Annotated in this window: 57 protein-coding genes (1 of these 57 running past the window's edge); 19 read left to right on the top strand and 38 right to left on the bottom strand. The window is 70.4% G+C overall.

All coding sequences use genetic code 11. The features are described from left to right. A partial coding sequence (locus tag G472_RS36025; protein ID WP_051341441.1) for an AAA family ATPase occupies positions 1-1,778 on the bottom strand: 1,778 nt, incomplete at its 3' end. Continuing rightward, complete coding sequence (locus tag G472_RS39210; RefSeq protein WP_029010981.1) at positions 1,775-2,908, bottom strand: AAA family ATPase; 1,134 nt, start codon at positions 2,906-2,908, stop codon at positions 1,775-1,777. The genes G472_RS39210 and G472_RS36025, both read right to left, overlap by 4 nt. A 345-nt stretch (positions 2,909-3,253) precedes the next feature. Here G472_RS39210 and G472_RS0127640 point away from each other — a divergent pair, with 345 nt between their 5' ends. Beyond that, positions 3,254-4,255 carry an Rpn family recombination-promoting nuclease/putative transposase gene (locus G472_RS0127640; RefSeq protein ID WP_029010982.1) on the top strand — a complete coding sequence of 334 codons (1,002 nt, stop codon included), beginning with the start codon at positions 3,254-3,256 and terminating at the stop codon, positions 4,253-4,255. A 95-nt stretch (positions 4,256-4,350) separates the two neighbouring features. Here G472_RS0127640 and xseA read toward each other — a convergent pair whose 3' ends face one another. Beyond that, positions 4,351-5,967 carry an exodeoxyribonuclease VII large subunit gene (gene xseA, locus G472_RS0127645; protein WP_029010983.1) on the bottom strand — a complete coding sequence of 539 codons (1,617 nt, stop codon included), beginning with the start codon at positions 5,965-5,967 and terminating at the stop codon, positions 4,351-4,353. 57 nt (positions 5,968-6,024) lie between these two features. Between xseA and purD the strand changes: the two genes are divergently transcribed. Together purD and G472_RS37685 are read left to right on the top strand one after the other, a co-directional pair. Next, positions 6,025-7,314, top strand: coding sequence for a phosphoribosylamine--glycine ligase (purD, locus tag G472_RS0127650; RefSeq protein WP_029010984.1), 1,290 nt, complete (start codon positions 6,025-6,027; stop codon positions 7,312-7,314). Then, on the top strand, positions 7,314-8,606 hold the full coding sequence (locus G472_RS37685; RefSeq protein ID WP_051341443.1) for a serine hydrolase: 1,293 nt from the start codon (positions 7,314-7,316) through the stop codon (positions 8,604-8,606). Before purD ends, G472_RS37685 begins: the two co-directional genes overlap by 1 nt. Before the next feature lie 6 nt (positions 8,607-8,612). Here G472_RS37685 and G472_RS0127660 read toward each other — a convergent pair whose 3' ends face one another. From G472_RS0127660 to G472_RS0127685, 6 genes are read right to left on the bottom strand one after another with little or no spacing between them, the layout of a single operon-like run. Then, positions 8,613-9,908 carry a four-carbon acid sugar kinase family protein gene (locus G472_RS0127660; protein WP_029010985.1) on the bottom strand — a complete coding sequence of 432 codons (1,296 nt, stop codon included), beginning with the start codon at positions 9,906-9,908 and terminating at the stop codon, positions 8,613-8,615. Beyond that, positions 9,905-11,179, bottom strand: coding sequence for a RuBisCO large subunit C-terminal-like domain-containing protein (locus tag G472_RS0127665; protein WP_029010986.1), 1,275 nt, complete (start codon positions 11,177-11,179; stop codon positions 9,905-9,907). The genes G472_RS0127660 and G472_RS0127665 overlap by 4 nt, the downstream gene beginning before the upstream one ends. 8 nt (positions 11,180-11,187) lie before the next feature. Further along, complete coding sequence (locus G472_RS0127670; protein WP_029010987.1) at positions 11,188-11,727, bottom strand: VOC family protein; 540 nt, start codon at positions 11,725-11,727, stop codon at positions 11,188-11,190. An 8-nt stretch (positions 11,728-11,735) separates the two neighbouring features. Next, positions 11,736-13,013: a TRAP transporter large permease gene (locus tag G472_RS0127675; protein ID WP_029010988.1), complete on the bottom strand. Its 1,278-nt coding sequence runs from the start codon at positions 13,011-13,013 to the stop codon at positions 11,736-11,738. Continuing rightward, on the bottom strand, positions 13,010-13,525 hold the full coding sequence (locus G472_RS36035; protein WP_051341445.1) for a TRAP transporter small permease: 516 nt from the start codon (positions 13,523-13,525) through the stop codon (positions 13,010-13,012). The genes G472_RS0127675 and G472_RS36035 overlap by 4 nt, the downstream gene beginning before the upstream one ends. Positions 13,526-13,560: 35 nt before the next feature. After that, positions 13,561-14,595 carry a TRAP transporter substrate-binding protein gene (locus tag G472_RS0127685; protein WP_029010989.1) on the bottom strand — a complete coding sequence of 345 codons (1,035 nt, stop codon included), beginning with the start codon at positions 14,593-14,595 and terminating at the stop codon, positions 13,561-13,563. 121 nt (positions 14,596-14,716) lie between these two features. On the opposite strand from G472_RS0127685, the gene G472_RS36040 reads away from it, so the two are divergent. The 4 genes from G472_RS36040 to G472_RS0127705 are packed head-to-tail and all read left to right on the top strand — an operon-like array spanning position 14,717 to position 17,106. Beyond that, the gene (locus G472_RS36040) at positions 14,717-15,817 is read left to right on the top strand and encodes a LacI family DNA-binding transcriptional regulator (RefSeq protein ID WP_211100271.1); all 1,101 of its coding nucleotides are present in this window, start codon (positions 14,717-14,719) and stop codon (positions 15,815-15,817) included. A 49-nt stretch (positions 15,818-15,866) separates the two neighbouring features. Continuing rightward, complete coding sequence (locus G472_RS0127695; RefSeq protein ID WP_029010990.1) at positions 15,867-16,181, top strand: ArsR/SmtB family transcription factor; 315 nt, start codon at positions 15,867-15,869, stop codon at positions 16,179-16,181. Positions 16,182-16,183: 2 nt separating this feature from the next. After that, positions 16,184-16,693 (top strand): SRPBCC family protein, encoded by a 510-nt coding sequence (locus G472_RS36045; RefSeq protein WP_051341448.1) that lies wholly within the window; start codon positions 16,184-16,186, stop codon positions 16,691-16,693. Next, complete coding sequence (locus G472_RS0127705) at positions 16,690-17,106, top strand: GFA family protein (RefSeq protein WP_029010991.1); 417 nt, start codon at positions 16,690-16,692, stop codon at positions 17,104-17,106. The genes G472_RS36045 and G472_RS0127705 overlap by 4 nt, the downstream gene beginning before the upstream one ends. Before the next feature lie 8 nt (positions 17,107-17,114). Here G472_RS0127705 and G472_RS0127710 read toward each other — a convergent pair whose 3' ends face one another. Further along, entirely contained in the window at positions 17,115-17,354 is a 240-nt protein-coding gene (locus G472_RS0127710) for a hypothetical protein (RefSeq protein WP_029010992.1), read from the bottom strand. 367 nt (positions 17,355-17,721) lie between these two features. After that, positions 17,722-18,165, bottom strand: a complete 444-nt coding sequence (locus tag G472_RS0127715; RefSeq protein ID WP_029010993.1) for a nucleoside deaminase — start codon at positions 18,163-18,165, stop codon at positions 17,722-17,724. Between the two features lie 149 nt (positions 18,166-18,314). On the opposite strand from G472_RS0127715, the gene G472_RS0127720 reads away from it, so the two are divergent. From G472_RS0127720 to G472_RS36065, 8 genes are all read left to right on the top strand, one after another. Next, entirely contained in the window at positions 18,315-18,524 is a 210-nt protein-coding gene (locus tag G472_RS0127720) for a dodecin (protein WP_029010994.1), read from the top strand. Positions 18,525-18,583: 59 nt separating this feature from the next. Further along, positions 18,584-19,690, top strand: coding sequence for a pseudouridine synthase (locus G472_RS36050; RefSeq protein WP_084536946.1), 1,107 nt, complete (start codon positions 18,584-18,586; stop codon positions 19,688-19,690). Further along, positions 19,671-20,240: a 16S rRNA (guanine(966)-N(2))-methyltransferase RsmD gene (gene rsmD, locus G472_RS0127730; protein ID WP_029010995.1), complete on the top strand. Its 570-nt coding sequence runs from the start codon at positions 19,671-19,673 to the stop codon at positions 20,238-20,240. Before G472_RS36050 ends, rsmD begins: the two co-directional genes overlap by 20 nt. After that, positions 20,240-20,560 (top strand): quaternary ammonium compound efflux SMR transporter SugE, encoded by a 321-nt coding sequence (gene sugE, locus G472_RS0127735; RefSeq protein WP_029010996.1) that lies wholly within the window; start codon positions 20,240-20,242, stop codon positions 20,558-20,560. The genes rsmD and sugE overlap by 1 nt, the downstream gene beginning before the upstream one ends. 172 nt (positions 20,561-20,732) lie before the next feature. Continuing rightward, positions 20,733-22,394, top strand: a complete 1,662-nt coding sequence (locus G472_RS0127740; protein WP_029010997.1) for an alpha-amylase family protein — start codon at positions 20,733-20,735, stop codon at positions 22,392-22,394. Between the two features lie 460 nt (positions 22,395-22,854). Next, complete coding sequence (locus G472_RS36055) at positions 22,855-24,267, top strand: Nramp family divalent metal transporter (protein ID WP_084536947.1); 1,413 nt, start codon at positions 22,855-22,857, stop codon at positions 24,265-24,267. 151 nt (positions 24,268-24,418) lie between these two features. Next, positions 24,419-25,648 (top strand): Na+/H+ antiporter NhaA, encoded by a 1,230-nt coding sequence (nhaA, locus tag G472_RS36060; RefSeq protein ID WP_051341451.1) that lies wholly within the window; start codon positions 24,419-24,421, stop codon positions 25,646-25,648. Positions 25,649-25,809: 161 nt separating this feature from the next. After that, on the top strand, positions 25,810-26,097 hold the full coding sequence (locus G472_RS36065) for an STAS domain-containing protein (RefSeq protein WP_169732861.1): 288 nt from the start codon (positions 25,810-25,812) through the stop codon (positions 26,095-26,097). Between the two features lie 15 nt (positions 26,098-26,112). On the opposite strand, the gene mutL is transcribed toward G472_RS36065, so the two are convergent. Continuing rightward, on the bottom strand, positions 26,113-27,960 hold the full coding sequence (gene mutL, locus G472_RS0127760; RefSeq protein WP_029010998.1) for a DNA mismatch repair endonuclease MutL: 1,848 nt from the start codon (positions 27,958-27,960) through the stop codon (positions 26,113-26,115). A gap of 128 nt (positions 27,961-28,088) precedes the next feature. Here mutL and G472_RS0127765 point away from each other — a divergent pair, with 128 nt between their 5' ends. Further along, a complete protein-coding gene (locus G472_RS0127765; RefSeq protein WP_029010999.1) occupies positions 28,089-28,409 on the top strand; it encodes a helix-turn-helix transcriptional regulator in 321 nt (106 codons plus the stop codon). Between the two features lie 136 nt (positions 28,410-28,545). Here the strand turns inward: G472_RS0127765 and pgi are convergent, their stop codons facing one another. The 22 genes from pgi to G472_RS0127875 form a co-directional block, all read right to left on the bottom strand. Further along, positions 28,546-30,189, bottom strand: coding sequence for a glucose-6-phosphate isomerase (gene pgi, locus G472_RS0127770; RefSeq protein WP_029011000.1), 1,644 nt, complete (start codon positions 30,187-30,189; stop codon positions 28,546-28,548). Positions 30,190-30,229: 40 nt separating this feature from the next. Beyond that, positions 30,230-30,505, bottom strand: a complete 276-nt coding sequence (locus G472_RS0127775) for a CCDC90 family protein (protein WP_029011001.1) — start codon at positions 30,503-30,505, stop codon at positions 30,230-30,232. 102 nt (positions 30,506-30,607) lie between these two features. Further along, positions 30,608-31,954 carry a M16 family metallopeptidase gene (locus G472_RS0127780; RefSeq protein ID WP_029011002.1) on the bottom strand — a complete coding sequence of 449 codons (1,347 nt, stop codon included), beginning with the start codon at positions 31,952-31,954 and terminating at the stop codon, positions 30,608-30,610. Between the two features lies 1 nt (position 31,955). Beyond that, the gene (locus tag G472_RS36070; protein WP_084536949.1) at positions 31,956-33,401 is read right to left on the bottom strand and encodes a M16 family metallopeptidase; all 1,446 of its coding nucleotides are present in this window, start codon (positions 33,399-33,401) and stop codon (positions 31,956-31,958) included. Between the two features lie 105 nt (positions 33,402-33,506). Further along, complete coding sequence (locus G472_RS0127790) at positions 33,507-34,103, bottom strand: DUF3035 domain-containing protein (protein WP_029011003.1); 597 nt, start codon at positions 34,101-34,103, stop codon at positions 33,507-33,509. 73 nt (positions 34,104-34,176) lie between these two features. Further along, positions 34,177-34,683 carry a signal peptidase II gene (lspA, locus tag G472_RS0127795; RefSeq protein WP_051341453.1) on the bottom strand — a complete coding sequence of 169 codons (507 nt, stop codon included), beginning with the start codon at positions 34,681-34,683 and terminating at the stop codon, positions 34,177-34,179. Between the two features lie 55 nt (positions 34,684-34,738). Then, on the bottom strand, positions 34,739-37,594 hold the full coding sequence (gene ileS, locus G472_RS0127800; RefSeq protein WP_029011005.1) for an isoleucine--tRNA ligase: 2,856 nt from the start codon (positions 37,592-37,594) through the stop codon (positions 34,739-34,741). A gap of 207 nt (positions 37,595-37,801) precedes the next feature. After that, positions 37,802-38,632, bottom strand: a complete 831-nt coding sequence (locus tag G472_RS0127805) for a cyclase family protein (RefSeq protein WP_156927281.1) — start codon at positions 38,630-38,632, stop codon at positions 37,802-37,804. A 19-nt stretch (positions 38,633-38,651) separates the two neighbouring features. Further along, positions 38,652-39,359, bottom strand: coding sequence for an orotate phosphoribosyltransferase (locus G472_RS0127810; protein WP_051341455.1), 708 nt, complete (start codon positions 39,357-39,359; stop codon positions 38,652-38,654). 78 nt (positions 39,360-39,437) lie between these two features. Next, the gene (locus tag G472_RS0127815) at positions 39,438-39,920 is read right to left on the bottom strand and encodes a DUF29 domain-containing protein (RefSeq protein WP_029011008.1); all 483 of its coding nucleotides are present in this window, start codon (positions 39,918-39,920) and stop codon (positions 39,438-39,440) included. 53 nt (positions 39,921-39,973) lie between these two features. Further along, a complete protein-coding gene (locus tag G472_RS0127820) occupies positions 39,974-40,924 on the bottom strand; it encodes a bifunctional riboflavin kinase/FAD synthetase (protein ID WP_029011009.1) in 951 nt (316 codons plus the stop codon). 145 nt (positions 40,925-41,069) lie between these two features. Then, a complete protein-coding gene (locus tag G472_RS0127825; RefSeq protein ID WP_029011010.1) occupies positions 41,070-41,519 on the bottom strand; it encodes a MaoC family dehydratase in 450 nt (149 codons plus the stop codon). Positions 41,520-41,850: 331 nt separating this feature from the next. Beyond that, a complete protein-coding gene (locus G472_RS0127830; RefSeq protein WP_084536950.1) occupies positions 41,851-42,093 on the bottom strand; it encodes an Hpt domain-containing protein in 243 nt (80 codons plus the stop codon). A gap of 10 nt (positions 42,094-42,103) precedes the next feature. Beyond that, entirely contained in the window at positions 42,104-43,738 is a 1,635-nt protein-coding gene (locus G472_RS40720; protein WP_156927282.1) for a response regulator, read from the bottom strand. A gap of 133 nt (positions 43,739-43,871) precedes the next feature. Next, the gene (fdxB, locus tag G472_RS0127840) at positions 43,872-44,165 is read right to left on the bottom strand and encodes a ferredoxin III, nif-specific (protein WP_029011013.1); all 294 of its coding nucleotides are present in this window, start codon (positions 44,163-44,165) and stop codon (positions 43,872-43,874) included. Positions 44,166-44,199: 34 nt separating this feature from the next. Next, entirely contained in the window at positions 44,200-44,400 is a 201-nt protein-coding gene (locus tag G472_RS0127845) for a CCE_0567 family metalloprotein (RefSeq protein ID WP_029011014.1), read from the bottom strand. A gap of 23 nt (positions 44,401-44,423) precedes the next feature. Next, a complete protein-coding gene (locus tag G472_RS0127850; protein ID WP_029011015.1) occupies positions 44,424-44,882 on the bottom strand; it encodes a NifX-associated nitrogen fixation protein in 459 nt (152 codons plus the stop codon). A 6-nt stretch (positions 44,883-44,888) separates the two neighbouring features. Continuing rightward, positions 44,889-45,293, bottom strand: a complete 405-nt coding sequence (gene nifX / locus G472_RS0127855) for a nitrogen fixation protein NifX (protein ID WP_029011016.1) — start codon at positions 45,291-45,293, stop codon at positions 44,889-44,891. A 53-nt stretch (positions 45,294-45,346) separates the two neighbouring features. Continuing rightward, positions 45,347-46,735 carry a nitrogenase iron-molybdenum cofactor biosynthesis protein NifN gene (gene nifN / locus G472_RS0127860; RefSeq protein ID WP_029011017.1) on the bottom strand — a complete coding sequence of 463 codons (1,389 nt, stop codon included), beginning with the start codon at positions 46,733-46,735 and terminating at the stop codon, positions 45,347-45,349. 22 nt (positions 46,736-46,757) lie between these two features. After that, the gene (nifE, locus tag G472_RS0127865) at positions 46,758-48,131 is read right to left on the bottom strand and encodes a nitrogenase iron-molybdenum cofactor biosynthesis protein NifE (protein WP_029011018.1); all 1,374 of its coding nucleotides are present in this window, start codon (positions 48,129-48,131) and stop codon (positions 46,758-46,760) included. A gap of 198 nt (positions 48,132-48,329) precedes the next feature. Further along, positions 48,330-48,881, bottom strand: coding sequence for a carbonic anhydrase (locus tag G472_RS0127870; protein WP_029011019.1), 552 nt, complete (start codon positions 48,879-48,881; stop codon positions 48,330-48,332). A gap of 199 nt (positions 48,882-49,080) precedes the next feature. Further along, positions 49,081-49,869, bottom strand: coding sequence for an AraC family transcriptional regulator (locus G472_RS0127875; protein WP_245593609.1), 789 nt, complete (start codon positions 49,867-49,869; stop codon positions 49,081-49,083). A 66-nt stretch (positions 49,870-49,935) separates the two neighbouring features. On the opposite strand from G472_RS0127875, the gene G472_RS0127880 reads away from it, so the two are divergent. Beyond that, positions 49,936-50,346, top strand: a complete 411-nt coding sequence (locus G472_RS0127880; RefSeq protein ID WP_029011021.1) for a DUF2000 domain-containing protein — start codon at positions 49,936-49,938, stop codon at positions 50,344-50,346. An 18-nt stretch (positions 50,347-50,364) separates the two neighbouring features. Here the strand turns inward: G472_RS0127880 and G472_RS36075 are convergent, their stop codons facing one another. After that, positions 50,365-51,117 (bottom strand): Fic family protein, encoded by a 753-nt coding sequence (locus tag G472_RS36075; RefSeq protein ID WP_035693996.1) that lies wholly within the window; start codon positions 51,115-51,117, stop codon positions 50,365-50,367. 157 nt (positions 51,118-51,274) lie between these two features. Between G472_RS36075 and G472_RS0127890 the strand changes: the two genes are divergently transcribed. Then, positions 51,275-51,511 carry a FitA-like ribbon-helix-helix domain-containing protein gene (locus G472_RS0127890; protein ID WP_029011022.1) on the top strand — a complete coding sequence of 79 codons (237 nt, stop codon included), beginning with the start codon at positions 51,275-51,277 and terminating at the stop codon, positions 51,509-51,511. Continuing rightward, positions 51,508-51,840: a type II toxin-antitoxin system VapC family toxin gene (locus tag G472_RS36080; RefSeq protein WP_051341458.1), complete on the top strand. Its 333-nt coding sequence runs from the start codon at positions 51,508-51,510 to the stop codon at positions 51,838-51,840. Before G472_RS0127890 ends, G472_RS36080 begins: the two co-directional genes overlap by 4 nt. A gap of 200 nt (positions 51,841-52,040) precedes the next feature. Here G472_RS36080 and nifK read toward each other — a convergent pair whose 3' ends face one another. The 3 genes from nifK to nifH all read right to left on the bottom strand — a co-directional run. Beyond that, positions 52,041-53,603, bottom strand: a complete 1,563-nt coding sequence (gene nifK / locus G472_RS0127900; RefSeq protein WP_029011023.1) for a nitrogenase molybdenum-iron protein subunit beta — start codon at positions 53,601-53,603, stop codon at positions 52,041-52,043. A 29-nt stretch (positions 53,604-53,632) separates the two neighbouring features. Beyond that, positions 53,633-55,072 (bottom strand): nitrogenase molybdenum-iron protein alpha chain, encoded by a 1,440-nt coding sequence (gene nifD / locus G472_RS0127905; protein ID WP_029011024.1) that lies wholly within the window; start codon positions 55,070-55,072, stop codon positions 53,633-53,635. A gap of 156 nt (positions 55,073-55,228) precedes the next feature. After that, on the bottom strand, positions 55,229-55,493 hold the 3' portion of the coding sequence (gene nifH, locus G472_RS0127910; RefSeq protein WP_029011025.1) for a nitrogenase iron protein. It continues 632 nt past the right edge of the window; the window shows 265 of its 897 coding nt (coding positions 633-897); its start codon lies off the right edge, out of view — the gene reads right to left on this strand; the stop codon is at positions 55,229-55,231.

The raw sequence follows: 55,493 nt of genomic DNA on the forward strand, positions 1-55,493 counted from the left end.
GTGTCGGTAGCGTCGGCGAACCGTTCGATGACGGCGTCGTACGCGGCGATGGCGTCCTCGGTGCGACCGAGGGTGCCGAGACAGACACCTTTGTTGAAGAGCGCCCCTGCGACCTGTTGCAGCAGGACGGTGTCGGTAGCGTCGGCGAACTGTTCGATGACGGCGTCGTACGCGGCGATTTCGTCCTCGGTGCGACCGAGGTCCCCGAGGCACACACCACTGTTGAAGAGAGAGCATGCGAGCCGGGCCTGATCATCGGCGTTCGTCGCGTCGCCGATGTCGCGGACGACGGCGTTGAACGCGGCGAGCGCGCCGGGGACGTCTCCCCCATGGTATAGGGCCACGGCATCGTCGAACCGCGCCCTGGCCGCAGCAGCGTGGGTCGACGCCTCCGGCCCATTCGACGCCGAATCGGGGTGCATTCCGCCGGGACCATCGGCTGCCAACACCCCGGCGGTTTCCGCCTGACCGGCCAGGCCGCAGGACTCCTCGTACGCCGCGAGCACCGCCTCGCGGTAGTCGGGGTGCCAGCGGCACGTCCGGCCGTCGCGGGCTTCGGCAGCCATGCGGCCGAGGTCGTCGGCGCTGTAGAGGCGGGCGAGAAAGCGGGTCAGCCAGCGGAGCTTCTGACGGGTGCGCCGGGTGCCGTGGCGCATCAGGTACCAGATGTTGAGAAAGCGTTCGGCAATCTGGTAGCCGGCGCGGGCGCCGGAGGTGGCGACCTCCTCGATGAAGCCGTCCTTGCGCAGGCGGGTGAGGTGGGAGGAGATGGTGGTTACCTCGATCCCCGTGGCATCGGCGATGGCGCGCGAGGTCATCGGGTCCCAGTGCAGCGCGATGGCGTCGATGACGGCGCGCTGCTGCGGGGTGGCGTAGTCCTCGACCCGCGCCTTGTAGTAGGGTGTGACCCGGTCCAGCAGCGCTTCCAGGTCGGCGAACACCGTTTCGCCCTCGCTGCGCTCGATGATCTGGTACAGCAGGGCCAGGACGCGGGGGTTGCCGCCCGTCAGCGCGTAGAGCGTGCGCAGCCGCTCCGGCGCATGGGCGAGAATCCGGCGCACCGGTGCGCCCGCGTCGCCGCGGCTGTCGGCCAGCGCGCGCATGCAGCGCATCACCTCCGCCTCGTCCAGCGGCTCCAGCAGGGTCAGGTGGAAGAACTCGTAAAAGGGGGCGCTGCGGTCGCCGCTTTGCGCCGGCAGTTGGGTCGCCGCCCCGATCAGCACCGGCCCGTCGGACCGCTGGAGGGTGCGGCGCAGGGCCCATTGCTCGATGTCCTTCAGGGCGCCGAGGATCAGGTCCAGGTTGTCGACCAGCAGGACGGCCCGCCCGCCGGCATCCCGGCACAGGCCGAGGAATTCGGCCTCGGCCGCATCGGCGTCCGTTTGGGCGGGGCGGGCGAGGATGCGGTCGATGCGCTCCGCCATCGCCTCGCGGCCGTAGGCTTCGCACCATTCGGCCAGCGCCTCGCTGCAGTTGCGCCAGAAGGTGGCGAGCGCGATGACGTTGTACTGCTCCTCCCGGAAGCGCAGCGGGATGAAGCCGGTGCGCAGGGCCTCGTCGCGCATCACGGCGATGGCGATGCGCCGCAGCAGCGTCGACTTGCCCATGCCGCGCTGGCCGATCATAAGCTGGTGGGGCACCTCGCCCCCGGGCCCGGGATGGCGCAGGACATTCAGGGCGTGCTCCAGCTCGTCATGGCGGGCCACGAAGGTCCGGACGAACTGGTCGTCGGTCTGCCCTTCCTGATTGTAGAGGGAGGGAGTCGGGGTGGGGATCACGCCACATACTCCCGCCAATAGCGGCGCAGGAGGCCGGAGCGGAAACGCCACCGCCCGTCCGTCTGCGCCAGCAGCCCGTCGCACTCCTGCGTGAGGAGGAGGTCCTTCAGCGCGCGCCGCGTCAGCCCCGGATAGGATGTGGCAAGCCGGGCACGAAGCGTGTCTTCCTGTTCGCCATCGGGGTGCTCGCTGCAAAGCTCCAGGATGGCGTACAGGCGGGCTCGGTCGTCGGTGTCGAAGTTCTTGTCGATGTGCTCCTGCCACGGGGAGAAGTGCACGCGGTAGGCCGGCCGGAGGACGGCGGCGAACGCCCGGTCGACATCGTCCGCACCGACGGTGGCGCCGCCGTCCGCCGTTGGCCGGATGTGGCGGGCGAGATGGTCGAGGTAGTAAGGGGACAGCCAGCCGAGTTCGCGCACCAGATGCTCGAACGCCCCCGCGGCGAAGTTCAGCGGCCGGGAGAGGGTGTGGCGGTCGCCCAGTTCGTCCAGGAAGGAGCGGGCCTCCGCCTCGGTGAACGCCTCCAGCGGCACGACGTCGAAGTCGAGCAACGCCCCTTCGAGGGTGAACCGGCGGGCGATCACGTCCAGCCCGATCGAGCCGGTCAGGAACCAGGAGACGTTGGGGAACGCCTGTTGCAGCCGGCGCAGGTGGTAAAGAAAGGTCCGCGCGCCGTCCGGGTCGTGGCGCGCGTGCTCCCAGACGAACAGGGGAAACTCGTCGATCAGGATCAGCGTGCGTTGCTCCTGCCGGTCCAGCGCGCCGATCAGCGTTTCGGAGAACACCCGCGGGTCGGTGCGGGTCAGGATCTGCGTCAGCGAGTCACCCGATGCCCCGACGAGGATCTGCCGCAGCCGGGTCCTGAAGAAGGTCGTTACGGATTCGGTGATCTCCTGCTTGCGCTCGATCGCCTCGCACAGCGTGCGCAGGAACACCTCCTCCGTTCGCATGCCGGAAACCTCGATGCGGATGCAGGTGTGCCCCTTCCATTCGAGATCGCGCTCCAGTTCCTTCATCAGCCACGTCTTGCCGATGCGGCGCGGCGCCAGCATCAGCACGTTGCGACCCGACAGGAGGTGCCGGGCCAGGGCGTCGCGTTCCGTCAGGCGGTGATGGGCGGTGGGGGGCATGGCGCGGGCCTTCTCGCTATCGCCCGATAACCGTGACGCAGGAGTTATTCATTGTCAAATAAATTTCGCACTGCATTTATGGTGGCTATGATTTTGAGATCATGGAGCCGTTCGGTGAAAAGTATGGACTTGACCTGACGGCCTGTCCTGCCGCACCGGCTTCGATCTGCTGCGCGGTCGCGTTTTCGGCGACGAAAGAGGCGAACCCCGAAATGCAAAACACGCTTCGGTGAGCCACGATGGGGAGGCTGGTGCCGGCAAGCAAGCACGGGCGCGGCGCATCGACAGCGGCAGAGCAACCGTTCTATTCTTGCGGCACCATCTGGCCTGACACCCCGACCCGGCATGCCGTCCCGCTCTGTCCAACGCCACGACCAGTTCTTCCGAACCCTGCTCGACAAGCCGGGAACGGCCGGGACCCTGCTGCGCGAACGGCTGCCTGCGGAGGTCGTCGCCCTGCTGTCCGACGAACCGCCGGAACTGGTGCCGGGCAGCTTTGTCTCGCAACGGCTGCGCGCTTACCGCACCGACCGGCTCTACCGGACCCGGACGAAAACGGGCCGCCCCGTTCTGGTCTGGACGCTGATCGAGCACAAATCGAAGCCGGAGCCGCGCATCGCCCTCCAGCTTCTGGGCTACCAGCACCAGATCCTGGACCATTGGGATCGGACGCAGGGGCGCGATCCCGACGGCTCATTGCGTCCGCTGCCGGCGCTGGTGACGATGGTCGTCTACAACGGCGCGGCGGAATGGACGGTGCCCCTGTCGCTGGCCGGGGCGACCGATGCCGACGCGGCGATCCGGCCCTACCTTCCGGACTTTCGGTACTCGCTGGTCGATCTCGGCCGGATACCCGACGCCCAACTGTCGCGGGAACGGGCATTGCGGGTCGGGCTCCTGATCCTGAAGCACGGGCCGCTTGGCCGCGCCACCCGCAAGCGCCTCCTGAAAGTCGCCCGTGAAACCCTGCGCCTGGGGTATGATGACCTGGCGACCATGATCTATTATCTCCTCGGCGATCTGGTCGATGATCCGCGCGGAGAACTGGCGCGCAGCCTTCTGAGCGAGTTGGTGCCCGGAGAAGAGGAACGAGTGATGTCCCTGATTGCCGAACAGTGGAAAGCCGAAGGGTTCAGCCTCGGGATGCTCAAGGGGAAGGCTGAAGGGAAGGCCGAGGGGAAGGCCGACCTACTTCTTCGGCTGCTGCGCCGCCGTTTTGCGTCGGTGCCCGAGCATCTCGAGCGTTTGGTCCGTTCGGCCGACACTGACCGGCTGGACGAGTGGAGCGAACGCCTCCTCGACGCGCGGACCCTGGACGATATTTTCGCGTCAACCGCCGGCATCTGAACGATGCCGCCGGTCCGCCGCTCAATCCATGCCACGGTAATGATCTGCCGGGTTTGACGCCGGAAAAGTTTGGAAAGGCTAATGTCCCGGCCGTATCAGAACAGCCTTCCCTGGGCCGGTGCGGCAGCGGGCTTGCGGTCCTTCGCAGCGGGCTTCTCGCGGGGCGGCGGTTTGGGTGCTTCCGGAGCGGGACCGTCCACGGTGGCGTCGGCGCGGCCATCGTGGAACACCAGGGTGACCGGGCGGCCGGCGGTGGCCTGCGCGGCGCCGGTGAGGGGACGGCCGTCGCGGTCCTCGACCACGGCGAAGCCGCGGGCCAGGACGCCCTTGTAGGAATAGCTCTCCAGGAGCTGCCCGGCGGTGGCCAGGCGCGCCGCCCGATCCTCCACCAGCTTGGCGTAGCCGCGCGCCAGCCGTGGCGCAAAATCCTCCAGCCGGCGGCCGCCGTCGGACACCCGCAGGACCACCGGGCGCAGGCTGAACCGGGCAGCCGTGCGCTCGTACCGGGTGCCCGCCGCCATCACCGCGTGACGCAGCGCGGCGTCCAGGGCGCGGGCGTTCAGGGTCAGGGCGTTGCGGGCCTCCGCCAGACGCTCGCGCGGGTGGCGCAGGCGGGCGGCCAGTTCGGCGGCGCGGGTGCGGCGGCGCTCCAGCACCGCCGCCACGGCCATCTCCAGCCGTTCGGCGCGGTCGTCCAGGCGCTGGGCGTGGCCCTCCAGCAGGGCCCGGGGGTCGCCCAGCCCGCGGCCCAGCCCCTCCACGCGGGTGCGCCGCTCCTCCAGCAGGCGGTGGGTGCCGTCGATCAGGCGGCGGGCGCCGTCCAGCACCCGGGACAGCAGCTCCGCCCGCACCGGCACCGCCATCTCCGCGGCGGCGGTGGGGGTGGGGGCGCGGCGGTCGGAGGCGAAGTCGATCAGCGTGGTGTCGGTCTCGTGCCCGACGGCGGAGATCAGAGGGATGCGGCTGGCCGCGGCGGCGCGGACCACCACCTCCTCGTTGAAGGCCATGAGGTCTTCCAGGGAGCCGCCGCCGCGCGCCACGATCAGCAGGTCGGGGCGCGGCACCGGCCCGCCGCCGGGCAGGCGGTTGAAGCCCTCGATGGCGGCGGCCACCTGTGCCGCCGCCGTCTCGCCCTGCACGGCCACCGGCCACAGCAGCACATGGCGCGGGAAGCGGTCGTCCAGGCGGTGCAGGATGTCGCGGATCACCGCGCCGGTCGGCGAGGTGATCACCCCGATGACGTCGGGCAGGAAGGGCAGGGGCTTCTTGCGCTCCTGGTCGAACAGCCCCTCCGCGGCGAGACGGCGCTTGCGCTCCTCCAGCATCTTCAGCAGGGCGCCCTCGCCGGCCGGCTCCATGGTCTCGATGATGAGCTGGTACTGGGAGCGGCCGGGGTAGGTGGTGATGCGCCCGGTGACGATCACCTCCAACCCCTCCTCGGGCCGCACGGCCAGCTTGGCGGCGGTGCCGCGCCAGCACACCGCTTCCAGCACCGCGGTGTCGTCCTTCAGGCGCAGATAGATGTGGCCCGAGGAGTGGCGCTTGGGCTGCGAGATCTCGCCGCGCACGCGCACGAAGCCGTAGGCGTCCTCGATCGTGCGCTTGAGCGCGCGCGCCAGGTCGCCCACCGAGTACTCCGGCAGGTTGGAACCGGCGCGCGATGCACCGGCGGCGGGGGAGTCCGGGGGGGCGGTATCGAGGTCTTGTGTCATGGCGGCGCCATGATACAAGGCTCGGGTTCGCCAACAAGCGTGAAGGATGGGGGTCCCATGAAAGTCCTGGTCGTCGGGTCCGGCGGGCGCGAGCACGCCCTGTGCCGGGGGATTTCGGGCTCTCCCCTGTGCGACGCGCTGTACTGCGCGCCGGGCAACGCCGGCATCGCCGACGTCGCCACCTGCGTGCCCATCCGGGCCGAGGACGTGGACGGCATCCTCGCCTGGGTGACGGACAACGCCATCGACTTCGTCGTCGTCGGGCCGGAGGGGCCGCTGGTGCTGGGCCTCGTCGACCGGCTGGCGGCGGCCGGCGTGAAGGCGTTCGGGCCGAGCGCGGCGGCGGCGGAGCTGGAAGGCTCCAAAGGCTTCATGAAGGACGTGCTGGCGAAGTACGGCGTGCCCACCGCCTTCTACCGCCGCTTCACCGACGCCGCCGCGGCGAAGGCGTACGTGCGCGAACACGGCGCCCCCATCGTGGTCAAGGCCGACGGGCTGGCCGCCGGCAAGGGCGTCACCGTCGCGCGTACGCAGGACGAAGCCTTCGCCGCCATCGACGAGGCGCTGGTCGGCGGCCGCTTCGGCGCCGCCGGGGCGGAGATCGTGGTGGAGGAGTTCCTGGACGGCGAGGAGGTCAGCTTCTTCGCCCTGTGCGACGGCGAAACGGCGCTGCCGCTGGCCTCGGCCCAGGACCACAAGGCGGTCGGCGACGGCGACACCGGCCCCAACACCGGCGGCATGGGCGCCTATTCCCCGGCCCCCGCCCTGACGCCGGAGCTGCAGGACCGCGTGATGCGCGAGATCGTGCTGCCCACCGTGCGCGGCATGGCGGCCGAGGGGCGCCCCTTCAAGGGCGTCCTCTTCGCCGGCCTGATGATCGTCGACGGCCCCGACGGCACCCGGGTGCCCAAAACCCTGGAGTTCAACGTCCGCTTCGGCGACCCCGAGTGCCAGACCCTGATGATGCGCATCGCCTCGGACCCGCTGGCCGCCCTGGTCGCCGCGGCCGACGGTGCGCTGGACAGCGCCGACGTGCGCTGGCACGACGACGTGGCCCTGTGCGTCGTCATGGCCGCCCGGGGCTACCCCGGCGACTATGTGAAGAACACCGAGATCCGCGGCCTCGATGCCGCCGGCGGGGTGGAGGGTGTCACCGTCTTCCACGCGGGCACCGCGCGCGACGCCGACGGCCGCATCCTCGCCACCGGCGGCCGCGTCCTGGGCGTCACCGCCCGCGCCCCCACGGTGGCCGAGGCGCAGCGCCGCGCCTACGCGGCGGTGGACCGCATCGACTGGCCCGACGGCTTCTGCCGCCGCGACATCGGCTGGCGTGCGGTGGGCCGCTGATGGCCGCCGGGGCGACGCTCGCCCGCCGCATCGGCGCCGCCGCGCTGACGCTGCTGGTGGCCCTGGCGGCCCCCGCGGCGGTGGCCGACGACGGGCTGCAACGCCTGCTCGACCGCTATCTGGAGCGCGAGGGGGTGGACGGGGGCGTGCTGTTGGTGTCCGGTCCCGGCGGGCGGACGGTGGTGGCGTCGGGCATCGCCGACCGGCGCCGCGGCGCGCGCGTCACGCCCGACACCCGGTTCTACATCGCCTCGGCCGGCAAGATGGCCACCGCGGTGGCCGTCCTCCGGCAGGTGGAGGACGGACGTCTCGCCCTCGACCAACCGGTGCGGGACCTGGCGGGTCCCCTGCGGCTCGACCGGCTGGCCAACGCCGCGCGGGCCCGGCTGGTCGATCTGCTGGACCACAGCTCCGGCATCCCCGACTACATCACCGACGCCTATGTGGAGGAGGAGCGCGCGCGGCCCGGCGTGGCGCGCGACGCCGCGACGCTGCTCGCCTTCGCGACGGGCGAGCCGGCAACGGGGGCGGTCGGCAAGCACTACAGCTACTCCAACAGCAACTACGTCCTGCTGGGCCACATCGCGGCGGTTGCCGACGGGCAGTCCTTCCCGCAGGTGCTGCGCCGGCGGGTGCTGGAGTCCGCGGGGATGACCGCGACCACGGTCGGCGCCGACCCCGGCGACCCGACGCTGGCCCATGGCTACACCGACGACGGCGACGTCAGCCTGCCGTCGTGGATGGCGACCACCGGCGACGGCCCGCTGGTCACCACGGCCGGCGACCTGGAGCGGTTCCTGTTCGCCCTGTTCCGCGACGGCCGCCTGCTCGGCCCGGCCACGCTGGAGCGCATGCGGACGCCGTCCCGGTCGGAGCCCGACGCCGGTTTGGGGCTGGAGCTGTGGAGCGACCGGTGGGGCCGCGGCATGGGCCACACCGGAAGCTATGACGGGTTCGAGGCGGACGTCCGCTACTACGCCGACCGGGGCACCGCGATGGTGCTTCTGATGAACGGCAACACGTCCTCCGACGACGCCCTGCTGGACGAGGTGGCGGAGCGCCTCTTCGCCGACCGCCCCGCCGGCCGGGAGGCAAAGGGCCCGGCCGCATCGGGCACGCCCCTGTGCCGGCCGGGCCGGGCGGTGGAGGTGCTGTGGGAGGGCGACTGGTACCCCGCCCGCGTCCGCGGCGAGCCCGACCGGAACGGCGCCTGCCCCGTCCGGTACGACGGCTACGGCAGCGAGGACGACGAGTCCGTTCCGCCCAAACGCCTGCGCGCGCCCCGCGGGTGACGCCGGTCACGGCCCCGTCCGGCGCTCCGCGAAGCGGTCGAACAGGTCGGGGTCGCCCATCTGCCCGCCCTTGAGCATCACCGGCAGGTCGGGACGGCCCGGCCGGTGACCGGCGCAGACGGCGACGCCGCGGCCGAGACCGGCGCGGTAAGACAGGGCGGTGAAGCCGAGGCGGCGGACGATGACGCTGGAGGTGTCACCCCCCGCGACTCCCAGGGCGCCGACCGGTGCCGCGTCGAAGATGTCGGCCGTCAGGTCGGCGAGACGGCGCGCCAGGGTGAGGGCGTTGACGCTGTAGGCGCGGTCCGGCTCCAGATGCGCCAGCGCGTGGCGCCCGGCGCGCAGGTGGTCCGCCACCGCCGCGACGATGCGCCCGGCGCCGACGGCGTTGGCGATGGCATCCGGCGGGACGGCGACGCGGGCGAACCGGCCGGCCGCCGCCACCTGCGCCGCGGTCACGGCGGAGCGGCTGCCGGCAACGATCAGGCAGGGGCCGGCGGCGGCGCGGGTCGCAGCGGGACCCTCCTCGGGGACGGGTCGGCGAAGGGGGGCGGAGCCGGTCAGCGCCTCGGCGACGCTGCTCGCTCCCACCAGCAGGATCGGTCGCCCGCCGGTGTCGAGGCGCCGCAGCGCCGCGCCGATGACCGGGAGCTGCGCGGTCGCGGCGACGTCGAGCAGCACGCCCCGATCCTCTGCCGCCGGGGCGGCCAGCCGGTCGGCCAGGGCCGCGGCGTCGTCGCCGATGTCGGTCCAGGGGATCGCGGCGAGGCCGTCGAGTCCCTGGGCGGCCAGGTGCAGCCGCAGATCGGACTCGGCCATGGGCGTCGTCGGGTGCCGGCACATCACGGGGTGGCGGTCGATGCGGTGCACCGTGCCGTCCGCGGCGGCGGCGAAGAGGTGGCCGAACAGGCAATAGCGTCCCAGCCCGGGCTGGCCGCCGATCACGGCGACCAGGGCCGGCCCCGTGCCGGCGGCGAGGGCGCCCACGGCGGCGCCGATGCTGCCGGTGTCAGGGGCGCTGTCGAAGGTGGAGCAGACCTTGTAGTGGATGAAGCGGGGCGCCAGGGCCGCCACCGCCCCGGCGATGGCGCCGGCCCGGTGCGTGATGGTCGTGGCGTCGAGGGCGCGCAGCTCCGTCGCCACGCCGACGGCGTCCGGGCCGAGCGATGCCACGTCGGCCGGGTCCGGCGGATCGAGGAACAGCCGGGTCCGGAGGCCGGCGCGCGCCAGCGTCGCCAGGGTGTCCGACGCGCCGGTGAAGTCGTCGCCGACGAAGACGATCTCCGGACCGCCGCCGCTCATGACCCGAAGAACTCCAGCGCCGCCCGCAGCGCGTGGCGGGTCTGCGCACCGTCGGCCAGATCGCGGCCCTCCGCCACCACCTCGTACGCCTCGCGCAGGCTGCGCACGCCGGCCGCCGGCCCGTCGGGGTGGGCGAGGATGCCGCCGCCGGCCATGAACAGGAAGTCGGGGGACCCCACCGCGGCGGCGGTGCCGGGCAGGGTGCCCGCCCACTGGCCGGAGGAGAACGCCGGCAGCACCGCGTCGCCGTCGTCCGCGGCGTCCGCCGCCAGCCCGGTCAGGCAGCGCCGGGCCGCCGCCTCCACCTCCTCCGCCGCGTCGGAGAACTTGCCGCCGATGCCGTGGACGTGCATGTGGTCCACCCCGGCCAGCCGGTAGAGGGTCTGGTAGGCGTCGAAGCCGATGCCCAGCATGGGGTGGCGTGCCAGCGCGCCGAAGCCGTTGCGGTGGCCGTGCAGGGCCAGCGGCGTCCAGCGGCGCAGCGTCTCGGTGCCCGACAGGCCGATCCAGTTCAGGCTGGCCATGACGCAGCTTCCGCCCTCGCGCTCCACCAGGTCGGCGTGACGGCGCATGGCGTCGGTCTCGTCGGTGATGTTGAAGGCGACCATGACCTCGCGGCCCGTCCGTTCCCGGTACGCCCGCACTCTGGCCATCACCGCCGGCACGCGCAGGGCCAGCGGCGCGTGGTCGGGGTCGGCGCAGATCTCGTCGTCCTTGATGAAATCGACGCCGGCCTCGCACAGCACGGCCACCAGGTCGGCGACCGCCTCGGCCGACAGGCCGACGTTGGGCTTGATGATCGTGCCGAACAGCGGCCGGCCGTGCACCCCCAGCCGCTCGCGCGTGCCCCGCACCCCCAGCCGCGGCCGCTCGAACCGGTCGCGGTGGGACGCGGGGACGTCGACGGACAGCAGCCGCAGCCCCGTCACCTCGCCCAGGTCGTAGAGGTTGCCGGCCACCGTGGCGGCCAGGGTCGGCAGGTTGCGGCCGATGTTCGCCACGGGATAGGCGATGCGCACGCGGGCGCGCCGCCACGGGCCGCCGGTACCCCGGCGCTCCAGGTAGGCGCTGGCGAGGCTCGGGCCGGCGGCGGGCTCCTCCTCCTCCACCGCCAGCACGGTGGCGCCGGCACGCCGGCGCAGCTCGTCGGTTTCGCCGGCCACGCGCACGAAGGTGCCGCAGCTCTGCTCGCCGGCCATGATGGCGGCGACGCGCGCGGGATCCAGAGGGGTTTCGATACGGTAGGTCGCCTCCACGGCATCCGGGCTCATGGCGGGCCTCACAGGGTGGAGAGGTCGGGGAAGGGCCGCACGGGTTCCGTGCCGTCCCAGCCGAGGGAGGAGTCGCGGATCAGGTCGAACAGGCGCCCCTTGGGTCCCATCACCTCCGACAGCTCGATCACCGTGCCGGGATGGGCCTCGCGGTCGAAATAGACGAAACGGCCGTTGGCGCCGACGCAGCCGCTCATCTTCACGCGGAAGCCCTCGGACTCCATGCGGGCGAGGTCGGCGTCGAAGCTGCGGGTCCAGTAGGCCACGTGCTGCAGCCCGCGGTGGCCGGCCAGCTTGAAATCGCGGTACATGGACGGGGCGTCGTTGCGCGTCTCGATCAGTTCCACCTGGAGCGGGCCGCTGTTGGCCAGCGCCACGGCGTTGTGCACCTCGTAGCGGCGGCCGTCGTAGGTGTAGTCCTCGATCGGGACCTTCGGGTTGTAGAACCACGGGCCGACGCCCATGACGCGGGACCAGTGGTCCATCGCGGCTTCGATGTCGTCGACGACGTATCCGAGCTGGCGGATCTCGCCCAGGAAGCGGCTCATCGGGAACCCTATTGAAGGAAGAGGTTGGGAAGCCACGTCGACACCGCCGGCACGGCCGAGACGACGAGCAGGGAGGCAAGCAGCGCGATCAGGAACGGCAGGGTGCCGCGGATCACCGCATGGACCGGCATGCGGGCGACGATCGCCACCATGTAGAGGCTCATGCCCAGCGGCGGCGTCAGCAGCCCGACCATGAGGTTGAGCACGAAGACGATGCCCAGTTGCAGGGGGTCGACCCCGGCCATGTGCAGCGCCGGCGCCACGATCGGCGCGATGATCAGGATGGCCGCGATGGATTCCAGCACCATGCCGACCAGCAGCAGCAGCACGTTCACCAGCAGCAGCAGGACCAGCGGGTCGTCGGACAGGCCCAGCAGGAAGGCGCCCGCCAGGGCCGGCACCCGGTCGAAGGTCAGCACCCAGGCGAACACCGCGGCGGTGGACACGATGAAGAGGATGCCGGAGGTGGCCTCCACCGTCTCGCGCAGGCTGTCCCACACCTTGCGCAGGGTCAGCGTGCGGTAGACGGCGAAGCCGATCAGCAGGGCGTAGGCGACGGTGACGCCGGCCACCTCCGTCGGTCCGAACAGGCCGCTCAACAGGCCGCCGATCAGCAGCACCGGGGCGAGCAGGGCGGGCAGGGAGACCAGCGCCTTGCCGGCGATGGCGGCGGCGGAGGGGCGCACGTCGTCGCGCGGCAGCCCGCGCAGGCGCGCGATCACCGCCACCTGCACCATCAGGCACAGCGTGATGAGGATGGCCGGCACGATGCCCGCCAGCAGCAGCTTCACCGCCGAGACATTGGTGACGCTGGCGTAGATGATGATGGGAATGGACGGCGGGAAGATCGGCCCGATGGTCGCCGCCGCCGCGGTGATGCCCGCGGCGAAGGGCTTGCGGTAGCCCTGCGCCGTCATCTGGTCGATCTGGATCTTGCCCAGCGCGCCGATGTCGGCCAGCGCCGCGCCGGACACGCCGGAGAAGATCAGGCTGACCAGGATGGACACCTGCGCCACGCCGCCGCGGATGCGGCCGACGATCAGCCGCACCAGGTCGAAGAGGTGGGTGGTGACGCCCATGGCGTTGAGCAGGGTCGCCGCCAGGATGAACAGGGGCACGGCCAGCAGCGGCGTGGAGTCCAGGGCGTTGACCGCACGCTGGGCCAGCACATTGACCGGCAGGTCGAAGCCGACGATCACCAGGGCCGAGGCCAGGCCGAGCGACGCGGCGATCGGCACCCCCAGCGCCAGCAGTGCCACGAAGAGGAGGAGCAGGACCACGCTCACGGCATTTCCCCTTCCTCCGCACCGGCGCGCAGCGCCGGGTCGACGATGCGGGCCAGCGTGACCAGCCCCGTCAGCAGGTAGCCGGCGACGACCGGCGCGTAGAACAGCCAGTTGGGCATTCCCAGGGCCGGCGTGACGAAGCCGCCGGCCCGCCCAAGGAAGGCGTGGAGGGCATAGAGCGTCAGCCCGCACAGGGCGAAGACCAGCAGTTCGTTGACGATGCCGATCGCCCGCCGCCCGCGCGCGGGCAGGGCCCGGGCCAGCAGGTCGACCGCCACGTGCTGCCCGCGCAGGGCCAGGACCGGGATGGCCAGGAACACCAGCGCGATGCCGGAGAAGCGGGCCAGCTCGTCCGCCCAGGCCATGCCCTGGTTGAACAGGTTGCGGCCCGCCACCTGGGCGACGACCAGGCCGGTCATCAGCACCAGGAACAGGATCGCCGCCGTGCGGCAGGCGATGACGACGCCGGAGAGCGCGCGGGCGAGCGCGCTCCCCTTGCCCGGGATGGCCATGTCCGGTGCTCCCGTTTGCCGTGCCGGCCGATCCGTCAGGCGACCGCCCGGATCATGTCGTACAGCGCACCGTACTTGGCGCCGAAGCGCTGCTGCACCAGGGCGCTGACCGAGGTGCGGAAGGCGTTCACGTCAAGTCCGTCCTCCGGTCCGATCACGGTCATGCCGCGCTTGCGCAGCTCCTCGGTGTCCTTGGCCTCGTTCTCCTCGATCGCCTTGGTGGCGCGGTCGCGGATCTCGGCGGAGGCCGCCATCACCGCCTCCCGGTGGGCGGGGGACAGGCGCTGCCAGGCGTCCTCGTTCATCACCACAACCTCGGCGTTGGACATGTGGCCGGTCAGCATGAGGTGCGACTGCACCTCGTAGAGCTTCACGTTGAGGATGACGTTCACCGGGTTCTCCTGGCCGGCGACGATCCCGGTGGCCAGGGCGGTCGGCACCTCGGACCAGTCGACGGGCACCGGGGCGGCGCCCATGCCCTCGACCGCCGTGGTGTAGATGGGGAAGGGGACCGCGCGGATCTTCACGCCGGCCAGGTCGGCGGGCGTGCGCACCGGCCGGTTGGCCGTCAGGTTGCGGCGGCCGAAATAATGGGCGTAGATGACCCGGACGTTCGCCGCCTGAATCAGGCCGCGGTTCAGTTCGGTCATCACCGGCGAGTTGATGTCCATCACCTTCATCAGGTGATCGATGTCGCGGTAGAGATAGGGCGTGTCGAGCGCCGCGAAGGGCTCGTAGAGCGAGCCGATGCCACCCGCCGTGTTGTGCGAGAAGGCGATGGTGCCCAGCGACACGGCCTCCGCCAGCTCCTTCAGCTTGCCGAGCTGGGAGGACGGGAAGACCTGCACCGCCACGTCACCGCCGGAGTGCCGGCCCACCGCTTCGGCGAACCAGTCCGCCTGGGCACCGGCGACGCTCGCCGGCTCGTTGTTGTGGCCGTAGCGCAGGGTCAGTGAGGCGGCCCGGGAGTTGCCGGGGATCATCACGGCGGCGCCGGCGCCGAGGCCCAGGGCCAGCGCCGTGCGGCGGTCGGGGCAAAAGCGGCCGGAGCGGCGTGTCGTGTCGTTCATCCTTCCCTCCCATGATGTGTTTTGAGGTATAGTGTGCGGGACCGGTCCACTGTCCCGCTTGAAGCAGTTCGTTCAGGCAACGTTAGGAACATGCGACATCGAGTTCAAACGGGAAAAGATGATGGATTTTGATGGACCCGCAGACGCCCCGGCCGTTGCCGCACGGGCGCCGCGGCTGAACGAGGTGGCCGCGGCGGCCGGGGTGTCCACCGCCACCGCAGACCGGGTGCTGAACCGTCGCAAGGGCGTGAAGGAACGGACCGTCCACCGGGTGCTGCAGGCCGCACTGGACCTCGGCTACCTGTCGCAGGCGGAGGCGTCGCGGCTGGCGTCGCCGCGGCCGCCCAACGCGGCCTTTCTGCTGCCCATGGGCAACAACCCCTATCTGCGCCTGCTGGGGGACAAGCTGCGCGCGCTGGCGGCGTCCAGGTCGCGCGACGGGGCCCGGGTGCGCTGCTTCTTCATCGACAGCTTCGACGCCGGCGCCCTGGCGGCGTCGATCCGCCATCAGGCGGACTGGGCCGACGGCATCGTCTTCCTGGCCATCGACCACCCGGTGGTGCGCGAGGCGGTGGAGGACGTGACGGCGGCGGGCAAGCACGTGGTCACCCTCGTTTCCGACCTGCCGCATCCGGGCCGGGCCGCCTACTTCGGCCTGGACAACCGGGCGGCCGGGCGCACCGCCGGCTATCTGCTGGGCCGCTTCTGCGGGGCGGGCGGCGGCAGCGTGGCGCTGGTGGCGGGCAGCCCCATCTACCGCGCCCATTCCGAGCGCGAGGCCGGTTTCCTCGGCCTGATCGCCGAACGTTTCCCCGGGCTGCGGCCGGTGGGCACGCGCGAGGGGCACGACGACAGCGACGAGAACTACCGCCACGCCATCGCCCTGATGGAGCAGCACCCCGATCTGGTCGGGATCTACAACGTCGGCGGCTCGTCCCAGGGCATCGGCCGGGCGCTGCGGGAGAAGGGGCGGGCGGGGGAGGTGGTGTTCATCGGCCACGGCCTGACCCCCGACACGCGCCGGCTGCTGATCGACGGGACGATGGACGCAGTGATCAACTCCGACCCCGATGCGATCCTCGCCGGCGCCCTCGACCTGCTGCACCGCCTGCGCCACGGCGATCCGCCGCCCGCCGCGGTCCCGCCGGTCAAGATGGACCTGTTCTTCCGCGAGAACCTGCCGGTGGCCTTCCGGCCCGCGACAGGGCAACGCCCGGCTTGACATGCAGGCAAATGCCTGCATATTGTCGGTTTGCGGACGAGGGAGAGCGATGGACGCTGACAAGGTCTTCAAGGCGCTGGCCGATCCCACACGCAGGAAACTGCTGGACCTTCTGTACGAGAAGAACGGGCAGACGCTCGGCCAGCTCTGCGAGAACCTCGACATGGCCCGTCAGTCCGCCACCCAGCACCTCGGGATTCTCGAGGATGCCAACCTCGTGAGCACGGTCCGGCGCGGCCGGGAGAAGCTGCATTTCATCAATCCCGTACCGCTCCACGAAGTGTACGTGCGCTGGGTGCGCAAGTTCGAACACCGGCGGCTGAGCCTGCTGCACGACATCAAGAAGGACAGCGAGGGGCAGTGACCATGACCAAAGAGACCATCAGCTTCGTCTATGTCACCTACATCGCATCGACTCCGGAGAGGGTGTTCGAGGCGATCACCCGGGCCGACATCGCGCGGCACTACTGGGGGCATGAGAACATCTCGGACTGGGAGCCGGGGTCGACATGGCAGCATATCCGCGACACCGCGGACCGCACCGTCGAACTCGTCGGCAAGGTCGTCGAGATCTCACCGCCCCGCCGCCTCGTTCTCACCTGGGCCGCCGCCTCGCAGGCCGACGATCCGGACGCCTACAGCCGGGTCACGTTCGAGATCGAGGAGTACGGGGACATGGCGCGCCTGACCGTCACCCACGACGAACTGCAGGCCGGAAGCGCCATGGCGAACGGCGTCACCAAAGGCTGGCCGGCCGTGCTCTCCAGCCTGAAGTCTTTTCTGGAGACAGGCCGCGGGCTGAACGTCTTCGCCGGGCCGAAGGCCACCGAATCGCGTCAGCCCGCCGGACACCGGGTCGAAGGAGCTCCATCATGACCGGGACCTATGCGGGCGGTTGCGCGTGCGGTGCCATCCGCTACGAAACCACAAGCGAGCCCATCTTCGAGAACCACTGCCAGTGCCGCGAGTGCCAGAAGCGGAGCGGCACCGGACATTCATCCTATCTGACGTTCCCCAACCGGGCGGACATGGTCATCTGCGGCGACGTCAGCACCTGGAAGGTTGCCGGGGACAGCGGAAACATGAAGGCCCATGCCTTCTGCCCGACTTGCGGAACGCCTGTCTTCCTCACCTTCGACGCCATGCCGGACCTGATCGCCGTTCACGCCGCCAGCCTGGACGATCCCGGCCGGTTCGAACCGAGGGTGGTGACCTACGCTGTCCGGGGCCATGGCTGGGACACGCTCGACCGGTCGCTGCGGATCGTCGAACGGATGGCGGACGGCTGAACCGACCGTCACCCGCAGGCCGCGCAGGCCGGAACGGCGGACGGTTGGACGAAGCGTTCCACGAAGGCCACGGCCTCGTCCGGCGTGGCGTCGCGGTTGGTGCGCCGGTAAAGGTCCGCAGCCCTGCGCACCGCCTCGTCATGACCGTGCCGGGCGGCACTCTGATGATACGCCCTGATCAGGAAACAGCCGTCGGCACCAGCGCACATGGTCGCCTCTGTGTTGGAGAACCGGAGATGCGCCGCCAAGGGTCGGCCTCCGGGAGACTGCGGGCAACCCCAACAAAATTATGGGATGGCAGTATTGATCCAGGTCAGGGCCGCAAAATGGCTATGCAATTAAGTCGCAATCGCATATAAAGAGCCGGAGCCCTCCGTCATGCGAGGAGGTCTCGTATGGGACGGACACACGCCGCTGCCTCCGGCGTGCCCGTCACCACCCGTGAGGCCCGGTGCACCATCCCGGCATCGGGTCACCGGTCGTGCTGCCATCCGGCGCGGCACCCGGGGATGATCGCGGAGCGACCGCGGACGCGGCGCACGGGGGCCGCGATCATCCCCGACGTGCCGGACCGGCGGAGACCCGCCGGAACCGTCCCGGCGTCCGGTTCGGTCGTCAAACCCCGGACCGCCGCTCCCGGAAAAAATCCCGCAGCAGATCACCGGCACGGGTTTCCTCGAACCCGCCGTAGACCTCCGGCGCGTGGTGGCAGGTCGGCCGGGTGAAGAAGCGGGGGCCGTGTTCGACGCCGCCGCCCTTGGGGTCATAGGCACCGAAATAGACGCGCCGCAGGCGGGCGAAGCTGATGGCGGCGGCACACAGCGCGCAGGGTTCCAGCGTCACGTACAGGTCGAGGCCGGGCAGGCGGGGCGAGGCGAGGGTGCGGCAGGCAGCACGGATGGCCAGGATCTCCGCGTGCGCGGTGGGGTCATGCAGCTCCTCCGTGCGGTTGCCGGCGCGGGCCAGCACGGCGCCGCCGGCGGGGTCGACGATGACGGCGCCGACGGGGACCTCGCCGCGCGCCGCCGCGGCCTCGGCCTCGGCCAGCGCCAGCGCCATGGGGGAGGGGAGGCGTTGCATGGCCGCCACCGTGCGGCGGCGGCCGTGCGGCGTCAAGCGCCGCCGCGTCATCAAGGCCGGTTGATCGCCGGGCGGTTCCGGCCCAAGCTGCCGGAACGACACGAACAACCCCTGCCGAGGACCGCCCCATGGAGAACCACGTCTACAAGAAGATCGAGATCGTCGGCACCGCCGAGGGCAGCATCGACGACGCCATCAAGAATGGCGTGGAACGCGCCGCCCGGACGCTCCAGCACCTGGACTGGTTCGAGGTGTCGGAGATCCGCGGCTCCATCCGCGGCGGCAAGGTGGCGCAGTACCAGGTGGTCATGAAGGTCGGCTTCCGCCTGGAGGATTGATACGGCCGGCCCGCCGCTTCCCCGTTGCGGGTGGGGCGGCTTCGCCCTATGGTCCGGCCATGGATACCCCCCGCCCCGACACCTCCCTGGACCCGCTGGCCGGAGACGGCGACTCGCCTGACTCCGGCGGCGGTGAGCGCATCGCCAAGCGGCTGGCGCGCGCCGGCCTGTGCTCGCGCCGCGATGCCGAGCGCTGGATCGCCGAGGGCCGCGTCGCGGTCAACGGTCGCACCCTGGACAGCCCCGCCTGCGTGGTGACGCCGGGCGACATCGTGCTGGTCGACGGCCAGCCGATCCCCGAGCCGGAACCGACCCGTCTGTGGCGCTACAACAAGCCGGCCGGCCTGGTCACCACGGCGCGCGACGAGAAGGGGCGGTCCACCGTCTTCGAGAAGCTGCCGGCGGATCTGCCGCGCGTCGTCTCGGTCGGCCGCCTCGACCTCAACACCGAGGGGCTGCTGCTGCTCACCAACGACGGGGAGCTCGCGCGCTTCCTGGAACTGCCGGCCACCGGGTGGACCCGCCGCTACCGCGTGCGCGTGCACGGCACGGTGGACGAACGTCAGTTGGCGGCACTGGCCAAGGGCCCGACCATCGAGGGCGTCACCTACGGTCCCATCGAGGCGACGCTGGACCGCGTCCAGGGCTCGAACGCCTGGCTGACCGTCGGCATCAAGGAAGGCAAGAACCGCGAGATCCGCAAGGTGATGGAATCGCTGGGCCTTCAGGTCACACGCCTGATCCGCACCGCCTACGGCCCCTTCCAGCTCGGCAAGCTGGAGGAAGGGGCGGTGGAGGAGGTGCCGCGGCGCGTCGTCAAGGACCAGGTGATCCTCTTCTTCCGCGACCGTGACGGCGCCGGGGCCGACGCCCCCTCCGGCCACGCCAAGGCCGCCGTGCGCAAGCCCGGCCCGCCGCGCACCGCCCGGGCCAAGCCGCAGCCGGCGAACGCCGCCGGACCGGGAACCCCGCCGAAGGGGCGTGCCCCGGCCCGGCCCGGTGCCGCCAAGCCCGGTGGCCCCAAGACCGGCGCGACGAAGTCCGGCGCGGCGAAGCCCGGCCCTGGCAAATCCGGGGGCGCCAAACCCGGCCCTGCCAAACCCGGATCAAGCCGGCCCGCCGGGCCGCGCAGCGGCGGCGGTGGCCGTGCGGATCGTCGCCGGTAGCCACCGCGGCCGCCGCCTGACGGCGCCGGCCGGCAGCGACGTGCGGCCCACCGGCGACCGCACCCGCGAGGCGATCTTCAACATCCTCGCCCATTCCGGCTGGGGTCCTGACGGCGGCTCGCCGGTGGAAGGGGCGGCGGTGGTCGACGCCTTTTGCGGCACCGGTGCGCTGGGGCTGGAGGCACTGTCGCGGGGGGCCGGCAGCGTCACCTTCCTCGACACCGCCCGCGGCTCCCTCGACGCCGTGCGCGCCAACGTCGCGGCGCTGGGGGAGGAGGCGCGCTGCACCGTCCTGCGCGCCGACGCCACCCGTCCGCCGCGTGCCGCGGCGGCGGTGACGCTGGTGTTCCTCGACCCGCCCTACCGCAAGGATCTGGCGCCTGCCGCGCTGGCGGCGCTGGCCGCCGCCGGCTGGCTCGCCCGCGGTGCGGTCACGGTGGTGGAGGAAGCGGCCGGCGCGCCGCTGCCCCTGCCGGCGGGCTTCACCGCGCTGGACGAACGGCGCTACGGCGACACGCGCGTGCTGTTCGCCCGCTACGAGGGGGCGTGATGGCCTGGATCTGGCTGCTGCTCGCCGGTCTCCTGGAGATCGTGTGGGCCATCGGGCTGAAGTACACGCATGGGTTCACCCGGCTCGTCCCCTCCGTCGTGACGGCGGCGGCGATGGCGGGCAGCGTCGTGATGCTGGGCCTGGCGCTGCGCGATCTGCCCGTCGGTACGGCCTACGCGGTATGGACCGGCATCGGCGCGGTCGGCACGGTGATCCTCGGCATCGCGCTGTTCGGCGAGCCGGCCGGGGCGGCGCGGCTCGCCTGCATCGGGCTGATCGTGGCCGGCATCATCGGGCTGAAAGTGGTCAGCCCCCAGTGATCCGTCACCATGCCGGCCGGGCGTCCTCGTCGACCATGGTCACCACCCGCCGGTTCGGCAAACCGAAGCACCGGCCCGAAGGCGCCGCGGGCTTTGTGTGCCGCGACATCGAAGGGCCGCGGGATCGTCGGCGCCCCCCTCCCGTTCTCCTACGGAACATGGAGGAGCGCGCATGATCAATGACCTTTGGTATAAGAATGCCGTCGTCTACTGCCTGTCGGTCGGCACCTTCATGGACGCCAACGGCGACGGGATCGGCGACTTCAAGGGGCTGCTGCGCCGGCTGGACTATCTCCAGGGGCTGGGAGTCACCACCCTGTGGCTGATGCCGTTCCAGCCGTCGCCGCGGCGCGATCATGGCTATGACATCACCGACCATTACGGGGTCGATCCGCGCTACGGCTCGCTGGGTGATTTCGTGGAGTTCGCCCACGCCGCCCGGCAGCGGGGTCTGCGCATCATCATGGACCTGGTGATCAACCACACCTCCGACCGCCATCCCTGGTTCCGGGCCGCCCGCAAGGATCCGCGGTCACCCTTCCGCGACTTCTATATATGGTCCGACACGAAGCCCGAGGACGCCCACGAGGGCATGGTGTTCCCCGGCGTCCAGAACACCACCTGGACCCGCGATCCCGTCGCCGGCGCCTACTACTTCCATCGTTTCTACGACTTCCAGCCCGACCTCAACATCGGCAACCCCGAGGTCCAGGCGGAGCTGCTGAAGATCATGGGTTTCTGGCTGGAACTGGGTGTGTCCGGCTTCCGCATCGACGCCGTTCCCTTCGTCATCGAACGCCAGGGGGCGGAGGTCAAGGAGGAACGCCCGCGCTACGATCTGCTGCGCTTCTTCCGCGCTTTCGCCCAGTGGCGCCGCGGCGACGTGGTGCTGCTGGCCGAAGCCAATGTGCCGCCCCGCCTGAACGTCGAGTACTTCGGCGAGGACGGCGACCGCATGCACATGATGTTCAACTTCCCCGTCAACCAATCCCTGTTCCTGGCGCTCGCCACCGGCGACGCCCGGCCCCTGGTCGCGGCGCTGGAGGAGACACGCGGCAAGCCGGACTCCGCCCAATGGGCCAGCTTCCTGCGCAACCATGACGAACTGGACCTGGGCCGGCTGTCCGACGAGGAACGCGACGCCGTGTTCGCCGCCTTTGCGCCGGACCCGGACATGCAGCTTTACGGCCGCGGCATCCGGCGCCGCCTGGCGGCCATGCTGGACGGCGACCCGCGCCGGCTGCACCAGGCCTACAGCCTGCTGTTCACCCTGCCGGGCACGCCCGTGCTGTATTACGGCGACGAGATCGGCATGGGCGACGATCTGTCCCTGAAGGAGCGCGACAGCGTGCGCACGCCCATGCAATGGTCGCCCGAATCCTGCGGTGGCTTCACCGCCGCCGAGCGGCCGGTCCGTCCGGTCATCTCCGGCGGTGCCTTCGGTTACGAACGGGTCAACGTGGCCATGCAGCGCCGCGATCCGGAATCCCTGTTCAACTGGATGGAGCGGATCATCGGGCTGCGCAAGGAATGCCCGGAGATCGGCTGGGGTACCATGACGGTGCTGAACACCGGCAACCCCGCGGTGCTGGGCCTGCGCTACGACTGGCGCAACAACACCATCGTCTGTCTGCACAACCTCGCCGCCAAGCCCTGCGAGATCACCATCCGCACCGGCGGCGACGATGATTCCCCCTGCCTGATCAACCTGCTGAGCGAGGAGCACAGCCGGGCCGGCGACGACGGCCGCCACTGCATCCTCCTGGAAGGCCACGGCTTCCGCTGGTTCCGCCAGGGGGGGCTCGACGACGTCCTGCGGCGCACCGACCTGTAGCCGGATTCCTTCCGGCTCCGGTCCGGGCCGGCGCACACCGCCCCATCCTCCCCTCGTCCCGTCACCGTTCCCCCGGAAGGGGAACGGTGCGCTTTTGCGCGCCCGTGCGAGGGTGCGGCCACCCGGAGCCGGCCTTACAGAGGGTTCGGAAGAGGGTCGCCACCCCCCGAAAGGCGGACTCCTCCCCTCGATCGATGCATTTTCCGCATGGCGGGATATGCCGCGGCGCCGTGAATTTTTTGGTGGGCAGTATTTGGTATTTGCAATACGGTTGGGGGGCAAACAATCGGACCGACTGCATGATTGGTAGGCCGACATCAAGGTCCGGGGACCGGGCGTGGCTCCCGGGCTGCCAAACAAGGAGGTCGCCCGGGGTTCGCACCCGGCGGCAGGCCCTTCCAACACCGGCATGCGCCCGAGTGCGCTTGACGGCAAGTCCTCTCGGGGGAGGTTACGAAACATGAGTGCAGATTCAAAAGGCACCGCAGCCGCATTGGACGGGACCGGCGGGTTGGCCGGCGTCGACGCCAAGGCCAAGCTGGGCAGTGCAGGGCTCATCCGCCTGGAAGCGCCGGGCACCGGCTTCATGGACACCTGGCGGGCCATGGGACCCGGCATCGCCGCGGCGATGACCGGCATCGGCGCCAGCCACATCATGCACGCGCCGACGGCGGGTGCGCGTTTCGGCTACGACCTGCTGTGGGTGATCCTGGCCGCCTACATCCTGAAGTACTGCGCGTTCGAATTCGCCCACCGCTACACCATGGTGAAGGGTGAGTCGATCATCAACGCCTACCACCGCGTCGGCCGCTGGCCGCTGGCGTTCCTGATCTTCCAGGTCTTCGCCAACACCGTCGGCATCGCCGGCCGCGCGCTGGGCTGCGCGGCGCTGATGTGGGCGGCGTTTCCGTTCATGCCGCTGGAAGCGTGGGCCGTCACCATCCTGGTCGGCACCGTCGCCATCCTGTGGCTGGGCAGCTACGGTGCGGTGGAAGGCATCTGCAAGCTGCTGATCCTGGTCTTCGCCGTCTCCTGCTTCCTGGCCTTCGCCCTCCAGGCTCCTCCCCCGGGCGAGTACCTGTCGCGTCTGCTGCCGACGCTGCCGCCCATCGCCGCCATGATGCTGTTCGGCGCCATGTTCGGCTACTTCCCGACCACGCTCGAGGTCGCGCCCATGCAGTCGATCTGGGCCGTCGAGAAGAAGGTCGGCATGGTCAAGGTCAAGGAGCTTGAGGCTCAGGGTCACCGGGTCGAGATGGACCCGAACTACATGAAGAACAGCCTGATCCTGTTCAAGCGCGACATGAACATCAGCTACATCGTGTCGATGCTGTCCGGCATGATCTTCCTGATCGTGGGTGCCGTGGTGCTGTTCCCGGCCGGTCTGGTGCCGAAGGGCAGCGAGATGGGCATCGTGATCGCCAGCATCTACACCGAGACGTTCGGCGCCTGGATCTTCCCGGTCATCATCGCCGGCGGCGTGGCGGCCCTGTTCTCCACCGTCTTCACCTACTTCGACGGTCAGGCCCGCATCTTCGAGGAATGCTCGGTCCGCCTGAAGCGGGACTGGGACAACCCCCAGATGCGCAAGATCCTCTACCGCACCATGCAGGTCATCTGGCTGGTCGCCGGCATCGCCATCGTCTTCGGTCTGCCCGAGCCGATCTTCGTCACCCAGGTGGCGTCGGTGATGGCCCTGGTCTTCTCGCCGGTCCTGTTCTGGTTGACCATCCGGGCGATCAAGGACAACTTCGTGACCGATTTCGAGCGTGAGCTGCTGCCCTCCAAGCTCCAGTTCGCCTGGGCGTGGTTCGGTACGTTCGCACTGCTGGGATTGACCTGCTACGTGCTGTATTACCAGTTCCTCGCCTGATCCGGCTTCGGGGGGGCTCCCGGCTCCCCCGGTCCCGAACGCACCGCGTCCCGTGGCCGGGGGCCGACCGCACACCGGTCGGCCCCCGTTCCTTTGCCAGGGTGGCGCCGTCACCGATGCTCGACGTGATAATGAATAGGAGCCGACCCCGATGACTCCTCGGACCGACACCCCGCGACGCCCGCTCTCCATCCTCCGGGAGTTCCTCCACACCGAGGCTTCCGGCGGGCTGCTGCTGCTGGCCGCGGCGGCGGCGGCGATCGTCGTGGCCAACTCGCCGCTGGCCGGCGGCTATTTCGGCCTGCTGCACACCTACGTCTTCGGCCTCAGCGTCGGCCACTGGATCAACGACGGCCTGATGGCCGTCTTCTTCCTGCTGGTCGGCCTGGAGATCAAGCGCGAGGTCCTGGACGGACAGCTCGCCACCTGGCCCCGCCGCGCCCTGCCGGGCATCGCCGCGGTCGGCGGCATGGTCGTGCCGGCCCTGATCTACGTGGCCTTCAACGGCGCCAACCCCGAGACGCTGCGCGGCTGGGCCGTGCCGGCGGCGACGGACATCGCCTTCGCGCTGGGCATCATCTCCCTGCTGGGCTCGCGGGTTCCGGCATCCCTGAAGATCTTCCTGGCCGCCCTGGCCATTCTCGACGATCTGGGCGCGGTGCTGATCATCGCCCTGTTCTACACGGCCGAGCTGTCGCTGCCGGCGCTGGGCCTGGCCGGTGCCGCCGTGGCGGTGCTGATCGCCATGAACCGGCTGGGGGTGGCGCGCCTTCTGCCCTACGCCGTGGTCGGCCTGGCCCTGTGGGGCTTCGTGCTGCAATCGGGCCTGCACGCCACGCTGGCCGGCGTGGTGCTGGCGCTGACCGTGCCGCTGCGCCCGGCGCCGGGTCGTCCCGACGATACCACCTCGCCGCTGCACCGGATGGAGCACATCATCCACCCCTGGGTGGCCTTCGCCATCGTGCCGGTCTTCGGCTTCGCCAACGCCGGCGTGTCCTTCGGCGGGATCGACGCGTCGGTGGCGTTCGGCAGCGTGCCGCTGGGCATCGCGCTGGGCCTGTTCGTGGGCAAGCAGGTGGGCGTCTTCGCCACCTCGTGGCTGGCCATCCGCGCCGGTCTGGCCCAGCGCCCGGCCGGCGCCTCCTGGGCGCAGCTCTACGGCGTGTCGCTGCTGTGCGGCATCGGCTTCACCATGAGCCTGTTCATCGGCGCCCTGGCCTTCCCCACCTCGCCCGAACTGGGCGACGCGGTGAAGGTGGGCGTGCTGGCCGGATCGTTCGTGGCTGCCGGCGCCGGCTGGCTGGTCCTGCGCCTGGCCCGCAGCACCGCCGCCGAGCCCCTGGAGCAGGGCGAGCCGCAGCCGCAGAACGCGTCGGCCTGACCGGCGCACCGTCAGGGGCAGGGGAGGGGGTGCGAAACGCCGCACCTCCTCCCCGTTACAGATCCGACAAAATCGTGTAAAATATGCCCGGTAGAGTGGTCCCGTCCGTGACAACGAGGGGGAGCGCTGCCATGTCGTCTCCGACCGCATTCGGAGCTTCCGTGCATCATGACGGGGAGCGGGTCCGCTTCACCTGCCGCGGTCACCTGACCTACAGCAGTTGCGACGCGTTCCGTCCGCTGCTGGACGGGCTGGACGGCCCGCCGGGCCATGAGATCGTGGTCGATCTGGGGGAACTCAGCTTCCTCGACACCAACGGCCTGGGCATGCTGCTGATCCTGCGCGAGCACGCGCGGTCCAGGGGCCGCCGAATCGCCGTCGTCAACATCCCGCCGCGGGTGCTGCGCATGCTCGACCGCTCCGGCGGGCGGGCGCTGCTGATGGGATGATGGGAGGATGCGGTTCTACCGCCGCCCGAACAGCTTCTCGATGTCGGCCAGCTTCAGTTCCACATAGGTGGGACGGCCGTGGTTGCATTGGCCGGAGTGGGGGGTGGCCTCCATCCGGCGCAGCAGGGCGTTCATCTCGTCGATGGTCAGGGACCGCCCGGCGCGGACCGAGCCGTGGCAGGCCATCGTGGCGCAGACCTCCTCCAGCCGCTCCTTGAGCGAGGGCGCATCGCCCAACTCGGCCAGCTCGTCCGCCAGATCGCGGACCAGCGCTGCGGCGTCGGCGCGCCCGAGCAGGGCCGGCACCTCGCGCACCACGACGCAGCCGGGGCCGAAGGGCTCCACCACCAGCCCCAGTTCGGCCAGTTCGGCGGCGCGGGCGGTCAGGCGGGCGGCGGAGGGCTCGTCCAGTTCCACCACCTCGGGGATCAGCAGGCCCTGGCGCTTGACGCCGCCGGCCAGCAGCGCGGCCTTCATGCGCTCGTAGACCAGGCGCTCGTGGGCGGCGTGCTGGTCGACGATGATGATGCCCGACTCCGTCTGCGCCACGATGTAGGTGTTGTGCACCTGGGCGCGCGCCGCCCCCAGCGGATGGTCGGCGCCGGGCGGCGGGGCACCGGCATCGGCACCGGCATCGGCGGTGTAGACGGGCGGCCGGGCGGCGGGGGCGGTGTCCAGCCCGGCCAGGGGCGCCTGGAAGGCGGAGGCCCGATCGGCCAGGCCGCGCGGCACCGCCGCGGACGCGGCGTAGACGGGTCCGCGGCCGTAGCCGCTCCACGGTGCTGCGGCAGCGGCAGCGGCCCCGCCGCCTTCCGGCCGCAGGGCGCCCAGCGTGGCGACGCCGACCGTGGTGGAGGCGCGGTGCCCGGCGCCGGCCAGGGCGTGCTTGAGCGCGCCGACGATCAGGCCGCGCACCAGCCCGGTGTCGCGGAAGCGCACCTCCGCCTTGGCGGGATGGACGTTGACGTCGACCTCCAGCGGGTCGATCTCCAGGAACAGGGCCAGCAGCGGGTGGCGGTCGCGCGGCAGGAAATCGGCGTAGGCGCCGCGCACCGCACCGACCATCAGCTTGTCGCGCACCGGCCGGCCGTTGACGAACAAATGCTGCTGGCGGGCCGTCGGGCGGTGCAGGGTCGGCAGGCCGATCCAGCCGGACAGCCGCACGCCCTCGCGCACCGCGTCCACCGGTACCGCGTTGTCCTGGAAGTCGCGGCCCATCAGGGTCCCCAGGCGGACGAGCCGGGCCTGTGCCGGCTCCCCCGACGCAGCCGACAGGCGCAGCAGCGACCGGCCGTCGTCGGCGAGCGTGAAGGCGACGCCGGGGTGCGCCATGGCCAGACGCTCCAGCGTGTCCTGGACGTGGTCCAGTTCGGTCCGATTGGCCTTGAGGAACTTGAGCCGCGCCGGCACGGCGGCGAACAGGTCGCGCACCTCCACCCGGGTGCCCGGTGCCAGTGCCGCCGGCTGCGGCCGCCCTTTGGCGCCGGCGTCGACGGTGAGGGACCAGGCGCTGTCGGCGCCGCGCCGGCGGCTGGCGATGGTCAGCCGGCTCACCGCGCCGATGGACGGCAGGGCCTCGCCGCGGAAGCCCAGCGTGCGGATGTCCTGCAAGTCGTCGCCCGCCAGCTTCGACGTGGCGTGGCGCTCCACCGCCAGATCCAGCTCGTCCGGCTCCATGCCGCAGCCGTCGTCGGTGACCGCGATCAGCGTCTTGCCGCCGTCGCGCACCACCACGTCGACGCGGGTGGCGCCGGCGTCCAGGGCGTTCTCCACCAGTTCCTTGACGGCGGCGGCGGGGCGTTCGACCACCTCGCCGGCGGCGATGCGGTTGACCAGGGTGTCGGGCAGGCGGCGGATCGGCATGGGCCGAATATAGTGGGCCGCGGGGTGCGGCGCCACCGGGGGAGCAGGCGTCCGCCGAACCGGCCTTTCCCGGTGGCGATGGGGCCTGTAGGTTACATAAACGGGCACAACGGGTCGTGGTGGGGCCGATGTCGCGCGCTGTTGTCCTCAGCGGGGACGAACTGGAGGCGCTGAAGAGGCTGGGCTACCGGATCCGTCTGGCGCGGCTGCGCCGGAACCTGACCATGGACGAGGTGGCGGAGCGCGCCGGGACGACCCGCAAGTCGATCGGCGCGCCGGAGACCGGACGCGAGACGGTGGGGCTGGCGCTGCTCGTCCGGGTGATGGCGATCCTCGGCTACCGGGATCGCATCGCGCACCTGCCGGAGAGCGATCCCATCGGCGAGGACCCGGAGAGCGTCCACGGCAGGAAGCGGGCAGGGGGCGTGAGCGGTGTGGCGGATGTCTAATACCGGGTTCGGTAAGTCCTGACGTCCGAACCCGGTATCGGCCGCGACGGCGGCCGCGGCCCGATAGGGCCGAAGCCTGCGTGGCGTTTGAACGCAGCGGTCAGGATTTTCCTGACCGCGTATAAGGTCGGCCGGATCACCGGTGGTTGCGGTACCAGGCGATCAGGCCGTTGGTGGAGACGTCGTGGGCCGGGGCCGGGGTGGGGCCGTCCTGGAGTTCGGGCAGGATGCGGTTGGCGAGCTGCTTGCCCAGTTCCACCCCCCACTGGTCGAAGGAGTTGATGTTCCACACGATGCCCTGGACGAACACCTTGTGCTCGTATAGCGCGATCAGGGCGCCCAGCGTGCGCGGGTCCAGGCTGCGGACCAGCAGGGTGTTGGTGGGGACGTTGCCGGGGAAGACGCGGTGGGGCACCAGCGCCTCGATCGCCGCCGCCGGCGTGCCGGAGCCGGCCATCTCCGCCCGCACCTCGTCGGCGGTCTTGCCGCGCATCAGCGCCTCGGGCTGGGCGAAGACGTTGGACAGGAGGATGCGGTGGTGGTCGCCCACCGGGTTGTGGGTCTGCGCCGCGGCGATGAAGTCGCAGGGGATCAGTCCGGTCCCCTGGTGGATGAGCTGGTAGAAGGCGTGCTGCCCGTTGGTGCCGGGTTCACCGAACACCACGGGACCGGTGGCGTAGTCGACCGGTTCGCCCCCGCGGTCGGTGCGCTTGCCGTTGCTCTCCATGTCGAGCTGCTGGAGATAGGCGGGGAAACGGTGCAGGTACTGGTCGTAGGGCAGCACGGCGTGCGCCCCCGCCCCCCAGAAATTGACGTACCAGACGCCGAGCATCCCCAGCAGGATGGGCAGGTTGCGCTCCGGCGGGGCGGTGCGGAAATGCTCGTCCATGGCGTGGGCGCCGTCCAGCAGCTCCTCGAACCGGTCGAAGCCGATGCCGAGGGCAATGGGCAGCCCGATGGCCGACCACAGGGAATAGCGCCCGCCCACCCAGTCCCAGAACCCGAACATGTTCTCCGGGTCGATGCCGAAGGCGCGCACCGCCGCTTCGTTGGTGGAGACGGCGACGAAATGGCGGGCGATGTGCGCCTCGTCGCCGGCCGTTTCCAGGAACCAGCGCCGGGCGGTGTGGGCGTTGGTCAGCGTTTCCTGTGTGGTGAAGGTCTTGGACGCGACGATGAACAGGGTGGTTTCCGGGTCCAGCCAGTCCAGGGTTTCCCGGATGTGGGTGCCGTCCACGTTGGAGACGAAGTGGAAGGCGATCTCCGGATGCAGGAAGGGGGTCAGCGCCTCGGTCACCATGACCGGGCCGAGGTCGGAGCCGCCGATCCCGATGTTCACCACGTCGGTGATCTGCTGCCCGGTGTAGCCGGTCCACGCCCCCTCGCGCACCCGCTTGACGAAATGCTCCATGCGCTTCAGCACGCCCCGGACGTCGGGCATCACGTCGCGGCCGTCCACCGGGACCGCCCGGTCGGAGCGGTTGCGCAGCGCCGTGTGCAGCACCGCGCGGTCCTCGGTGACGTTGATCCGTTCACCCGCGAACATCCGGTCGCGCCAGCCCGCCACGTCCTGCTGCCGGGCCAGATCGACCAGCAGGTCGACCGTCTCGCCGGTGATGCGGTTCTTGGAGTAATCCAGCAGGATGCCCGCCGCCTCCAGCGAGAACCGGTCGAACCGTCCGGGGTCGGCGGCGAACAGGTCGCGCATGTGCACGCCCTCCATGGCCGCACGGTGACGGTTCAGGGCCTGCCAGGCGGGAGACTCGGTGAGCGCGGACATGGGGAAGCTCTCCACGGCGGATCGACGGGGGTGGATGGGCTCAAAGGAGCTTGACGAGTGCGGCGATCAGGGCTGCCTGGCCCAGCAGCAGCGGCACCATCCAGCGCAGCAGATCGCTCTTGGCATCGGCGATGCTGGTGGCGATGCGGCCGTCCAGGCGCGCCTCCATGGCGCTGAGATCGGACTTGGTCGGCAACTCGGCACCGGTCATGGCCTCGGCCAGCGCCGAGGCCGCCGTTCGCGCCTGTTCGGGCGTGAAACCGCCCGCCTGGAGGCGTTCGGCAAGCTTGAGGGTGTCGAACGGGATGGTGGTCATCGCCCTCGCCGGTCTGCTCGTCGGTGAACGATCCGCAGTCTAACACGTTCCACCGCGCTTGCCTCGCCTGCGGTGTTGCGACGCAGACCGGGTCCGGGCCTATCAGCTTCCCCCGTCCGGCGCCCGCGTCGGTGTGACGCCTTCGGGGCGGCCGACCAGGACGGTCAGCAGGCGGGCAGGGTCGAGCAGGCGGCGGGCGACGCGCTGCACGTCCTCGGCGGTGACCGCGTTGATGTAGGAATCCCGGTTGGCCAGATAGTCGATGCCCAGCTCGTCGCGCTTCACCTGCAACAGGATGCGGGCGATGGCCGAGGTCGAGGAGAATTGCAGCGGGAAGGAGCCGGTCAGGTAGGTCTTGGCGTCGGCCAGTTCCTCGGCGGTGATGCCGTTCTCGGCCATGCGCTGCCATTCCCCGCGCATGATGGCCAGCGCCTCGCCGGCGTTGGCGTTGGCGGTGGAGCCGCCGGCCATGATCAGGGCACTGCCTTCCATGGGCACCAGATAGCTGTAGACGCCGTAGCTGAGGCCGCGCTTCTCGCGCACCTCCACCATCAGGCGCGAGCCGAAGCCGCCGCCGCCCAGCACGTAGTTCATGACCGTCGCCGCGTACCAGTCGGGGTCGGAGCGCTTGAGCCCCTGCTGGCCCATGAGCATGACGGTCTGGGCGGTCGGCCGTTGGATCACCAGGGTCTCGCCGCCGCCGGCGGGGGTCACCTCCGCCGCCTGTGCCGCCGCCGCCCGTTCCGGCAGGGCTCCGAACACGGCGTCGAGGGCGCCGGCCAGCTCCTCCGGCGTGAGGGCGCCGGCGGCGGCGACCACCAGCCGGTCGCGCGCCAGCTGGTTGCGCACGAACGCGCGCAGGTCGTCGGGCGTGATGGCGGCCAGGCTGTCGGGCGTGCCCCGCACCTCCCGGCCGTAGGGGTGGTCGGGGAAGGCGGCGGTGGAGAAGGCGCGCCGGGCGACGTGGTCGGGGTTCGCCTCGTCGCGCTGCAGGCTGGTGAGGATCGAGGTGCGGATGCGGTCCACCGCGTCGGCATCGAAGCGCGGCTCCGCCATGGACAGCCGCGCCAGCTCGAATGCCCGGCCGCGGGCGTCGCGCAGGGTGCGCAGGCTGCCCGAGAAGGCGTCGCGCCCGGCGCCGTAGCTGAGCGAGATGGCATCGTCCTGGAGCAGACCCTGGAACGCCTGCGCATCGTGGGGGCCGGCCCCTTCGTCCATGGTGGACGCCGCCAGGTTGGCCAGACCGTCCTTGCCGGCCGGCTCAAGCCCCCCGACGCCGCGGAACGCCCATTCCAGGGCGATCACCGGCGTCTTGTGGTCCTCGATCAGCCAGGCTTCGATCCCGCCGGGGCTGACGACGCGCTGCACCTCCACGGCGCGCGCCGGCAGCGTCCACGCGATCAGCACCAGCAGGACGGCGCCGGCGGTGCGTGCGAAGCGGTGGGACATCTCAGCTCCCCCTGTCCGGGTCCGGCAGCAGCAGGCCGGTGACGTGGTTGGTCTGGCCGAGCACGACGCGCGCCGCCGCCTCGACCTGTTCACGGGTGACGGCGGCGATGCGCACCGGCCAGGACTCCACGTCGTCGATGGTCTGTCCGGTGGTCAGTGCCGTGCCGAGCGCCATGGCGGGGCCGGTCAGGCTGTCGCGGGCGTACGCCGCCTCGGCCAGCATCCGCTTGCGGGCGGTGGCGACCTCCTCCTCGGTGACGCCGTCCTCCAGCAGCAGGCGCACCTGCTCCAGCAGAGCCGCCTCCAGCTCGTCCATGGTGGTGCCGGGGGCCGGGGAGCCGCCCATGTGCAGCGCCGTGCGGTCCCACGAGGAGGCGCCGTAGCCCATCCAGGCGCCGGTGGCGATGCGCTGCTCCGCCACCAGGGCGCGGTAGAGGCGCCCGGTGGCGCCGCCGCTCATGATCTCGCTCAGCACCTGCAGGGCATAGGCGTGCCCGTCCGGGTCCACCCGGTAGGAGGGGGCGATCCAGGCGCGCCGCCACGAGGGCATGCGCACCTCCGGGTCCTGCAGGATGACGCGCCGCGCCGCGCTGATGGGCGGCTCCTCGACGCGCACGCGCTCCGGCACCGGGCGGGCCGGGATGGCGCCGTAGTGCTTCTCCGCCAGGGGCTTCAGCTCCTCGGCGGTGATGTCGCCGGCGACCACCAGGACGGCGTTGTTGGGGGTGTACCAGGTGCGGTAGAAGTCCTCCGCCTGCTCGCGGGTGAAGCGGGCGATTTCCGACATCCAGCCGATCACCGGCGTGCCGTAGGGGTGGTGGACGAAGAGGGTGGCGTTAAACTGCTCCCCCAGCCGGTCCGCCGGCTCGTTCTCGGTGCGCTGGCGGCGCTCTTCCATGACCACGCTGCGCTCGGGGTAGACCTCGGCGTCGGTCAGCCGCAGGTTGGCCATGCGGTCCGCTTCCATGGACATCACCAGTTCCAGCCGGTCGCGCGCCACGTTCTGGAAATAGGCGGTGTAGTCGTAGGAGGTGAAGGCGTTGTCCCGCCCGCCGTTGCGGGCGACGGTGCGGCTGAACTCGCCCGGCGCCAGCCGCTCGGTGCCCTTGAACATCAGGTGTTCCAGGAAATGGGCGATCCCCGACAGGCCGAGCGGCTCGTCGGCCGCTCCGACCCGGTACCACACCATGTGGGTGACCACCGGAACCCGGTTGTTGGTCACCACCACCACCTGCAGCCCGTTGTCCAGGGTGAAGGTCTCGGGGAAGAACACCCCCTTTTCCACCGGGGCGACGGCGGGGGCGGCGATCTCCGGGGCCGCCGTGTCGGCGGCAGCGGCGGGGAAGGGGGCCAGCGGGGCCAGCAACAGGGCGAGGGCACCCGCCACGGCAATCCGGCGCTGGGCCCGGCCCGTGGCCCGGCGGGCGGTGCGGGGGACGGCGAACATCGGTGGACGGACTCCCGGATTCTTGGGCCGCGCGCGAACGGCGAGACCGGAACGCAAAAGGGGCGCCCCGGCGGGGCGCCCCTTTATACTGGGTGCGGCGTCGGCTCAGAACAATCCTTCGAACGGTGCCTTGCGCCGGCGGGTGATGGTCGGCACCGCCCCCTCGTTGAGGGGCTGACCGGTCGCCTGGGCGGAGCGCAGGCGCTGCGCCTCCTTGGTGGGATCGACCACCGAGTAGGGGGCCTCCTGGGTCTGCCAGAACAGCAGGGAGTCGACCCAGCTCCGGTCGGCGATGATGAGCTGCGTCGTCTCCTGGTCGACCGTGGCGCGGATGCGGGGATCGACCCGGTCGGCGCCGGCGCGCGACAGCAGCGCCGACTCGCCCGTCGACCCCGGGCCGTCCGACCCGGCGGAGCGGCCACCCTGGCGGACGCCGCCGGTGCCGAATACGGTGGCCTCGGCGACCGCCGTCGGGCTCGGCTCGTTGGGCCGCGCCGCGCCGGGACGCGGGGCCGGCAGCCGCATGTCGGGCGGCAGGGTCAGCGGGGCGCGGGACACGACGGCGAACTCGTCCGGGCTGGTGCGGTCCAGGCCGATGGAGCGCCGGACGTCCGAGCAGCCGGCGAGCGCCAGGGCGGCGATCGCCGCGACCAGCAGCGGACGCACCGTGCGGCGGCGCGGCGGGAGGGAGAGGGAAGACATGCGGTACACGGCCATGAGTCTCGTCGCTGTCGCGAGCCGGCCCGGAGAGCGGCTCAGGTTTACGCCAGCACTATTACGACGTTTCATGGCTCCGGAACAACCCGTCTATGACGAGGAGCGCCACGCCGACGGTGATTCCGCTGTCGGCGACGTTGAAGGCCCAGAAGTGCCAGCCGGCCACATGGAAGTCCAGGAAGTCGGCGACGGCGCCGTAGAGCAGTCGGTCCACCACGTTGCCGAGCGCACCGCCCACCACCAGCCCCAGCGCCAGCGCGGTCAGGCGGTTCTCCGCCTGGCGCATCCACACCACCAGGAAGCCGGCGATGCCGATGGAGATGGCGCTCAGCACATAGGGCATGTAGGCCGCCTCGCTGGCGAAGGTGCCGAAGCTGACGCCGTAATTCCACACCAGCACGAGGTTGAAGAAGGGCGTGACCTCGATGACCCGGGGGAAGGGCTGCATCACCACGTCGAGGATCCACCACTTCGTGACCTGGTCGAGCACCAGGACCAGGACGGCCACCGCCAGGCCGGCGGTGAGATGCGAGCGCCCCTGGGACGGTGCGACGAAGGCGTTCATGAAGCCTCTCCTGTATACCCTCCCCCGCCGGAGGCGGGGGAGGGGGCAAGACCGCTCACGCCGTCGGCGCGTGCTCGACCGAATCGGCGCAGCGGTGGCACAGCGTCGGGTGGTCGGCGATGGTGCCGACCTCCGGCAGGACCTTCCAGCAGCGTTCGCACTTCTCCCCCTCGGCCGGGGCCGGGACCACGGCGACACCCGGCAGGTCGGGCAGGGTGAAGGCGTCGCCGGGCGGTGTGCCGGTGGCGACCGTGATACCCGAGGTGATGCACACGTCGTCGAAGGCGACGCTGTCCAGCACCGCCGCGGTGGCGTCGTCGACGTACACCGTCGGCCGGGCCTGAAGGGACGAGCCGATCCGCTTGTTCGCCCGCTCCAGTTCCAGGGCGCCGGTGACGGCGCGGCGGACGTCGCGCACCGTCGCCCACTTGGCCGCCAGCGCGTCGTCGCGCCACGCCTCGGGGATGTCGGGGAAGACGCGCAGGTGCACGCTGTCGGCGTCATCCGCCACGCCGTCCTTCAGCCCGTCGGGGCGGGCCAGCCACGCCTCCTCCGCGGTGAAGCACAGGATCGGCGCCAGCCAGGCGGTCAGGCAGGACAGCAGGTGTTCCATCACCGTGCGCACGGCCCGGCGGCGGTCGCCGTCCGGCCGGTCGCAGTAGAGGCTGTCCTTGCGCACGTCGAAATAGAAGGCCGACAGGTCGACGGCGCAGAAGGTGTGCAGCGCCGTCGCCAGGCTGTGGAAGTCGTACGCCTCGATGTCCGCGCGTACGCGGCGGTCCAGCTCGACCAGCCGGTGCAGCACCCAGCGCTCCAGCTCGGGCATGCGGGCCGGCTCGATGCGCTCGGCCGGGGTGTAGTCGGCCAGCGCGCCCAGCAGGTAGCGCAGCGTATTGCGCAGGCGGCGGTACAGGTCGGCCTGGTACTTGATGATCTCCGGACCGATGCGCTGGTCCTCGCTGTAGTCGGTGCCGACCACCCACAGGCGCAGGATGTCGGCACCGTACTTGTCGCAGACGTCCTGCGGGGCGACCACGTTGCCCAGCGACTTGGACATCTTGCGGCCCTGCTCGTCCAGCGTGAAGCCGTGGGTCAGCACCGCGTCGTAGGGGGCGCGGCCGCGGGTGCCGCAGCTTTCCAGCAGCGAGGAATGGAACCAGCCGCGGTGCTGGTCGGACCCCTCCAGGTAGAGGGAGGCCGGCCATTGCAGCTCCGGCCGCTGCTCCAGCACGAAGGCGTGGGTGGAGCCGGACTCGAACCACACGTCGACGATGTCGCGCACCTGCTCGAAGTCGGCCGCGCTGTACGCGTCGCCCAGGAACTCCTGCGGGTCGCGGGCGAACCAGGTGTCGGAGCCCTCCGCCTCGAAGACCGCGGCCACCCGCTCGTACACCGCGGCGTCGCGCAGCAGCTCCCCGTCGGACTTGCGCACGAACACGGCGATGGGCACGCCCCAGGCGCGCTGGCGGCTGATGCACCAGTCCGGCCGCTGCTCGATCATGGCGCGGATGCGGTTCTCGCCCTGCGGCGGCACCCAGCGGGTGTCGGAAATGGCCTGCAAGGCCACCCGGCGCAGCTCGTTCGTCTCCATGGAGATGAACCACTGCGGCGTGGTGCGGAAGATCAGCGGCGCCTTGGACCGCCAGGAGTGCGGGTAGCTGTGCTTGATCCGCCCGCGGGCCAGCAGTCCCCCGGCGTCGCGGATGGCGTCCAGCACGGCGTTGTTGGCCTCGCCCGGCTTGCCCTGGTCGGTGTAGACGCGCAGGCCCGCGAACAGCGGCACATGGTCGTAGTAGCGGCCGTCCTCGCCCACCGTCTGCGGCACCGCGATGCCGTTGGCCATGCCCAGGTGGAAGTCGTCCTCGCCGTGGCCCGGTGCTATGTGGACGAAGCCGGTGCCGGCGTCGGTGGTGACGAAGTCGCCCGCCAGCATCGGCACGGTGAAGTCATAGCCCTTGCCGGCCAGCGGGTGGCGGCACAGCGTGCCCGCCAGGCGGGCACCGGGGAAGCGGTGGCGACAGGCCCATTCGGTGATCTTCGCCTCCGCGGCGACGGCGTCGGCCAGCGCGGTGGCGACCACCAGCCGCTCGCCGACCCTGGCCGCGGAATCCTCCGCGACCGCCTTCACCGTGTAGACGCCGTACTCGATCTCCTTGCCGTACGCCAGGGCGCGGTTGCCCGGCAGGGTCCACGGCGTGGTGGTCCAGATGACCACGCTGGCCTCGTCCACCTCCGGCGTGCCCGACCCCGACACGGGGAAGCGCACGAAGCAGGTGGTGGAGGTGTGGTCGTGGTATTCCACCTCCGCCTCGGCCAGGGCGGTCTTCTCCACCACCGACCACAGGACGGGCTTGGCGCCCTTGTAGAGGCCGCCGTTCAGCGCGAACTTGTGGATCTCCCGCACGATCTGCGCTTCGGCCGGGAAGGTCATGGTGGTGTAGGGACGCACCCAGTCGCCCTCCACGCCCAGCCGCTTGAACTCCCCGGTCTGGACATCGACCCAGTGCTGGGCGAACTGCCGGCACTCCGCGCGGAACTGCACGATCGGCACCGCGTCCTTGTCCTGGCCGGCGGCCCGGTACTTCTCCTCGATCTTCCACTCGATGGGCAGGCCGTGGCAGTCCCAGCCGGGGACGTAGTTGGCGTCGTTGCCCAGCATCTGCCGCGAGCGGTTGATGATGTCCTTCAGGATCTTGTTCAGCGCGTGGCCGATGTGGATGTTGCCGTTCGCATACGGCGGGCCGTCGTGCAGCGTGAACTTCGGCCGTCCGGCCGAGGTTTCGCGCAGGCGGCGGAACAGGTCCATGCCGGCCCAGCGCTTCAGCAGCTCGGGCTCTTTGGTCGGCAGGCCGCCGCGCATGGGAAAATCGGTGCGCGGCAGGAAGACGGTGGCTTTGTAGTCGCGGGTCATTCCGGGTCCCCGGGGGCGAAGCGTCGGCGAGCAGCGGTCCGGCTGCCGACTTCAGCGTGCAACGGATAATGGCTCGGCCCCCTTCAGGGAGCCGGGCCGGTGGTAATTCGACGGAATCGCCCGCAGGCTGGGACCGAGTGTGTCATGGCGCGGGATAATAGCGGCCGGCGGCGGGGGGTCAAGGTGCGCGGCGACGATGGCAGGGCGTCACGGCAGGATGGCGAAGACCCGCGCCGGAAAGCCCGACCCTTGCGACGGCTTGGGGAAGGTGACGACGGCGATCGCACCTGCCTCCGGCACCCGGTCGAGGTTGGCCAGCAATTCGATCTGGTAGCGGTCGCGCGACAGGATATAGGCTTCCAGGGAATAGTCGTTGCGGCTGGTGGCGACGCCGGGATCGGTGTCCGTCGTCTCGTGCCCGGACGCGGTGATGCTGCGCTCCTCGTAGAGATAGGTCAGCACCTCCCGGCTCCAGCCCGGATAATGGGCGGTGCCGGACGCGTCGGCGTTGCGCATGGCAACGGGGTCGGGCCAGCGCTTCGACCAGTCGGTGCGCATGGCGGCGAACGCGCCGTCAGGCACCGGGCCGTGCCGGCTCTCCCAGGCGCGCACGTCGTCCATGGTGATTTGGTAATCCGGGTCCGCGGCCGCGGCGGCGGAGACGTCGAAAACGACCAGCGGCAGGATCATCTCCTTCACGCCGATGTCCTCGATGGTCCGCAGCCCCTTGACGAAGTGGGCCGGCGGGTCGACGTGGGTGCCCCACTGCCCGACATGGCAGTACTCATGGGCCAGGAAACCCGCCCCCTTCGACGCCCGGGCGCCGTCGTAGGAATAGAGGGTGGTGCGGCGTTCGTCATCGAAGCCGGGCCAATGGGGGATGCCGGGTCCGAACGCGTGGGTGAGGTCGATGTACGTCTTCGTCTGAAGCTGCGACAGCAGCCCCCACAGCCCGGCGGGCTCCGCCGCCCGGAGCCCGGGCGCGGCCCCGAGAGTCAGGGCCGCGGCTAGGATGACGGCATGCACAGGCTTCACCATGGCGCCCCTCGATCGAAGCTCAGTCGAAGCTGGCCTTGCCGCCGTGCGCCGCCGACCAGTCCACCGGATTGTGCAGGAACTTTTCCACCTCATCCAGGGTGGCGGTGTCGAAGTAGCCGTTGGCGCGCGCCACCTTCAGCACGTCCCACCAGGTGCACAGCGCGTGCAGGCGCACGCCCATTCCCTCCATCACCGCCTTCGACTGCGGGAAGATGCCGTAGTGGAAGATGACGAAGGTGTCGGTCACCGTGGCGCCGGCGGTGCGCAGGGCGGTGACGAAGTTCTCCTTGCTCTTGCCGTCGGTCGCCAGGTCCTCGACCAGCAGCACCCGGTCGCCGTCGTTCACCACGCCCTCGATCTGGGCGTTGCGGCCGAAGCCCTTGGGCTTCTTGCGGATGTACTGCATGGGCAGGCCCATGAGGTCGGCCATCCAGGCGGCGAAGGGAATGCCCGCGGTCTCGCCGCCGGCCACCGCGTCCACGGACTCGAACCCCACCTCGCGCTGGATGGTGGCGACCCCGAAATCCATCAGGGCGCGCCGGGCGCGCGGGAAGGAGATGATGCGGCGGCAGTCGGTGTAGACCGGGCTGGCCCAGCCGGAGGTGAAGATGAAGGGCTTCTCGGCGTTGAAGTGCAACGCCTTGATCTCCAGCAGGATCGAGGCGGCCATGGCGGCGATGGCGTCGGCGTCGTGGCGGACGGCGAGGGAGGAGGGGGCGGTGGTCATGGAACGGGGCTCCGCACGGAGGGCTATCGGCGGCCCCTTGTGTAGAGCGCACCGTCCGGCTTGGCAACCGCCGGGGGCCTACTCCGACCCGTGGCGGTTGGCGGGGAAAAAGTCCTCGTCGAGGATTTGGTCGATGCCATAGGGGCACTCGGCCGGCAGGGAGCGGGGGTCGACCGCGTCGAGCATCTGCATGGCCTTGGCGGCGAGCGTGCGGCCGTGGCGCCAGGCCCCCGGGGCGATGTCCGGCAGCATGCGTTTCAGGGTACCGCTGCGCTCGATGGCGAACTGCGCGCGTCCGCGGTGTTCGATGACGCTCAGGACCCATTCCCGGCGAGGGTCGGCGGCCGGGGAGTATTCCAGCTTCAGCAGGTGTTCGATCACGCGGGCAAGGTCGCTTTGAAGGGCGCCGAGGTCGCTGTTGCCCATTTCCTCTACGGCCTCCGCCAGGTGCTCCAGGTCCAGCTCGGTGTTGGCGCGTGCAGCAAGCATCCGGCGCAGGGCGGCGGCCTGCTCGCGCGTCCAGGCGTAGAAGTCGCGTTCGAAGAGGCTTCCATCGGGCATGGCGTTCCCCTGCGGCCGGTCCGTCGCCGAGGATAACAGGTGCTTCGGGCTTCCTACAACGCCCCGGTCCCGGCCAGCGCCGCGCGGGCGGCGGCGGCGTCCAGGGCGATCTGCGCCTTCAGCGCGTCCAGATCGGCGAACCGGCGTTCCGGGCGCAGGAAGTCGATCAGCCGCACGCGCAGATGCTGGCCGTAGAGATCGCCGGCGAAGTCGAACAGATGGACCTCCAGCCGCTCCACCAGGCCGCCGACGGTGGGCCGGCGGCCCAGATTGGCGACGCCGTCGTGCCAGACGGTCTCCCGGCCGAGGTCCACGCCGGCCTGCACGGCGTAGACGCCGAAGGCGGGCCGCAGGTACTCCCCCAGTTCGACGTTGGCGGTGGGGAAGCCGATGGTGCGGCCGCGGCGGTCGCCGTGCTCGACCCGGCCCTCGACCTCCCAGTGGTGGCCCAGGATGTGCGCCGCTTCGCGCGGGCGGCCGTGCACCAGGGCGTCGCGCACGCGGGTCGAGGAGTAGACGCCGCCCTCGGGGTCGGTCACCGGGCCCACCGTGGTGACGCCGAAGCCGTGGTCCTTCCCCAGCCGCTCCAGCAGAGCCACGTCACCGGCGCGGCCGTGGCCGAACAGGAAGTCCCAGCCGCACACCGCGTGACGGATGCCCAGGCCGTCGACCAGCGCCTCGGTCACGAATCCCTCGGCCGGGGTGTGGCGGAAGCGGTCGTCGAAATGGACGACGAACAGCAGATCGACGCCCAGCTCCTCCAGGTAGCGGGTGCGCACGCGGAAGGGGGTGAGGCGGAAGGGCGGGTCGTCGGGGCGGAAGACGCTGCGCGGGTGCGGTTCGAAGGTCAGCACGCCGGCCGGCACGCCAAGGGCGCGGGCGTGCGCCTGTGCCGCCGCGATCACCGCCCGGTGGCCGCGGTGGACGCCGTCGAAGTTGCCGAGCGCCACCACGGCGCCGCGCGCGCCGTCGGGCAGGTGGTCGGTGTGTCGGAACAGTCGCATGCGGGCCTTGAGTGCGCTCTCGCCCCGGGCCGGATGCCCGCAGCCGGAAGGGGTCCGGCCCGCCGCCACCGGGACGGACGGGCCGGGCCGCCGGGCGAGTATATAGACCAGACCCGCCGCGGGGTAAACGCACCCGGCCGGACGATCAGCCGCGCGAGGGGACCATCAGCAGCGCCTCGCCTTCGAGCACCACGGTGTCGCCGGTGGAGCAGACCGTGCGCATGACGACGCGGCGCTTCTCGGCGATGATCTCGGTCACCGTGGCCCGCGCGGTCACCGTGTCGCCGATGCGCACCGGCGCCTTGAACTTCAGCGACTGGGACATGTAGATGCAGCCCGGCCCCGGCAGCTTGGTGCCCAGCACCGCCGAAATGAACCCGGCCGTCAGCATGCCGTGGGCGATGCGGCCCTGGAACATGGTGCCGCTGGCGTATTCCTGGTTCAGGTGCACCGGGTTGGTGTCGCCGGAAATGCCGGCGTACAGCACGATGTCGGCTTCGGTCACCGTCTTGGCATAGGACGCCGTCATGCCGACGGACAGGTCCTCGAGATAGTGGCCGTCAAGCTCCTTGGAGATCTGACGAACGTCGTCCATGTGGGGTCCTCTTGCTGCTCTTTTTTGGATGCGGCCGGTGACGGGCGCGTCAATGCTGCGCTGCAATATATGCAATGCACCGACACTCTTGCAAGAGCAACCTCCGGGAGAAAGGTAAATTTGCATTTACCTTTGATGTTCTTTTTGGGATGTGCAGAGACGCGACAGTGGAACCTTCGATACGCGGTCAGGACAATCCTGACGGCTGCGTTCAAACGCCATGCAGGCTTCGGCCCTATCGGGCCGCGGCCGCCGTCGCGGCCGATACCGGGTTCGGACGTCAGGACGTACCGAACCCGGTATGGCAAAAGCTGCCGGAACCGGCGCCGCTTCATCCGGTCGCGGCGCGCAGGGCGCCGCCTTGGGCGCGCAGGGCCTCCAGGGCCGGCGGGACGGCGGCGGCCAGCGCGTCCACCAGCGGTGCCGGGTCGCCCTCGTCCCGCTCGATGCACGATTCCAGCACCATGGCGCAGCGGCGCAGCCGCAGGCAGCCGTAGACACCGGCGACTCCGGCGATCTTGTGGGCCATGGCCGCGACGGTGGCGCGGTCGCCGCTGCGCCATGCGGCCTCCAGCGTGCCGTGATTAGGTGCCGAGCGTGGCGACGGTGCCTTCGATCAGGCGGGCGACGCGGTCCGCCGGCAGGGCGTCGCGCATCTCGCGCAGTGCGGCGTCGCTGAACACCGCCTCTCCGGGGGCAGGGCCGGCGGCCGGTACGGTGCCGCCGCCGGCAGAGAACAGGCGTGCCAGGACGGGCTCCAGCGCGTCGTACTGCAGCGGTTTGGGCAGCACCGCGTCGGCTCCGGCGACGAGGCAGCGTTCGGCGTCCTCCGGCACGATGCTGGCGGTCAGCATGACCATGCGCACGCCGGCGCGCGCCGGATCGGCCAGGGCGCGGATGCGCCGGACCGCCTCCAGCCCGTCCATCACCGGCATCCGCAGGTCCATGAGCACCAGGTCGAAGCCGCCGTCGGCCGCGGCGTCGACCGCGGCGCGGCCGTCGGCCACCACGGTGACGGCATGGCCGTGACGGCGCAGCAGGGCGGCGCCGACCATCTGGTTGATGCGTTCGTCCTCCGCCATCAGGATGGTCAGCGGCGGCACGGTGGCCGGAGCCGCATCGGGCTCCGCTGCGCCGGCGTTATCGGGCACGGCAGGCGACGGTCGGGCGGCCAGCCGGCCGAACCACACCGCCAGCGCCGCGGCCAGGGCCGCCGCCAGGGCTGCCGCCGCCGCCGCCCGGTCGAGGGCCGCCGCCCGGCCCCGTGCGTCCGCGGCCTCCGCCCGCAGGGCCAGGGCGGTGCGCTCCGCCAGGCGGGCCAGGTCCGCCGCCTTGTCGCGGCCGTGGCGGGTGAGGTCGGCGATGGCGTCGGTGGTGCGGAGCAGCTCCAGGCGCAGGTCGAAGATGCCGGCGCTGTCGATGCCGGGGGCGGCAAGCTGGCGTGCCGCATCGGCCCGGCGGGCGCTGGCCGGGCCGATCGGCAGGCGGTCCAGCAGTGCTTCCATCCGGGCGACGGTGCGGCGGAATTCGGCCTGTTGCGCCACCAGACGGGGGCGCCGCACCTCGGTCGTCGCAGCGAACAGCAGGTCGGCGAGGGTGCGGCCCTGGTCCTCCAGCTCTTCGCGGATGCGCAGCAGATCCGCCGCCGCGGCGGCGTCCGGCGCGCCGCGGTGCAGCGCCGCGATGCTCTCCTCGCGCACCGACGACAGGACGCCGCGGAAGGTGGCGTGGCGCTCGGCGATGCGGCCGGCGGCGGTCCTCAGCTCCTCCTCCAGGCCGATGCGCCGCTCCGCCAGGTGGTTCAGGTCGTCCAGATGGGTTTCCAGCCCGACCAGCAGCCGGCGCAACCCGTCGCCGTGCGCCGGATCGATCCGACCGGTCAGGGACTCCCGCAGCTCCTGCACCTCCCGGGCGTGCTGGCGCAGGCCGATGTAGACGCTTTGCCGCCGCGTGCCGGTGCGGGCGTGTTCCAGGTGCGGTGTGCCGCCGGTGACGCGGCCCGCGGCTTCGGCCAGCCGGATCACGTCGAAGGCGGCGGCCTCCGCCGCTTCGGCGGTCCGGCCGGGGGAGCCGGCCAAGGGGCCGGCGGCCAGCCAGGCGCCGGCACCGCACACCAGGGCCGCCACGGCCGCCGCGCCGGCCGCGCGGCGCCACCGGCGCCGGCGGGGGTCGGCGCCGTCACCCGCATGCGGACCGGAGGCGGCGTCGCGTGGTGTCATGGTGGAGGGAACCCGTGGCTGGTGCCGGATGACGCGCACCCCTGGCCCATCCCTTTACACCGGCGTGCCGCCCCGCATCCACCCTTCCATCATCGCATCCGCATCGCCCCGCTCTCCGGAGCGATCCCGTCCGTCAGGCGGCGAGCGCCCGGTGGGTGATACAGCTTTTCGAGCAGACCTTGGCGCAGCTCTCGCAGCCGATGCAGTTGGCGGCCTCGCGGACGCTCATCACCTTCTTCTCGGCCTCGTCGTCGAAGGCATCGACGATGTCACCGTCCTCGGTGATGCCGATCAGTTCCAGGACGCCGCGGCCGCACACCTTGAAGCAGCGGCCGCAGCCGATGCATTGGCCCTGGTCGATGGACTCGACGAACTTGGGCGTCCAGGCGGCGCCGCCGCGGGTGAGGCCGGTGACGTAGACGGTCATGGGTGTGCTCCGGGTCGTAAAGGGTGGTGGGGAGTCATGCCTTTTCCAGCGCCTTCAGTTCCGCCCGCTTCTCGGCGAGCGTCTTGTAGGCGTCGAAGGTCTCGGCGGCGACGTCGAGGATGCGCTCCCACTCCCGGGGCAGTTCCTCGGACAGGTCGTGCAGGTCCATCTTCTTCTGGGTGGCGCGGGCGTTCAGCTTCTTGATCTCGTCCTTGAGCGCGGCGACGTCGGTCACGTCCGGGGACTCCTCTGCTGCGGTCAGATCCGGGCGACCTCGGGGTGGGCCTCGATCAGGGCCACCGCCTCGCGCACCAGCTTGGCGCCGTCGGATTTCAGCTTGTCGGCGGTGGGGAAGCCGAAGCGGTGGACGTCGCGCAGGTGGCGGGACACCACCACCAGCCGGCCGGCGATCAGCACCACGCGGCCGAAGCCCTCGTGGCTCATCTTCAGCATCGGTGTGGCCATGACGCCGGCCAGCTTCTCGATGCAGATGCCGACGGCCTTATAGAACAGCTCCAGCCGCCACAGGGTGTCGGGGTCCGGGTCGCCGATCATCGGGATGGCGGCGCGCGCCTCCTTGTCCAGGATGAAGGGGGCCAGGATGGTGTCGTCGCTCTTGCCTTCCCAGGCGCCGTAGCTGTCCTCGGCGCGGAACAGCATGACCAGCATGCGGTGGAACAGCTCCTCGACGTCCGGGGCGGTCGCGGTTTCGGACATGACGGCTCAATCCTCCTCGTCGTCGAAATCGATGGTGCGGGTTTCGCCATTGGCCAGCGCCTTGCGCAGCCAGGGCGGCGGGTTGGCGTTGATGGTGGTGAGCAGGCGGTCCAGCAGGGCGGTGATGGGCTCGGTCGCCTCCACCTTCACGGGGTGGATCTTCTTCGCCACCACCCGCGCCGCCGCCGAGGCGCCGATGGCCGACAGGTAGACGATGGCGCAATCGCCGATCGCCTCCAGCTTCGGCACCAGCTTGTCCTCGTTACCGTCCTCGAACATCGAGCCGCCGAACTGGAAGGTCTCCAGGAAGCGGTACCCGGCGGGGTCCACCTCATAGACGGCGATGTTCCTGGCCCAGCCGAAGTGGGCGTCGACGTGCTGCATGTCCTGCGTGCAGAACGCTACCTTCATCACTCCTCCTCGGGGGCGCTTCGCCCCGCTGTCGTCGCCGCCCTCGACCAGCCTCAGCCGGCGCTGCATCCGCATGATCCGCCCCCGCAGTGGTGCGCCCCGTGGTGCCCGCCATCGCCGTGCGGGCCGCCGTGGCCGTGCTCCATCTCCCGGGCCAGGAAGAGGTTGCCGATTTCGAACAGCAGATCGCGGGTGCCGCGGTAGCCGACACCGACCTTCAGTCCGGCGCCCAGCCGGTCGAACACCGGCAGCCCCATGCGGTGGAGCGGCGTGGCCAACCGCTCGGCACCCATGCGGCCGTGGGCGTTGGAGACGATCAGGTCCGCCTCGCGCGCCACCGCCTCCAGGTCGGAATGGTCGCCGACCATCACCGTGGTGGCCCGGACCTTGTCCAGCACCGCCGCCTGGGTGGGCGACACGGCGGCCGTCACGGTGGCCCCGAGGTCGGCCAGGAAGCTGCTGACCGCGTACAGCAGGTCGGGTTCCAGGGCGACGGCGATGCGCTTGCGCGAAAAGAAGAAGTGCCCGTCGAGCATGGCGTCCACCAGACTCTCGCGCTGGCGGCGCAGGCGGGCCGGGACGGGCCGGCCGGAAATCTCCGCCAGCGTGCGGATGAAGCGGTCGCACGGCTCCAGCCCGGTCAGCCGGTCGAAAAAGACGGAGCGCACGTCGGTCTTCAGCTCCAGCGCCGCGGCGGCGACGCGCATGTGCTCGCCGATCACCAGCGTCGCTTCCGATGTCCCCATCAGACGCACCTGGTCCAGCGTCGTCCCGCCCAGCGAATAGGGGGTGAAGTCGGACGGCTGGCGGCCGCACAGGGACAGGCCGAGGTCGGGCAGGATGATCGGCTTCAGGCCGAACTGCTCCATGACGTCGCGCAGTTCCTCCACGTCGCCGGGGCTGAGATGGCTGCCGGCCAGCACGTTGACCTGGCCCTTGACGGTGGTGCCGGCGGGCCGGGCGAAGCGCTCGACGATGCCGGTGACGGCGGCGGCGAAGCCGTCCTCGAAGCCGCCGGCGAAGTCGGGGGTGTTGACGAACACCAGCCCCAGACCGTCCAGGGCCGGGTTGCGCTGCCGGAAGGTGGCGTAGTGGCCGGCCAGGTCCTCGCCCTTGGTCTCGGTGACGCCGGTGGTGCAGATGCCGATCAGGTCCGGGGCCATCCGTTCGTGGATGTTGCGGATGGCCGCTTCCAGGTTCTCGTAGCCGCCGAGGATGGTGGAGACCTGGTCCATGGCGGTGGTCTGCAGCGGGATCGCCTCGCGGAAGTGGCGGACCAGCAGGACCAGGCCGAAGGCGGTGCAGCCCTGGGAGCCGTGGAAGACCGGCAGGCAGCGGTCCATGCCGAGGAAGGCGAGGGCGGCCCCCAGGGGCTGGCTCATCTTCAGCGGGTTGGTGGCGGCCGCCTTGGCGGAGGTGGGAAAGCGGTGGACGTGCGTCATGGCCGGTGCCTCACTCGATCCGTCATTCCCAGGGGGCGGGCTGGCGGACCTGCCGCCACATCGGGTTGGAGAGGGTCTTGTCGATCTCCTCGCACAGGTTGACGATGCCGTCGTACCCGGCGAAGGGGTGGTGGCGCTCCTGGTTGACGTCCAGCCAGGGCACCTTGGCCTTCAGCGCGATGAACTGCGACCGCCCGCCCGACAGCATGATGTCGGCCTCGGAATCCCGCAGCATCCGGTACATCTCCCGCGGCTTCAGGTCGTCCCAGGTGTGGAACTCCGCCCCCTTCATCTTGCGGATGCGGTCCTTGTCCTCCTTGGTCGACTTCTTGGTGGAGGTGCCGATGATGGTCAGCCCGGCCTCTTCCAGGGCGGTGACCATGGACCAGCTCTTGACGCCGCCGGTGAACAGCAGCACCCGCTTGCCCCGGAAGCGCGGCACATACACCTCCAGCCGCCGCCGCACGCGCGCCTCCTCGCGGGCGATGACGCTCTCGGCGCGGTCGATGATGTCGGCCGGGGCGCCGCGGGCCACCAGCATGCGCGCCATGGTGCGCAGCGTGTCGGAGGTGTCGGTGACGCCGTAGAAGGAGCCTTCGAAGTAGGGGATGCCCCAGCGCTCCTCCAGGGTGCGGCCGATGTTCACCAGCGCCTGGGAGCACACCACCATGGTGACGCGCGCCCGGTGCGCCGCCGCCACGTCCCGGTAGCGCCCGTCGCCGGAGATGGAGGACAGGATGCGGATGCCGATCTCGTCCAGCAGCGGGGTGACCTGCCACATCTCGCCGGCCAGGTTGTATTCGCCGACGATGCAGACGTCCGTGGGGGTCGTGCGCTCCGGCTCGACCGTGCCGATCACGTGCTCCAGCAGCGTGTTGCCGGCCAGCTTGTTGCCCAGGTTCTTGGAGCCCGCGAAGCCCGGCGCCATAACCGGGATCACCGGCTTGCCGAACCGGGCCGAGGCGTGCTTGCACACCGCCTCCAGGTCGTCGCCGATCATGGCGGGGACGCAGGTCTGGTAGACGAAGACCGCCGGCGGATCGTACTGCTGCACGATCTCCTTGATCGCCTTGAACAGCTTCTTCTCGCCGCCGTGGATGACGTCCAGTTCCGACAGGTCGGTGGTGAAGCCGGTGCGGTAGAGCTGCGGCCCCGAAGAGCGACAGCCGCGGTTGTCCCACGAGTTGCCGAGGCAGGCGATGGGGCCGTGCACCAGGTGCGCCACGTCGGCGATGGGCTGCAGCGCGATCATCGCCCCGTCATAGGCGCAGCCACCGGCGGCCGCGCCGGGCTTCAGCGCCTTGGTGCAGCCCTTCTTGCGCTCCTTCTCCGACTTGGCCTGATTGACCGCGCAGCCCGGCTCGTTGAAGGCCTCCTGGATCTTGTCCTGAAGCATCGCTGCACCTCCCGCGGCTGGTCCGGACCCGTGCAATGCACGGTGCGTGCCAGGAGGGGCGGTGCTTTCTAACCTATTGCGAAGAAAGGATTGGCGTGCCGCTCAGGCGATGTACGGAACCCGACAGGGAGGGAGGATTGTCGGGTGTCGGACACGCGCAACGGACCCCGGGGCCGGCCGAGGTCCGCGCGCGGAGGGTTAGCCGATCTTCTGGACGCTGCCGTCCAGCGCCATCAGCAGCAGTTCCACCTCCAGGTCCGGGTGCTTCTCGCGGATCATGCCGCCCAGCTTCACCAGGATCTCCGTGTGGACGGCGGTTTCCTTCACCGGGTCGTCCTTGAGGTCCAGGCCGAGGAAGACCTTGTAGGCACCGCAGTCGCGGTGATCCATGACGATCACGCGCTTGATGTTGTGAAGCTGCTTGGCCACGTCGATGTGGTCCCAGAAGGTCTGGTTCCAGTCCGGCTTCTGCTCGGTCAGTGCGCCCAGACCGGCGCCGGCGAGGATGATCTGATCGTAGTTGTTGGTCAGGCCGCGCCCGTCCATGTAGCGGGTGGTGTCGTCGGTCAGGCGATAATCCATGCAGTTCAGCAGCAGGGCCTCGATGCCGCCGGCGGCCCGCGCCTCGCGCAGGGCGGGAACGCCCAGCAGCATGGCGCCGCCGCCCAGTGCCGCGATCTTGAGGAAGCGGCGGCGACTGTCCGGCGCATGGGTGGTGTTGCAGGTGCAGTCGCCCGTGTGCGTATGCATGCGCGTCTCCTGATCATCATGATGTTCATTGAAGACGCTAGGAAAGGCAATCGCGCACTGACCAGTACGAAATTCGTCGGATATAGCCATCAACATTTGAGTGTTCTGCCGATGCGGTGCGCGAGTGCGGAATGCCCGGGGTCCGTTGCTGGCCAGCAACGTTATTGTATTACATCCGGAACTGCGGACGGTGTGCCCCTCAGCGCCTCAGCAACCCCCGCCAGCGGCCGGGCGACACGCCGAAGGTGCGTTTGAACTGGCGCGTCATGTGGCTCTGGTCGGCAAATCCGGCCGCCGCCGCGGCGTCGGCCAGGGGTGCGCCGTCGCGGATCAGCGTCCGCACCCGGTCGAGGCGCCGCATCGTCAGGTAGCGGTAGGGGCTGGTGCCCAGCACGGCGCGGAAATGGCGGGTGAGCGCGAAGCGGTCGAGGCCGGAGACCTCCTCCAGTTCAGCGGACGTCACGGTCCGCTCCACGTTGTCGTCGAGCAGGGCGCGCGCCCGTTCCACCGCCCGCACCGCCGCCGGGCCGCGCCGCCGCCGGCGCGCCGACGGATCGAGGCCGGCCAGCGCCATGGCGATGGCGACCACCGCGGCGTCCGCCTCCGCCTCCTCCGGCACCCGGTCGAGGTCGGCCAGAGCCGGGCGCAGCGCCGCCAGCAGGCGGGGATCGGTGATCACGGCCGGCCGCACGAAGGGCAGGGGACCCGCGCCGCCCAGCGCGTCGCGCACCAGGCGCGGTTCCAGGTACAGCATGCGGTAGCGGAACCCTGCCGGGGTGCCGGCGTGGCCGTTGTGCACCTCGTCGGGGTGCAGCACGATGGCGTGCCCGGCCGGGCTGTCGCAGTGCACCCCGCGGTAATCGAAGCACTGGACGCCGTCCAGGGTCAGGCCGATGCCGTAGGTGTCGTGGCGGTGCGGTTCGAAGGCGTGGCCGGCGAAGCGCGCCTCGATGCGTTCCAGGCCGGGCCGCGAGGGGGCGCTGATCACCCGGTCGTCCGCGGGTGTGCAGGATCGTTCAAGACCGCTGCCGATGCCCTCGTGCATGCTGCCCCCATGCGCTACGAAACCAAGATCGCCGTGGTCGTCCACGAAGACCTCGCCACCTGGCAGAAGCTGAACGTCGTCGCCTTCCTGGCAGGCGGGCTCGCCGGGTCCCATCCCGACATCGTCGGCGAAGCCTACGCCGACGCCTCCGGCACCGTCTACGGACCGTTGGTGCGCCAACCGATCCTCATCTTCGCCGCCGACGGCCCCGGCCTGACCGGCGCCCTGCGGCGGGCGGCGGAGCGGGGCGTGCGGGTGTCGCTCTACACCCGGCCGCTGTTCGCCACCGGCAACGACGCCGACAACCGCGCCGCGGTGGCGGCCGTCCCGACGCCGGACCTGGACCTGGTGGGGCTGGCCCTGCACGCCCCGCGCAAGGAGGTGGACCGGGTGACCAGGGGGCTGCGCCTGCACCCGTGAGACGGCGGATCCGAAGCCTTAGCCGATGGTGTCCGGCTCGGCACCGGACTCCCGATCGAGTTCGGCGACGTGCCGTTCCAGGCTGGCGCGGAGCCGGTCCGTGAGGAACGCGTCGTAGCCCGGCGTGCCATTCCCGGACTGGCGTTGTTCGATGGCGTCGAGATAGGCCAGGCGAACCTCCGGGCCGATGGCGATCGGCGGATAGGCGGCCTTGAGCAGCAGGAGGTTCATCAGCAGGCGTGCCGTGCGGCCGTTGCCATCCGCAAAGGGGTGGATGGCGACCAGGCGAAAATGCGCTTCGAAGGCCGCCGCGGGCGACGGTTCGACGGCCTGAAGCCATTGTCCGAAATCACCCATCAGCGGTGCGATCTCGGCCGGCGTCGGGAACCGCACGTCGGAGCCGGCGATGAAGCGCTGCCGGTCGCTGTAGCGGCCGGCGTCGTCGGGCAGGCTGCGGGCGAAGAGGATGCGGTGGATCTCCCGCACGTCGCCTTCCCGCACCGGTTCGTCCCGCGCCGCCAGGGCGCGGACGTAGGCCAGAGCATGATGATGGTCGACCGCTTCCAGATGGTCGCGCAGCGGTTTGCCGCCGACCGTGATCTCCGTTTCGATGACCAGGGCCGTCTCGCGCCGGGTCAGCGTGCCGCCCTCGATGGCGTTGGAGGTGTAGGTCAGTTCGACGTCGTACCACGCATCGAACGCGCGGGCGCTTTCACGGAACCGGGAGCGCAGGCCGTGCCAGCGCTGGCGCAGGCGTTCGAGGTCGGTCATCGGCGGTGACACCGTGGTGTGTTGCCTGCGCATGTCGCCACAGGCCCCCGCAAAAAACAACCGGCGCCCGCGGATGGACGAAGCGGACAGGCCCCGAGCGTTGCGCCGCCACCGTGTGTTATCATGCGTGATAGCAGCGTGGTGACGGGGTGCGGCCGTGGGAGCGCTGATCGTGCGGAATGTGGACGAGGAAACGATCGAGCTGCTGAAGGCGGGGGCGCGCCGGCAGGGGCGATCCATGGAGGCGGAGCACCGGGAGCTGCTGCGCGACGCGCTGGCCGGTGACCGGCGGGTGCAGGGAAAGGAGCGGCTTCGGCAGGTGCGGGAGTCCCTGGCCGGGCGCCGGCACACGCCATCGGAGGTCCTGCTGCGCGAAAGCCGGGAGGAGCGGTGAGGGTCGTCGTTGACGCCAACGTGGCGATCAAATGGGCCGTGCCCGAAGCGGGCACCGAACGTGCGTTGAGGGTTCTCGACGCGGACCCGGTGGTTCCCGACCTTTTCTTTGCCGAAGTCGCCAACGTTCTGTGGAAGAAGGTGCGACGGGGTGAGTTGAGCGATGCGGAAGCGGCATCAGCGTCGGAGGCGCTGCTGGTCCTCGATTATGATGTCGCTCCGACTGCGTCCCTGCTGCGGACCGCGCTCGACCTTGCCTGCCGGACGGGACATCCGGCGTACGATTTCCACTACGTCGCGCTGGCGCAGCCCGTGGCATTCCGTTCGTGACGGCCGACGACCGGTTCATTCGCCTGGCGCGCGGTCTTCAGCCCGCACTGTCGTGGGCGGGGTTCGTCGTCGCGTTGGCCGCGTTCGGCGACGGGCCTCCTGCCGCGTGACGGCAGCCCCGGGCCCGCGCAAAAAACAACCGGCGCCCGCGGATGGAGCGGGCGCCGGCGTCGTCACAGTCCGGGATGCGGGGGTGCCGGTTACCGGACCAGGTCGAAGGAGATGTCCGTCACGCCGACGACGCTGGTCTTGGCGTCCAGATCCTCGAAGATGCGGTCGAGGATGCGCACCATGACGTTCAGCGCGCCCTGGTAGCCCCAGGTCGGGTAGCGGTGGTGGTGGTGACGGTCGAAGATCGGGTAGGTCAGGCGGATCAGCGGGATCTTCGTGTCACGCTCCAGGTACTTGCCGTAGCTGTTGCCGATCAGGTAGTCGACCGGTTCGGTGAACAGCAGCGAGCGCAGGTGCCACAGGTCCTTGCCACCGTAAGCGTTGCCGTCCTTGCCGAAGGGCGAGCCCTCCAGCACCTTCTTCACCTGCTTCTCCCACTTCTTGGAGCCGGAGGTGGAGAGGATGTGCACCGGCTCCGCACCCAGTTCCAGCAGGAAGCGGGTCATGCCCAGGCAGAAGTCCGGGTCGCCGTAGACCGCGAAGCGCTTGCCGTGGAAGTAGGTGTGGCTGTCGGCGATGGCGTCGACCAGGCGGCCGCGCTCCAGGCGCAGCGCGTCCGGCACCGGCTTGCCCGACAGTTCCGCCAGCTTCATCAGCAGCTCGTCGGTCGCCCCGACGCCCAGCGGGTAGTTGAGCTTGGTGACGTCCTGGCCCTTTTCCTTGCAGAACTGCAGGGTCTGGGTGGTGCAGTACTCCTGCATGGTCACCGTGGCCTTGGCGTGCTTGGCCGCGGCGGTGGCTTCCAGCGTGGTGCCGCCGTCGTACATGCGGTACTCGCCGTCACCGGGGGTGTCGAAGTTGTCCGACACGTCCGACAGGATGGTGACGTCGATGCCGAACATCTGCGCGATGCGCTTCAGTTCGCGGTTGTTGCCGACCGCATAGCCGTCGAAGCCCGGAATGATGTTGATCGATTCCGTCTTCGGAACGTCGAACTGCTCCGCCTTGTCCCAGAAGTGGGACAGGATGCCCTTCATCATGTTGTCGTAGCCGGTGATGTGGCTGCCGACGAACGCCGGGGTGTGGGCGAACGGAACCGGGAAGTCCTGCGGGACGCTTTCCTTGTTCTTCGCGTTGACGATGAAGCCGCCGAGGTCGTCACCGATGACTTCGGCCATGCAGGTGGTCAGCACGGCGATCATCTTCGGCTTGTACAGGGTGTAGGCGTTGGCCAGGCCGTCGATCATGTTGTTGAGGCCGCCGAACACCGCCGCGTCTTCCGTCATCGACGAGGAGACCGCGCTGTTGGGCTCCTTGAAGTGACGGGTGAGGTGGGTGCGGTAGTAGGCGACGCAGCCCTGCGAGCCGTGCACGAAGGGCAGGGTGCCCTCGAACCCCTGGGCGGCGAACATGGCGCCGATGGGCTGGCACGCCTTGGTGGGGTTGATGGTCACCGCCTCGCGGGCGAAGTTCTTCTCGCGGTATTCCGCGGACTTCGTCCACTCGGACACCTCGGCGACCTTCTCGTCGGGGTGGCCGAACTCGAACTCCTGCTTCTTGCGCTCGAAGAGCGCCTGGTATTCCGGCTGGCGGAAGAGCGTGAAATGGTCGAGGACCTTATCGGCGCTCTGGGAAACGGCAATATCCGACATCGTTGGGTGCTCCTATTCCCGAGCGGCGATCAGAAGGGGGCCTTGGTCATGCCCCAGACGGGGTTGTTGATCGCCATGTCCATGTCGCGGGCGAAGATGGCGAAACCGTCGTAGCCGTGGTACGGCCCCGAGTAGTCCCACGAGTGCATCTGCCGGAACGGCAGGCCCATCTTCTGGAAGACGTACTTTTCCTTGATGCCGGAGGCGACGAGGTCGGGACGCAGCCCCTTGACGAACTCCTCCAGCTCGAAGCCGGTGACGTCGTCATAGATCAGCGTGCCTTCCTTCATGTAATGGGTGGTGCGCTGGTAATCGTCGTTGTGGGCGAACTCGTAGCCCGTGCCGATGATCTCCATGCCCAGGTCGTGGTAGGCGTCGGCCACGTGACGCGGGCGCAGACCGCCGACGTAGATCATGACCTTCTTGCCTTCCAGGCGCGGCTTGTACTTGGCGATGACGGCGTCCACCAGCGGCTGGTAGCGGGCGATGACCTTCTCGGCGTTCTCCTTGATCGTGTCGTCGAAGAGGGCCGCGATCTTGCGCAGCGACTCCGCGATCTGCGAGGGGCCGAAGAAGTTGTACTCCATCCACGGAATGCCGAACTTCTCTTCCATGTGGCGCGCGATGTAGTTCATCGAGCGGTAGCAGTGGATGAGATTGACCTTGGCCTTCGGCGTGTTCTCCAGCTCGGCCAGCGTGCCGTCGCCCGACCACTGGGCGATCACGCGCAGCCCGATCTCTTCGAGCAGGATGCGGCTCGACCAGGCGTCGCCGCCGATGTTGTAGTCGCCGATGATCGTGACGTCGTAGGGGGTCGATTCGAAGCCGGCGACGGGCTCGGTCTTCTCGAAGATCCAGTCGCGGATGGTGTCGTTGGCGATGTGGTGCCCCAGCGACTGGGACACGCCGCGGAACCCTTCGCAGCGCACCGGCACGATGGGCTTGCCGATCTCGGCCGACTTGGCGCGGGCGACCGCCTCGATGTCATCGCCGATCAGGCCGATCGGGCATTCGGACTGGATGGAGAGGCCCCTGGCCAGCGGGAAGAGGTCGTTGATCTCCTCGATGACCTTGTGCAGCTTCTTGTCGCCGCCGAAGACGATGTCCTTCTCCTGGAAGTCGGACGTGAAGTGCATCGTGCCGAAGCTGTCGACGCCGGTGTCGCCGATGTAGTAGTTGCGGCGACCCGACCACGAGTAGTAGCCGCAGCCGACCGGGCCGTGGCTGATGTGGATCATGTCCTTGATCGGGCCCCAGACCACGCCCTTCGAGCCGGCATACGCGCAGCCGCGGATGGTCATGACGCCGGGGATGGACTTGATGTTCGACTTGACGCCGCAGTCCTTGGCTTCCGCCTCGAGGACGTTGAGGTGCTTGGCACGCCGCTTGCGCGACTTCTCGGGATAGGCTTCGAGGACCTTGTCGACCAGACCTTTGACGTCGACGTCCTGATTCACGGACAGGCTCATGGTGCCGGACTCCTGGAAAAAAACTTTCCGTTCGCGCCGTCTCGTCACGGCGCGGGACCGGGCCCCTCCCTCCCTCCCCCGCGGGTGCTCCATGCGGGGGAGGGCTGGGGACGGGGCCAGTTGGATCGCCCTGGAGGGGAGAACCCGGGACCGGCGTCAGGCGCTGGCCTTGGCCGCTTCCTTGGCCGCCAGTTCGGCGAGCTGCTGCTCCTCGGTCTTCATGATGCCGAAGTCCATCAGCATCTCTTCCAGCTCTTCCATGCTGATCGGGGTGGGGATGACGCCCTTGCCCTTGTTGTGATGGATCTTGCTGGCGAGCTGACGGTACTCGTCGGCCTGCTTGCTGTCGGGGGCGTACTCGATCACCGTCATGCGGCGCAGCTCGGCGTGCTGCACGATGTTGTCGCGCGGCACGAAGTGG

Source organism: Azospirillum halopraeferens DSM 3675 (genome assembly GCF_000429625.1).
Classification (GTDB): domain Bacteria; phylum Pseudomonadota; class Alphaproteobacteria; order Azospirillales; family Azospirillaceae; genus Azospirillum; species Azospirillum halopraeferens.

Excerpts from the sequence above, each read along its gene's own strand:
- G472_RS39210 (WP_029010981.1), bottom strand. The coding sequence starts at position 2,908 with ATGCCCCCCACCGCCCATCACCGCCTGACGGAACGCGACGCCCTGGCC.
- G472_RS0127640 (WP_029010982.1), top strand. The coding sequence starts at position 3,254 with ATGCCGTCCCGCTCTGTCCAACGCCACGACCAGTTCTTCCGAACCCTG.
- xseA (WP_029010983.1), bottom strand. The coding sequence starts at position 5,967 with ATGACACAAGACCTCGATACCGCCCCCCCGGACTCCCCCGCCGCCGGT.
- purD (WP_029010984.1), top strand. The coding sequence starts at position 6,025 with ATGAAAGTCCTGGTCGTCGGGTCCGGCGGGCGCGAGCACGCCCTGTGC.
- G472_RS37685 (WP_051341443.1), top strand. The coding sequence starts at position 7,314 with ATGGCCGCCGGGGCGACGCTCGCCCGCCGCATCGGCGCCGCCGCGCTG.
- G472_RS0127660 (WP_029010985.1), bottom strand. The coding sequence starts at position 9,908 with ATGAGCGGCGGCGGTCCGGAGATCGTCTTCGTCGGCGACGACTTCACC.
- G472_RS0127665 (WP_029010986.1), bottom strand. The coding sequence starts at position 11,179 with ATGAGCCCGGATGCCGTGGAGGCGACCTACCGTATCGAAACCCCTCTG.
- G472_RS0127670 (WP_029010987.1), bottom strand. The coding sequence starts at position 11,727 with ATGAGCCGCTTCCTGGGCGAGATCCGCCAGCTCGGATACGTCGTCGAC.
- G472_RS36035 (WP_051341445.1), bottom strand. The coding sequence starts at position 13,525 with ATGGCCATCCCGGGCAAGGGGAGCGCGCTCGCCCGCGCGCTCTCCGGC.
- G472_RS0127685 (WP_029010989.1), bottom strand. The coding sequence starts at position 14,595 with ATGAACGACACGACACGCCGCTCCGGCCGCTTTTGCCCCGACCGCCGC.
- G472_RS36040 (WP_211100271.1), top strand. The coding sequence starts at position 14,717 with ATGGATTTTGATGGACCCGCAGACGCCCCGGCCGTTGCCGCACGGGCG.
- G472_RS0127695 (WP_029010990.1), top strand. The coding sequence starts at position 15,867 with ATGGACGCTGACAAGGTCTTCAAGGCGCTGGCCGATCCCACACGCAGG.
- G472_RS36045 (WP_051341448.1), top strand. The coding sequence starts at position 16,184 with ATGACCAAAGAGACCATCAGCTTCGTCTATGTCACCTACATCGCATCG.
- G472_RS0127705 (WP_029010991.1), top strand. The coding sequence starts at position 16,690 with ATGACCGGGACCTATGCGGGCGGTTGCGCGTGCGGTGCCATCCGCTAC.
- G472_RS0127715 (WP_029010993.1), bottom strand. The coding sequence starts at position 18,165 with ATGGCGCTGGCGCTGGCCGAGGCCGAGGCCGCGGCGGCGCGCGGCGAG.
- G472_RS0127720 (WP_029010994.1), top strand. The coding sequence starts at position 18,315 with ATGGAGAACCACGTCTACAAGAAGATCGAGATCGTCGGCACCGCCGAG.
- G472_RS36050 (WP_084536946.1), top strand. The coding sequence starts at position 18,584 with ATGGATACCCCCCGCCCCGACACCTCCCTGGACCCGCTGGCCGGAGAC.
- sugE (WP_029010996.1), top strand. The coding sequence starts at position 20,240 with ATGGCCTGGATCTGGCTGCTGCTCGCCGGTCTCCTGGAGATCGTGTGG.
- G472_RS0127740 (WP_029010997.1), top strand. The coding sequence starts at position 20,733 with ATGATCAATGACCTTTGGTATAAGAATGCCGTCGTCTACTGCCTGTCG.
- G472_RS36055 (WP_084536947.1), top strand. The coding sequence starts at position 22,855 with ATGAGTGCAGATTCAAAAGGCACCGCAGCCGCATTGGACGGGACCGGC.
- nhaA (WP_051341451.1), top strand. The coding sequence starts at position 24,419 with ATGACTCCTCGGACCGACACCCCGCGACGCCCGCTCTCCATCCTCCGG.
- mutL (WP_029010998.1), bottom strand. The coding sequence starts at position 27,960 with ATGCCGATCCGCCGCCTGCCCGACACCCTGGTCAACCGCATCGCCGCC.
- G472_RS0127765 (WP_029010999.1), top strand. The coding sequence starts at position 28,089 with ATGTCGCGCGCTGTTGTCCTCAGCGGGGACGAACTGGAGGCGCTGAAG.
- pgi (WP_029011000.1), bottom strand. The coding sequence starts at position 30,189 with ATGTCCGCGCTCACCGAGTCTCCCGCCTGGCAGGCCCTGAACCGTCAC.
- G472_RS0127775 (WP_029011001.1), bottom strand. The coding sequence starts at position 30,505 with ATGACCACCATCCCGTTCGACACCCTCAAGCTTGCCGAACGCCTCCAG.
- G472_RS0127780 (WP_029011002.1), bottom strand. The coding sequence starts at position 31,954 with ATGTCCCACCGCTTCGCACGCACCGCCGGCGCCGTCCTGCTGGTGCTG.
- G472_RS36070 (WP_084536949.1), bottom strand. The coding sequence starts at position 33,401 with ATGTTCGCCGTCCCCCGCACCGCCCGCCGGGCCACGGGCCGGGCCCAG.
- G472_RS0127790 (WP_029011003.1), bottom strand. The coding sequence starts at position 34,103 with ATGTCTTCCCTCTCCCTCCCGCCGCGCCGCCGCACGGTGCGTCCGCTG.
- lspA (WP_051341453.1), bottom strand. The coding sequence starts at position 34,683 with ATGAACGCCTTCGTCGCACCGTCCCAGGGGCGCTCGCATCTCACCGCC.
- ileS (WP_029011005.1), bottom strand. The coding sequence starts at position 37,594 with ATGACCCGCGACTACAAAGCCACCGTCTTCCTGCCGCGCACCGATTTT.
- G472_RS0127805 (WP_156927281.1), bottom strand. The coding sequence starts at position 38,632 with ATGGTGAAGCCTGTGCATGCCGTCATCCTAGCCGCGGCCCTGACTCTC.
- G472_RS0127810 (WP_051341455.1), bottom strand. The coding sequence starts at position 39,359 with ATGACCACCGCCCCCTCCTCCCTCGCCGTCCGCCACGACGCCGACGCC.
- G472_RS0127815 (WP_029011008.1), bottom strand. The coding sequence starts at position 39,920 with ATGCCCGATGGAAGCCTCTTCGAACGCGACTTCTACGCCTGGACGCGC.
- G472_RS0127820 (WP_029011009.1), bottom strand. The coding sequence starts at position 40,924 with ATGCGACTGTTCCGACACACCGACCACCTGCCCGACGGCGCGCGCGGC.
- G472_RS0127825 (WP_029011010.1), bottom strand. The coding sequence starts at position 41,519 with ATGGACGACGTTCGTCAGATCTCCAAGGAGCTTGACGGCCACTATCTC.
- G472_RS40720 (WP_156927282.1), bottom strand. The coding sequence starts at position 43,738 with ATGACACCACGCGACGCCGCCTCCGGTCCGCATGCGGGTGACGGCGCC.
- fdxB (WP_029011013.1), bottom strand. The coding sequence starts at position 44,165 with ATGACCGTCTACGTCACCGGCCTCACCCGCGGCGGCGCCGCCTGGACG.
- G472_RS0127850 (WP_029011015.1), bottom strand. The coding sequence starts at position 44,882 with ATGTCCGAAACCGCGACCGCCCCGGACGTCGAGGAGCTGTTCCACCGC.
- nifX (WP_029011016.1), bottom strand. The coding sequence starts at position 45,293 with ATGAAGGTAGCGTTCTGCACGCAGGACATGCAGCACGTCGACGCCCAC.
- nifN (WP_029011017.1), bottom strand. The coding sequence starts at position 46,735 with ATGACGCACGTCCACCGCTTTCCCACCTCCGCCAAGGCGGCCGCCACC.
- nifE (WP_029011018.1), bottom strand. The coding sequence starts at position 48,131 with ATGCTTCAGGACAAGATCCAGGAGGCCTTCAACGAGCCGGGCTGCGCG.
- G472_RS0127870 (WP_029011019.1), bottom strand. The coding sequence starts at position 48,881 with ATGCATACGCACACGGGCGACTGCACCTGCAACACCACCCATGCGCCG.
- G472_RS0127880 (WP_029011021.1), top strand. The coding sequence starts at position 49,936 with ATGCGCTACGAAACCAAGATCGCCGTGGTCGTCCACGAAGACCTCGCC.
- G472_RS36075 (WP_035693996.1), bottom strand. The coding sequence starts at position 51,117 with ATGACCGACCTCGAACGCCTGCGCCAGCGCTGGCACGGCCTGCGCTCC.
- nifK (WP_029011023.1), bottom strand. The coding sequence starts at position 53,603 with ATGTCGGATATTGCCGTTTCCCAGAGCGCCGATAAGGTCCTCGACCAT.
- nifD (WP_029011024.1), bottom strand. The coding sequence starts at position 55,072 with ATGAGCCTGTCCGTGAATCAGGACGTCGACGTCAAAGGTCTGGTCGAC.